General features: G+C 70.3%; 55 protein-coding genes (1 of these 55 cut by a window edge). 44 read left to right on the top strand and 11 right to left on the bottom strand.

Going from position 1 to position 56242, the window contains the following annotated elements:
* Positions 1 to 1542, bottom strand: the 5' portion of a protein-coding gene (locus ABT304_RS23215; protein ID WP_350718839.1) for a molybdopterin-dependent oxidoreductase. It extends 21 nt beyond the left edge of the window; only the first 1542 of its 1563 coding nucleotides appear in the window; the start codon lies at positions 1540 to 1542; the stop codon falls past the left edge of the window.
* Between the two features lie 101 nt (positions 1543 to 1643).
* Between ABT304_RS23215 and sigK the strand changes: the two genes are divergently transcribed.
* On the top strand, positions 1644 to 2246 hold the full coding sequence (gene sigK, locus ABT304_RS23210; RefSeq protein WP_350718838.1) for an ECF RNA polymerase sigma factor SigK: 603 nt from the start codon (positions 1644 to 1646) through the stop codon (positions 2244 to 2246).
* Positions 2236 to 2913, top strand: coding sequence for an anti-sigma factor (locus ABT304_RS23205; RefSeq protein WP_350718837.1), 678 nt, complete (start codon positions 2236 to 2238; stop codon positions 2911 to 2913). The genes sigK and ABT304_RS23205 overlap by 11 nt, the downstream gene beginning before the upstream one ends.
* A 137-nt stretch (positions 2914 to 3050) precedes the next feature.
* Here the strand turns inward: ABT304_RS23205 and ABT304_RS23200 are convergent, their stop codons facing one another.
* Complete coding sequence (locus tag ABT304_RS23200; protein WP_350718835.1) at positions 3051 to 4136, bottom strand: polyprenyl synthetase family protein; 1086 nt, start codon at positions 4134 to 4136, stop codon at positions 3051 to 3053.
* 34 nt (positions 4137 to 4170) lie between these two features.
* Between ABT304_RS23200 and metF the strand changes: the two genes are divergently transcribed.
* Positions 4171 to 5061: a methylenetetrahydrofolate reductase [NAD(P)H] gene (gene metF / locus ABT304_RS23195; protein WP_350718834.1), complete on the top strand. Its 891-nt coding sequence runs from the start codon at positions 4171 to 4173 to the stop codon at positions 5059 to 5061.
* Between the two features lie 7 nt (positions 5062 to 5068).
* Here the strand turns inward: metF and ABT304_RS23190 are convergent, their stop codons facing one another.
* Positions 5069 to 6394, bottom strand: coding sequence for a phytoene desaturase family protein (locus tag ABT304_RS23190; protein WP_350718832.1), 1326 nt, complete (start codon positions 6392 to 6394; stop codon positions 5069 to 5071).
* The gene (locus ABT304_RS23185; protein WP_350718830.1) at positions 6391 to 7026 is read right to left on the bottom strand and encodes a DUF4126 domain-containing protein; all 636 of its coding nucleotides are present in this window, start codon (positions 7024 to 7026) and stop codon (positions 6391 to 6393) included. The genes ABT304_RS23190 and ABT304_RS23185 overlap by 4 nt, the downstream gene beginning before the upstream one ends.
* Positions 7027 to 7270: 244 nt before the next feature.
* Between ABT304_RS23185 and ABT304_RS23180 the strand changes: the two genes are divergently transcribed.
* The 5 genes from ABT304_RS23180 to ABT304_RS23160 all read left to right on the top strand — a co-directional run bounded on the left by ABT304_RS23180 (position 7271) and on the right by ABT304_RS23160 (position 11129).
* Positions 7271 to 7864 carry a hypothetical protein gene (locus ABT304_RS23180; RefSeq protein WP_350718828.1) on the top strand — a complete coding sequence of 198 codons (594 nt, stop codon included), beginning with the start codon at positions 7271 to 7273 and terminating at the stop codon, positions 7862 to 7864.
* A 170-nt stretch (positions 7865 to 8034) separates the two neighbouring features.
* Positions 8035 to 8496, top strand: a complete 462-nt coding sequence (locus ABT304_RS23175) for an SAV_6107 family HEPN domain-containing protein (RefSeq protein WP_350718826.1) — start codon at positions 8035 to 8037, stop codon at positions 8494 to 8496.
* Between the two features lie 49 nt (positions 8497 to 8545).
* Positions 8546 to 9271: a methyltransferase domain-containing protein gene (locus tag ABT304_RS23170; RefSeq protein WP_350718825.1), complete on the top strand. Its 726-nt coding sequence runs from the start codon at positions 8546 to 8548 to the stop codon at positions 9269 to 9271.
* 138 nt (positions 9272 to 9409) lie between these two features.
* A complete protein-coding gene (gene dinB, locus ABT304_RS23165) occupies positions 9410 to 10615 on the top strand; it encodes a DNA polymerase IV (protein WP_350718824.1) in 1206 nt (401 codons plus the stop codon).
* A gap of 145 nt (positions 10616 to 10760) precedes the next feature.
* Positions 10761 to 11129: an SCO2097 family morphological protein gene (locus ABT304_RS23160; protein WP_160024339.1), complete on the top strand. Its 369-nt coding sequence runs from the start codon at positions 10761 to 10763 to the stop codon at positions 11127 to 11129.
* Positions 11130 to 11155: 26 nt separating this feature from the next.
* On the opposite strand, the gene ABT304_RS23155 is transcribed toward ABT304_RS23160, so the two are convergent.
* Genes ABT304_RS23155 through ABT304_RS23145 form a run of 3 tightly spaced genes read right to left on the bottom strand, consistent with a single transcriptional unit; the run spans position 11156 to position 15743 of the window.
* Complete coding sequence (locus ABT304_RS23155; RefSeq protein ID WP_350718822.1) at positions 11156 to 13444, bottom strand: transglutaminase TgpA family protein; 2289 nt, start codon at positions 13442 to 13444, stop codon at positions 11156 to 11158.
* On the bottom strand, positions 13444 to 14736 hold the full coding sequence (locus tag ABT304_RS23150; protein ID WP_350718820.1) for a DUF58 domain-containing protein: 1293 nt from the start codon (positions 14734 to 14736) through the stop codon (positions 13444 to 13446). The genes ABT304_RS23155 and ABT304_RS23150 overlap by 1 nt, the downstream gene beginning before the upstream one ends.
* A 29-nt stretch (positions 14737 to 14765) precedes the next feature.
* Entirely contained in the window at positions 14766 to 15743 is a 978-nt protein-coding gene (locus tag ABT304_RS23145; protein WP_350718818.1) for an AAA family ATPase, read from the bottom strand.
* A gap of 254 nt (positions 15744 to 15997) precedes the next feature.
* Here ABT304_RS23145 and mraZ point away from each other — a divergent pair, with 254 nt between their 5' ends.
* From mraZ to ABT304_RS23035, 22 genes are all read left to right on the top strand, one after another.
* Positions 15998 to 16420: a division/cell wall cluster transcriptional repressor MraZ gene (mraZ, locus tag ABT304_RS23140; protein WP_008363047.1), complete on the top strand. Its 423-nt coding sequence runs from the start codon at positions 15998 to 16000 to the stop codon at positions 16418 to 16420.
* Between the two features lie 248 nt (positions 16421 to 16668).
* Complete coding sequence (rsmH, locus tag ABT304_RS23135; protein WP_350718817.1) at positions 16669 to 17667, top strand: 16S rRNA (cytosine(1402)-N(4))-methyltransferase RsmH; 999 nt, start codon at positions 16669 to 16671, stop codon at positions 17665 to 17667.
* The gene (gene ftsL, locus ABT304_RS23130) at positions 17664 to 18260 is read left to right on the top strand and encodes a cell division protein FtsL (protein WP_350718815.1); all 597 of its coding nucleotides are present in this window, start codon (positions 17664 to 17666) and stop codon (positions 18258 to 18260) included. Before rsmH ends, ftsL begins: the two co-directional genes overlap by 4 nt.
* Before the next feature lie 12 nt (positions 18261 to 18272).
* Positions 18273 to 20096, top strand: a complete 1824-nt coding sequence (locus ABT304_RS23125) for a peptidoglycan D,D-transpeptidase FtsI family protein (protein WP_350718813.1) — start codon at positions 18273 to 18275, stop codon at positions 20094 to 20096.
* 116 nt (positions 20097 to 20212) lie between these two features.
* Positions 20213 to 20647: a MarR family winged helix-turn-helix transcriptional regulator gene (locus ABT304_RS23120; protein WP_160024333.1), complete on the top strand. Its 435-nt coding sequence runs from the start codon at positions 20213 to 20215 to the stop codon at positions 20645 to 20647.
* Between the two features lie 56 nt (positions 20648 to 20703).
* On the top strand, positions 20704 to 22419 hold the full coding sequence (locus ABT304_RS23115; protein WP_350718811.1) for an MFS transporter: 1716 nt from the start codon (positions 20704 to 20706) through the stop codon (positions 22417 to 22419).
* Positions 22420 to 22479: 60 nt separating this feature from the next.
* Positions 22480 to 24018 (top strand): UDP-N-acetylmuramoyl-L-alanyl-D-glutamate--2,6-diaminopimelate ligase, encoded by a 1539-nt coding sequence (locus ABT304_RS23110; protein ID WP_502890413.1) that lies wholly within the window; start codon positions 22480 to 22482, stop codon positions 24016 to 24018.
* Between the two features lie 126 nt (positions 24019 to 24144).
* On the top strand, positions 24145 to 25263 hold the full coding sequence (gene mraY / locus ABT304_RS23105; RefSeq protein WP_350718810.1) for a phospho-N-acetylmuramoyl-pentapeptide-transferase: 1119 nt from the start codon (positions 24145 to 24147) through the stop codon (positions 25261 to 25263).
* Entirely contained in the window at positions 25263 to 26711 is a 1449-nt protein-coding gene (gene murD / locus ABT304_RS23100) for a UDP-N-acetylmuramoyl-L-alanine--D-glutamate ligase (protein ID WP_350718808.1), read from the top strand. Before mraY ends, murD begins: the two co-directional genes overlap by 1 nt.
* Before the next feature lie 193 nt (positions 26712 to 26904).
* The gene (ftsW, locus tag ABT304_RS23095) at positions 26905 to 28197 is read left to right on the top strand and encodes a putative lipid II flippase FtsW (protein WP_350718806.1); all 1293 of its coding nucleotides are present in this window, start codon (positions 26905 to 26907) and stop codon (positions 28195 to 28197) included.
* 13 nt (positions 28198 to 28210) lie between these two features.
* Positions 28211 to 29290 carry an undecaprenyldiphospho-muramoylpentapeptide beta-N-acetylglucosaminyltransferase gene (gene murG, locus ABT304_RS23090; RefSeq protein ID WP_350718805.1) on the top strand — a complete coding sequence of 360 codons (1080 nt, stop codon included), beginning with the start codon at positions 28211 to 28213 and terminating at the stop codon, positions 29288 to 29290.
* Complete coding sequence (gene murC, locus ABT304_RS23085) at positions 29287 to 30705, top strand: UDP-N-acetylmuramate--L-alanine ligase (RefSeq protein WP_350718804.1); 1419 nt, start codon at positions 29287 to 29289, stop codon at positions 30703 to 30705. The genes murG and murC overlap by 4 nt, the downstream gene beginning before the upstream one ends.
* A gap of 17 nt (positions 30706 to 30722) precedes the next feature.
* Entirely contained in the window at positions 30723 to 31637 is a 915-nt protein-coding gene (locus ABT304_RS23080) for a cell division protein FtsQ/DivIB (protein WP_350718802.1), read from the top strand.
* Positions 31638 to 31835: 198 nt separating this feature from the next.
* Positions 31836 to 33071, top strand: coding sequence for a cell division protein FtsZ (ftsZ, locus tag ABT304_RS23075; RefSeq protein WP_350718800.1), 1236 nt, complete (start codon positions 31836 to 31838; stop codon positions 33069 to 33071).
* A 9-nt stretch (positions 33072 to 33080) separates the two neighbouring features.
* Entirely contained in the window at positions 33081 to 33791 is a 711-nt protein-coding gene (gene pgeF, locus ABT304_RS23070) for a peptidoglycan editing factor PgeF (protein WP_350718799.1), read from the top strand.
* Positions 33791 to 34495, top strand: coding sequence for a YggS family pyridoxal phosphate-dependent enzyme (locus ABT304_RS23065; RefSeq protein ID WP_350718797.1), 705 nt, complete (start codon positions 33791 to 33793; stop codon positions 34493 to 34495). Before pgeF ends, ABT304_RS23065 begins: the two co-directional genes overlap by 1 nt.
* 36 nt (positions 34496 to 34531) lie before the next feature.
* Complete coding sequence (locus tag ABT304_RS23060) at positions 34532 to 35017, top strand: cell division protein SepF (RefSeq protein ID WP_160024322.1); 486 nt, start codon at positions 34532 to 34534, stop codon at positions 35015 to 35017.
* Between the two features lie 152 nt (positions 35018 to 35169).
* Positions 35170 to 35937: a DivIVA domain-containing protein gene (locus tag ABT304_RS23055; protein WP_229788310.1), complete on the top strand. Its 768-nt coding sequence runs from the start codon at positions 35170 to 35172 to the stop codon at positions 35935 to 35937.
* Between the two features lie 471 nt (positions 35938 to 36408).
* Complete coding sequence (locus ABT304_RS23050; protein WP_160024321.1) at positions 36409 to 36837, top strand: TraR/DksA family transcriptional regulator; 429 nt, start codon at positions 36409 to 36411, stop codon at positions 36835 to 36837.
* Complete coding sequence (gene lspA / locus ABT304_RS23045) at positions 36810 to 37406, top strand: signal peptidase II (RefSeq protein WP_350718796.1); 597 nt, start codon at positions 36810 to 36812, stop codon at positions 37404 to 37406. Before ABT304_RS23050 ends, lspA begins: the two co-directional genes overlap by 28 nt.
* Positions 37403 to 38344, top strand: coding sequence for an RluA family pseudouridine synthase (locus tag ABT304_RS23040; protein ID WP_350718794.1), 942 nt, complete (start codon positions 37403 to 37405; stop codon positions 38342 to 38344). The genes lspA and ABT304_RS23040 overlap by 4 nt, the downstream gene beginning before the upstream one ends.
* Positions 38322 to 38789 (top strand): GNAT family N-acetyltransferase, encoded by a 468-nt coding sequence (locus ABT304_RS23035; RefSeq protein WP_350718792.1) that lies wholly within the window; start codon positions 38322 to 38324, stop codon positions 38787 to 38789. Before ABT304_RS23040 ends, ABT304_RS23035 begins: the two co-directional genes overlap by 23 nt.
* 59 nt (positions 38790 to 38848) lie before the next feature.
* Here ABT304_RS23035 and mmuM read toward each other — a convergent pair whose 3' ends face one another.
* Positions 38849 to 39730 carry a homocysteine S-methyltransferase gene (gene mmuM, locus ABT304_RS23030; RefSeq protein ID WP_350718790.1) on the bottom strand — a complete coding sequence of 294 codons (882 nt, stop codon included), beginning with the start codon at positions 39728 to 39730 and terminating at the stop codon, positions 38849 to 38851.
* 141 nt (positions 39731 to 39871) lie between these two features.
* Here mmuM and dnaE point away from each other — a divergent pair, with 141 nt between their 5' ends.
* From dnaE to ABT304_RS23015, 3 genes are all read left to right on the top strand, one after another.
* The gene (gene dnaE, locus ABT304_RS23025; RefSeq protein WP_350718960.1) at positions 39872 to 43456 is read left to right on the top strand and encodes a DNA polymerase III subunit alpha; all 3585 of its coding nucleotides are present in this window, start codon (positions 39872 to 39874) and stop codon (positions 43454 to 43456) included.
* Entirely contained in the window at positions 43441 to 44070 is a 630-nt protein-coding gene (locus tag ABT304_RS23020) for a hypothetical protein (RefSeq protein ID WP_350718789.1), read from the top strand. Before dnaE ends, ABT304_RS23020 begins: the two co-directional genes overlap by 16 nt.
* An 88-nt stretch (positions 44071 to 44158) precedes the next feature.
* Complete coding sequence (locus tag ABT304_RS23015) at positions 44159 to 45679, top strand: hypothetical protein (protein WP_350718787.1); 1521 nt, start codon at positions 44159 to 44161, stop codon at positions 45677 to 45679.
* Positions 45680 to 45751: 72 nt separating this feature from the next.
* Here the strand turns inward: ABT304_RS23015 and ybaK are convergent, their stop codons facing one another.
* The 3 genes from ybaK to ABT304_RS23000 form a co-directional block, all read right to left on the bottom strand.
* On the bottom strand, positions 45752 to 46264 hold the full coding sequence (ybaK, locus tag ABT304_RS23010; RefSeq protein ID WP_350718786.1) for a Cys-tRNA(Pro) deacylase: 513 nt from the start codon (positions 46262 to 46264) through the stop codon (positions 45752 to 45754).
* On the bottom strand, positions 46264 to 46926 hold the full coding sequence (locus tag ABT304_RS23005) for an LON peptidase substrate-binding domain-containing protein (protein ID WP_350718784.1): 663 nt from the start codon (positions 46924 to 46926) through the stop codon (positions 46264 to 46266). Before ABT304_RS23005 ends, ybaK begins: the two co-directional genes overlap by 1 nt.
* A gap of 75 nt (positions 46927 to 47001) precedes the next feature.
* Positions 47002 to 47757 (bottom strand): hypothetical protein, encoded by a 756-nt coding sequence (locus ABT304_RS23000; protein WP_350718782.1) that lies wholly within the window; start codon positions 47755 to 47757, stop codon positions 47002 to 47004.
* A gap of 137 nt (positions 47758 to 47894) precedes the next feature.
* Here ABT304_RS23000 and hisD point away from each other — a divergent pair, with 137 nt between their 5' ends.
* The 11 genes from hisD to hisF all read left to right on the top strand — a co-directional run bounded on the left by hisD (position 47895) and on the right by hisF (position 55969).
* Positions 47895 to 49202 (top strand): histidinol dehydrogenase, encoded by a 1308-nt coding sequence (hisD, locus tag ABT304_RS22995; protein WP_350718780.1) that lies wholly within the window; start codon positions 47895 to 47897, stop codon positions 49200 to 49202.
* Entirely contained in the window at positions 49202 to 50296 is a 1095-nt protein-coding gene (locus ABT304_RS22990; RefSeq protein ID WP_350718778.1) for a histidinol-phosphate transaminase, read from the top strand. Before hisD ends, ABT304_RS22990 begins: the two co-directional genes overlap by 1 nt.
* The gene (gene hisB, locus ABT304_RS22985) at positions 50293 to 50907 is read left to right on the top strand and encodes an imidazoleglycerol-phosphate dehydratase HisB (RefSeq protein WP_160024307.1); all 615 of its coding nucleotides are present in this window, start codon (positions 50293 to 50295) and stop codon (positions 50905 to 50907) included. The genes ABT304_RS22990 and hisB overlap by 4 nt, the downstream gene beginning before the upstream one ends.
* Positions 50904 to 51548 carry an imidazole glycerol phosphate synthase subunit HisH gene (gene hisH / locus ABT304_RS22980; protein WP_350718776.1) on the top strand — a complete coding sequence of 215 codons (645 nt, stop codon included), beginning with the start codon at positions 50904 to 50906 and terminating at the stop codon, positions 51546 to 51548. Before hisB ends, hisH begins: the two co-directional genes overlap by 4 nt.
* Positions 51549 to 51881 (top strand): hypothetical protein, encoded by a 333-nt coding sequence (locus ABT304_RS22975; RefSeq protein WP_350718775.1) that lies wholly within the window; start codon positions 51549 to 51551, stop codon positions 51879 to 51881.
* Positions 51882 to 51890: 9 nt separating this feature from the next.
* Positions 51891 to 52322, top strand: coding sequence for a DUF1801 domain-containing protein (locus tag ABT304_RS22970; RefSeq protein WP_350718774.1), 432 nt, complete (start codon positions 51891 to 51893; stop codon positions 52320 to 52322).
* A gap of 47 nt (positions 52323 to 52369) precedes the next feature.
* Positions 52370 to 53047 carry a cysteine hydrolase family protein gene (locus ABT304_RS22965; RefSeq protein WP_350718772.1) on the top strand — a complete coding sequence of 226 codons (678 nt, stop codon included), beginning with the start codon at positions 52370 to 52372 and terminating at the stop codon, positions 53045 to 53047.
* Position 53048: 1 nt separating this feature from the next.
* On the top strand, positions 53049 to 53588 hold the full coding sequence (locus tag ABT304_RS22960; RefSeq protein WP_350718770.1) for an SRPBCC family protein: 540 nt from the start codon (positions 53049 to 53051) through the stop codon (positions 53586 to 53588).
* Positions 53585 to 54304 carry a VOC family protein gene (locus ABT304_RS22955; RefSeq protein ID WP_350718768.1) on the top strand — a complete coding sequence of 240 codons (720 nt, stop codon included), beginning with the start codon at positions 53585 to 53587 and terminating at the stop codon, positions 54302 to 54304. Before ABT304_RS22960 ends, ABT304_RS22955 begins: the two co-directional genes overlap by 4 nt.
* A 157-nt stretch (positions 54305 to 54461) precedes the next feature.
* Positions 54462 to 55211, top strand: coding sequence for a bifunctional 1-(5-phosphoribosyl)-5-((5-phosphoribosylamino)methylideneamino)imidazole-4-carboxamide isomerase/phosphoribosylanthranilate isomerase PriA (gene priA, locus ABT304_RS22950; protein ID WP_350718766.1), 750 nt, complete (start codon positions 54462 to 54464; stop codon positions 55209 to 55211).
* Complete coding sequence (hisF, locus tag ABT304_RS22945) at positions 55208 to 55969, top strand: imidazole glycerol phosphate synthase subunit HisF (RefSeq protein ID WP_350718765.1); 762 nt, start codon at positions 55208 to 55210, stop codon at positions 55967 to 55969. Before priA ends, hisF begins: the two co-directional genes overlap by 4 nt.
* The last annotated feature ends 273 nt before the right edge of the window (positions 55970 to 56242 follow it).

Below are 56242 nucleotides of genomic sequence, written 5' to 3'. Positions count from 1 at the left end.
AGTGGGGTAGCCCGTGGCTCCGTCCGGAGCGGGCGGTGCCTCGTCGGCGGTCTGCGGAGTGCCGGTGCGGTCGTACGCCCGCGCCTGGATCTGATGCTCGCCCTCGGTCGCGTCCCAGCGGTAGGTCCACTGGCGCCAGGTGTCGATGCTGTCCTCGGCGGCGAGCGTGGCGGGCTGCCAGGGGCCGTCGTCGATGCGTACCTCGACCTTGCTCACACCCCGGTGCTGCGCCCAGGCGACACCTGCGATGGTGCGTTCGCCGGGCATGACGTCGTCGCCGGGCAGGTCGATGCGGCACTCGGTCTTGATCGGGCCCTCGGCGGACCAGCCGCGGTCGGTCCAGTAGGCGCGGAAGTCGGCGAAGCGGGTCACCTCGAGCTCGGTGAGCCACTTGGTCGCCGAGACGTAGCCGTAGAGGCCGGGGACGACCATGCGGACCGGGAAGCCGTGGTCCCGGGTCAGCGGCTCGCCGTCCTGGGCGATCGCGAGCAGGGAGTCGCGGCCGTCGGTGAGCGCCTCGAGCGGGGTGCCGATGGTGATGCCGTCGGCACCGGTGGACTTCACCGCGTCCGCGTCGGGGGAGACGCCGGCGCGCTTGAGAACGTCGCGGATGCGTACGCCGGTCCAGGTCGCGTTGCCGATCAGGTCGCCGCCCACCTCGTTGGAGACGCAGCAGATCGTCACGCGGCGCTCGTAGAGCGGCATCGCGAGCAGGTCCTCGTAGGTCAGCTCGACCGGGTCGTCGACCAGGCCGTGGATCTTGAGCCGATAGTCGGAGATGTCGACGCGTGGGGTGAGCAGGGCGATGTCGATGCGGTAGAAGTCGTCGACGGGGGTCAGGTGGGGCGTGAGCCCGTCGATCCGGAGCTCCGCGCCCGCCGGGAGGGGCGCGGCGGGGGAGACGGCCGCGGGGATGGCCACCCTCGTCGCGGGGAGCCGGCGTGCGGTGACCACCTTGGCGCCGACCCCGCCGGCCGCACCCACCGCGGTCACCGCCGCGGCGGCGACCAGGAACCTGCGACGGTCGAAGCCGTCGGGCGCCTCGGCCTCGGTGGGCGGGCTGTCGACGTCGCGTAGGGGCCGGGTGAGGAGGATCAGCGCGGTGATCCCGACCGCGAGGCCGATCACGATCGCGACGACCCCGGTCGTCCCGTTTCCGGCCCGGTCCGCCAGGAGGGCGGCGATGTCGATGGCCCCGAGGAGTATCAGCATGCCCGCGCCGAGGGCGGGGCGGCGTACGGCCAGTGCGCCGGCGACCCCGAGCAGGGCCAGCGTGACGAGCCCGACGCAGGCGAGCAGGATCGGCTTGTCGGCGGTGCCGAAGGTGGCGACCGCCGCCTCCTTGAGCCAGCGCGGGGTGAGGTCGATGACCCGGTCACCGAGCGCGAGCAGGGGCGAGGCGCCGCCGGCCAGGGCGGCGATGAGCTCGGCGACGCCGAGACCGAGTACGCCGGCGGCGATGCCCGCGAGGGGGCCGTAGGGAAGACGCGGTGCCGAAGCGGAGCTCGAGGCCTTCTGCTCGGCGAGGTTGCCGGATGTCATGCTGTGGGTTCGTGGCCGATCGATGGGCGGATGGGACCAATCCTCCCACTCTTCGGCTGCGAACCCGGGATGAGATCTCTGATGTGTCGGAAGGGGTGCGCATGCGGCGAGCGCTGCGGGTCGTGGGCGACGAGTCGTTGCCCGACCCCGATGACGACCGGGACCCGGCGGCGGTGCTCGCTGCGGTCGCCGGCGGCGACCTCGATGCCTTCGGCCGGCTCTACGACGAGCTGGCTCCGCTGGTCTTCGGCGTCGCTCGGCGGGTCGTGCGCGACCCCTCGCGTGCGGAGGAGGTGACCCAGGAGGTGTTCACCGAGGTGTGGCGCCAGGCCGCCCGGTTCGACCCGTCGCGCGGCTCCGTCCGGACCTGGGTGCTGACGATCGCGCACCGTCGCGCGGTCGACACCGTGCGCTCCACGCAGGCCTCGCGGGCGCGGGAGGAGCACGTCGGCCGGCGCGAGCCGGTGGACGTCGCCGGCCCGGAGGAGGCTGTGGTCACGGCGTCGGAGCACGAAGGCGTACGCCGCTGCCTGGACTCCCTCACGCCGCTGCAGTCCCAGGCCGTGCGGCTGGCCTACTACCAGGGCTTCACCTATCCCGAGGTCGCCGAGATGCTCGGCCGGCCGCTGCCGACGGTGAAGTCGCGGATGCGCGACGGGCTGATCCGTCTCAGGGACTGCCTGGAGGTGCGCGATGGCGCCTGACGTACACGGTCTGGTCGGCGCCTACCTCCTCCACGCGCTGGAGCCCGGTGAGCGAGCAGAGGTCGAGGCCCATCTCGCTGCCTGTCCCGACTGCCGCGAGGAGGTCGACTCGCTGCGGTCGGCGACCGCGTCGCTGGCCGATGAGGTCGCCGAGACTCCGCCGGCGTCGCTGCGCGCGAGGGTGATGCGTACGGCCTCGGAGACTCCGCAGCTCCCGCCCGTGGTCGCCGCGGGCCGCGCTCGTCGTCGTTGGTTCGCGGGCGCGATCGCCGCGGTCGCGGCCCTGGTCATCGGCGTCGGCGTGACGGTCGGCGTCGTCGTACGAGATGACGACCCGCCCGCGATGACCGCCGCCCAGGTGATCGCGGCCCCGGACGCGCGGATGCACAAGGAGGAGACCTCCGACGGCGAGCTGATGGTCGCGATGTCCCACGAGATGCACATGGTCGCCGTCGACACCGCCCACCTCTCGCGCCCGGAAGGGATGACCTATCAGGTCTGGTGGCACACCGACGCCGGGATGGAGTCGGCCGGCGTCCTGGACGAGGAGATGGCCGTCGCCGTACCGGTCGAGGACGGCGACCTGATGGTCACCATGGAACCCGAGGGCGGCTCGGACCGACCGTCCGACAAGGTCCTCTTCCAGATGCCTGCCGAGCGCCTCTGACACGCCGAGGCGTCAACCAGGTCGGCCGAGACGTCAGGTAGGTCGGACGAGACGGCACTCCCGTCGGACGAGACGGCATCACGTGACGTCTCGGCCGACGGGAGTGACGCCTCGGCCGGCGGGGGAGACGCTTCGGCTCAGACCGCGCGCTGAGTGGCGGCGGTGGCGAGGGCGCGGAGGACCTCGGCGGCGTTCGCATCGAGGACGCCTGACGACTTGGCGTCGTCGAGGGCGGTGAGTCCCTGGTCGGCGAGCTCGGTGATGGTCTTCTCGACCTGCTGCTCGGCGCCGGAGGAGGCGATGAGCGCACGTAGCGCCGCGACCTGCTCCACGCTGAGCTGTTGGCCGAGGGCCTCGTCCAACAGTTCGGCGTCGTCGGGGGTCGACCCGGCCAGGGCGAGGGCCACGAGGACGGTGCGCTTGCCCTCGACGAGGTCGTCGCCGGCCGGCTTGCCGGTGACCGAGGGGTCGCCGAAGACGCCGAGGAGGTCGTCGCGGAGCTGGAACGCCTCGCCGACGGGGAGGCCGTAGGCCGAGAGCGCCTCGATCTGCTCCGGGGAGGCTCCGGCCAGGGCGGCGCCGACGTGGAGGGGGCGCTCGACGGAGTACTTGGCCGCTTTGTAGCGCACCACCTTCATCGCCGCCTCGACGTCCGCCGCGCCGCGGGCCTGGACGGTGATGTCGAGGAACTGTCCGGCGATCACCTCGCTGCGGGTGTGGTCGAACACCGAGAGCGCCGCGGAGGTCTCGGAGCCCCCGAACCCAGAGGTACGCAGCAGCTCGTCCGACCAGGTCAGCAGCAGGTCGCCGAGGAGCACGGCCGCGGCGTCGCCGTAGGCACGGGACCGGCCCGGCCAGCCCGCGGCGGAGTGGTCGGCCTCGAACGCGCGGTGGGCGGACGGCGCTCCGCGCCGGGTGTCGGAGTCGTCGATGACGTCGTCGTGCACGAGCGCCGAGGCCTGGAGCAGCTCGAGCGCGGCGGCCGCCCGGACGAGCGACTCCTCCTCGGCCGGCGAGGGGGAGGGGCGGACCGCGTGGAAGCCCCAGTAGCAGAACGCGGCCCGCAGCCGCTTGCCGCCGGACATCGACTCGCGAGCCCGGCGCAGCAGCGGTTCGACCTCGTCACCGAGCGGAGCCAGCCGCTCGGACTGCGTCTCGAGAAAGGTGTCCAGTGCTCCCTGGACGCGACGGCGGAATTCATCGGCGTCCCACGTTTCATTCACTCTCCGAGCCTAGGGCACTCACTACGATGGCCCGATGGTGACTGGACGTGGACGCTCCCTGGCGGAGCTGATCAACCAAGGTGAGCGCTCGTTCTCCTTCGAGTTCTTCCCGCCGAAGGACGAGGCCGGCGAGGAGCAGCTGTGGAACGCCGTGCGCGCACTGGAGCCCTACCGCCCCACCTTCGTGAGCGTCACCTACGGCGCCGGCGGCTCGACCCGTGACAAGACGGTCGCCATCACCGGCCGGATCGCCGCGGAGACCGAGCTGCTCCCGGTCGCCCACCTGACCTGCGTCGGCCACACCCGCGACGAGGTCGCGGCGATCCTGGACGCCTACGCGGCGAAGGGGGTCGCGCACGTGATGGCCCTGCGCGGCGACCCCGCCGAGGGTCCGCGCGCCGAGTGGATCCCGACCCCGGGCGGCCTCGACTACGCGGTCGACGTGGTGAGGCTGGCCCGCGAGCGCGGTGACTTCCGTATCGGCGTCGCCGCCTTCCCGGAGGGCCACCCGAGTGCCGAGTCGCTCGAGGCCGACGCCGACGTGCTGGTCGCCAAGGCGAGGGCCGGAGCGGAGTTCGCGGTCACCCAGATGTTCTTCCGTGCCTCCGACTACTTCGGCCTCGTCGACCGGGTCCGTGCGCGCGGCGTCGACATCCCGATCCTGCCCGGGATCATGCCGATCCTGAACCTGGCCGCCATCCGCCGCCAGAGCGAGCTGATCGGCGCCGAGGTCCCCGAGGAGATCGTCGAGCGCCTCAGCGCCGCCGGCCCCGAGCCCGCCGACATCCGTGCCGAGGGCATCGCCGTGGCCGCCGACCTCTGCCAGGAGCTCCTCGACGGAGGCGCCCCGGGGCTGCACTTCTACACCCTGAACCGCTCCAAGGCGACGTTGGAGATCTTCGCCAAGCTCAACGTGACGGTCTAGCCTGCGCTCATCTCTCGGCAGGCCCGATCGACTGCGCGACCAGCGCGGACGAGAGCCCGGCGTACGGCAGCCCGGAGCCGGGGGTGGCGTGGGCGCCGGCGGCGTAGACGTTGGGGAGCGGGGTGCGCGGCCCGAGGCGCTGGAACACCGTGCCGCGTCCCGCCCACTTCACGCCCAGCGGTGACCCGCGCCAGCGGCGTACGAGCTCGGCGGCGCCCAGGTCGACACGGTGCACGACGTGCTCCCGCAGGTCGATCTTGTGGCGCGCCAGCGCCAGCAGGACGTCCTCCATCAGCTTGCCGTGGGAGTGGATCGTCCAGGCGTGCTGCCCCTCGGGGGCGAGCCCGCGGGTGCGTACGACCAGGGTGGGCTCGCCGTGGAGCACCAGCTCGTCGGGAAGATCGAGGAGGTGCTCGGGCAGCGAGGAGAGCCCGAGGTGGAACGTCATCGGCGGGATCGCCGGCAACGTACGTTCCACCAACGGCCGCAGCGCCGGCAGCGAGCGCGGATCGAAGGCGACCACGACCGCACCGTCGGCGCCGAGATCGATCTCGCCGGCGGTGGTGCTGACCGCGACCGCCCGTCCGTCACGTACGACGATGTCCTCCACGCGGGTCGCGGTCTGCACCGAGACCCGGCGGGTGGCCATCCGGGCGGCGAGCACCTCGGCCACGACCCCCATCCCGCCCTCGACCCGCCAGGCGCCGAAGCGCTGCTCGAGATAGGCGGTGAGCCCCGCCCAGGCAGGTACGTCACGCAGCTCCTGCCCCGCCGCGACGAACGGGTGCGCCGCGACCAGCCGGAGCCGCTCGTCCTTGAACGTCTTGCGCAGCCGCTTGTGGAGGGTCTCGCGCGACCGGAACCGCTCCGCGACGGCCGAGGGCAGCGCCGTGGGCTCCCACGGCACCTCGAAGTAGTGCTGGCGCAGCACCTCCCAGTCGTCGTTGAACCGGGCGACGTAGTCGGTCCACTGCCGGCCCATGCCCGGGCCCAGCTCGTCGAAGGCCGTCAGTTGGGCGCCGCGGGTGCCGCCGGGCACCGAGACCGAGCTCTTGTCGGCGAACCGGTGCTCGCGGATGACGTCCATCGGCATCAGCTCCAGCTCACGCTCGGCCGGCCGCCCGGACTTGCGGAACAGGTCGCGCATCACCGCGGGCAGCAGGGTCGAGGTCGCCGAGGCGTCCCAGGTGAACCCCTCCTCGCGCACCGGCACCAGAGCGCCGCCGAGCCGGCCGGAGGCCTCGAGAAGGGTCACCGAGTGGCCGAGCTTGGCCAGCCTGGCGGCGCTGGCCATCCCGGCGTACCCGCCCCCGAGGACGACGACCGCGGTCACTGGACGGGGTAGGGCTTGGTCGTGCCGTCGGACGGGCCCCCTGGAGGAGGGGCGTCACGTCGTCCGCGCCGGGTCAGCCTGCGCCAGCCTCCACGCACGGCGCGGAGGAGGAGATAGACCAGCACCAGCCCCGCCACCAGCAGGATCGCGGCGATGCCGGCGGCGGCCAACGGGTGCTGGGTGGCGAACCAGACCACGCCGAGGACGAGGCCGTCCTCGGCCAGGCTGACCACCGAGTTGGAGACCGGCTCGGGGGAGGAGTTGACCGCCAGCCGCTCGCTGGCCTTGACCACGTGGGACATGAACGCCGAGGTGCCGCCCACGACGCCCCCGACGGCCGCGTTGAGCGAGTCGGCCTCACCGGCGAGCAGGACGCCGATCACGGCGCCGATGGTGGGCCGGATCACCGTGGAGATCGAGTCCCACGTCGAGTCGACGTAAGGCACCTTGTCCGCGACGAACTCGATCGCGAACATCGCCCCGGCGGCCGCCAGCACCGGCCAGGTGCCGAGCACGTCAGGGATCTCCTCGGCCCCCGTCGTCCGCTGCACGACGCCGAGCACCAGCACGACCAGATAGGCGTTGATGCCACTGGCCCACCCGCTGGAGAAGGTCAGCGCTAGAGATTCCATGGGGACATCTTGGCGTACGACACCGACATCCGAGCCTGCGACCGCGCGAGGAACGAGCGCGGCCGCAACGGGAGGAGGTCGAGCGAGCGCAGCGACTGAGCTTGCGAAGCCGCGAAGCGGGTCGAGACCGAATCGCGTCGGCCCGAGACCAGGCGCACGCGATCCCGTATTTACCTCCGTTGTGCCCCGTGCGGCAGAATGGGCTGATCAACGCAGAGTTCCCCCCACGTCGCAAGGAGACCGGATGACCATGACGACACCCGACGAGAACGAAGGTGTGGTCGTGAACGAGGACCTGGAGACCGCTGTCGAGGTGGCGGCCCTCGCTGCTGAGCCCGTGCCGCGGGAGATGACGTGGGCGGTCCGGCTGATCGTCGGTCTGATCGCGTTCAGCGCCGTCGTGGTCGTGGTCATGGTGCTGCGCTCCGATGACCTGGTGCGCGCGTGGGCGGAGGGCAACGCCTCGGCCAAGCGCATCCTGGAGACCGAGGGGCTCGAGGCCCTCATCAACCCGCCCACCGACAACCGGGTCAGCGCGCCGGCCTTCATCGCCCCGGCGATCACTCTGTTCGGTGTCATGGCCGGCATGCTCGGTGTGCTCGCGGTCTTCCTCCGCAACGGCTTCGAGTGGGCCCGCATCACGATCACCTTCCTGGTGTTCATCTCCGCGGTGGCCAGCGTCGGCGGCATCCTGACCGGCCCGCCGGTGATCATCAGCGTGCTCACCACGATCGCGATCGTCATCGCCGCGGGGCTGCTGGTGGTCATGTGGCTGCCGGCCAACACCCGCTACATCCACCCGCCGCACCTCATCCGCGGCGCCGTCGCCGACGACTGAGCGACCCGCACCACCCCTCGACACGCCCCGTCCTCGATTCGTCCTTGTGACTGTCGGTGGCGGGGTGTAGTTTGATCACGTGTTCGAACAGATGTTCGAACAACCAGGCTCTGGCGGGCGTCGTCCTCGACCCCCGACGCCCGCCGGAGCCGTCCACTGCGGGGTCGACCGTGAGCGAGAAGGACGACCCGATGCATCTGCTGCCGGCCACGACGCACAGCTACCTCTTCCGAGCCACCGAGACCCTCGCGGAGGCGATCGTGGCCGACGACGTGCCGAGCAGGTACGCCATCGCTCACGTCGCCGCACTCCAGGCCGCCGCCGCGCTGATCGCCGCCCGCACCGATCCCGTCGAGGCCGCGAGCCGCGCCGGTCGCCGTCGCCCGTGGAACGCCTGGGTCCGCCTCAAGAAGGTCGCGCCCGAGCTCTCGGAGTGGGCCGACTACTTCGCCGCCGGCGCCGCCAAGCGCGCCGCCGCGGAGGCCGGCTCGATCCGTGCGGTCACCGCGGAGGAGGCCGACGAGCAGGTGCGTGACGCCGACCGGTTCCTCGCCGTCGTCGAGGAGTCGCTCGGGCTGATGGCTCACACCTCGCCGGCCACTCTGTCCCGGCACGACCGCCTCGTGGGCTGATCCAGGTGTGGCGTACGCAGGGTGGGAGGCAGGGCCTACGCTTGGGGCCATGTCAGCTGGCTCCGCTTCCACCAGTCGTCGGGCAGGCGCCCGGACCGTCGCCGTCTGGGACGCGCTCGACCCGGTCCTGGCCTCCGGCCCGCTCGACGTCCTCGACATCGGCGGCGGCACCGGCACCTCAGCCGTACGCATCGCCGGGCTCGGCCACCGGGTCACCGTCGTCGACCCCAGCCCCGATGCGCTGGCCGCGCTCGACCGCCGGGCCCGCGAGGCCGGCGTCTCCGTCGACGCGCGCCAGGGCGACCTCGCCGCGCTCTCCGACGTCGCCGACCCCAGCGGTGCCGACGTGGTGCTCTGCCACGGTGTCCTCGAGGTCGTCCCCGACCCCGCAGCGGCGCTGGCAGGGATCCGCGAGGTGCTCCGGCCCGGCGGCACGCTCAGCCTGCTGGTCGCCCAGCGCACCGCCGCCGTCCTCTCCCGTGCTTTGGCCGGCCACTTCGCGCAGGCCGCCGAGCTCCTCGACGACACCGCTCCGCAGGGGCGCTCCGGTCGCCGCTTCGCGCTCGCCGAGGTCACCGGGCTGCTCGAGGCCGCCGGCTTCGAGGTCACCGACGTTCGTGGCGTACGTGTCTTCGTGGATCACGTTCCTGGGTCGCTGCTCGATGTCGATCCTGCTGCGACCTCTGCGCTGGTCGATCTGGAGCAGCGTTCGTCTACGCGCGCGGACTATCTTCCGCTGGCATCGCAGCTTCATCTGCTCGCTTCGCTTCGCTGAACGCTCGCTTCGCTTTGCTTACGGCTCGCTTCGCTTCGCCGGGTGGCGCCGACGCGGCGCAAAGGTCCCACCTCCGCTAGCGCTCCGGCGTGACATTTGCGCCGAGTCAGCGCTTGTCCGCGTCCTTGGAGGATCGGGGTGACCTCCTCCGCTGGCGCTCCGGAGGTCACCCCGATCCTCCATGTCGACATGGACGCCTTCTTCGTTTCTGTGGCGATCAGGCACCAGCCCGAGCTCTGGGACCAGCCGGTCGTCGTCGGGGGTCACGCAAGGGGCGTGGTGACCTGCGCCAACTATCCGGCACGCGCCTACGGGGTCAAGGCCGCGATGCCGGGCTCGATGGCGAGACGGCTGTGTCCTCAGCTCGTCTCGGTCCGTCTCGACTTCGGTGAGGTCGCCGACGTCTCCCATCAGGTCCGCGAGATCTTCCGCCGCGCCACCCCGCTGGTGGAGGTGGTCAGCGTCGACGAGGCGTTCCTCGACGTACGGGGAGCGACCAAGCTCTTCGGGAGCCCTGAGAACATCGCCCACCGGATCCGCCGCCAGATCGCCGAGGAGCTGAGCATCACCTGCTCGGTCGGCGTCGCGCCGACCCCGAGCGTGGCCAAGGTCGGCAGCCGCAAGGCGAAGCCCGACGGCGTCGTGGTCGTCCGACCGGAGGAGATCCCCGGCTTCCTCCACCCGCTCGACGTCGGCGAGCTCTACGGGGTCGGGCCGAGCACGAGGACCCGGTTGCGGCGGCTCGGCTTCGAGACGGTGGGCGACATCGCCCGCACCCCGGTGCCGACCCTCCACCAGATCCTCGGCCCACGCCTCGGTGGCCACCTGCACCGGCTCGCCACCGGCACCGACCAGCGCGAGCTGACCGGTCGGCTGGGCCCCGACCTGCCCGACCGGTCCACCGGCGCCCAGGAGACCTTCGGACACGACCTGAGCGACCGCGAGGACATCGTCCGCGAGCTGCTGCGCCTCTCGGCCCGGGTCACCCGGCGGATGCGGCGGGCGGGCACGGTCGGCCGCACGGTCGCCCTGACCGTACGGTTCACCGACTTCAAGACCATCTCGCGCTCGCGCACGCTTCCTGATCCCACCGACGTCACCCAGGAGGTGCACGCCACCGCGGTCCGCCTCTACGACGAGCTGAATCTCCGGGGCCGGGCCCTGCGCCTGGTCGGGGTCCGGGTCGAGCACCTGGTCGACCGCGAGGGCACCGACCGGCAGCTGGTGCTCGGCGAGCGGGAGCGGGGCTGGTCCGAGGCCGACCGCGCCATCGACCAGGTCGCCGAACGCTTCGGATCCAGCCTCGTACGCCGCGCGAGCCTGCTCGATCAGGGCCGGGGTTGACGCACCCGCCACTTTGCTTGACACAATCGGTCCTGGTTGTGCCATGTGGCAGAACGTCAAGGGGCAAGAATTTTCTGGGCTCACTACCGCCTTCAGGGTGGCCAGCCTAGACTTGGAGATGCCCCAACAGGACATGGGAGGTACGGTGCCACTCTCGGAAGAGGAGCTTCGCCTGCTCGAGCAGATGGAGCGCGCGCTCTCGGCGGAGGACCCGAAGTTCGCCTCCGCCCTCCGAGGCACGGCCCTGCGCCGTGCCCAACGTCGACACGCGGTCATCGCGGGCATCGTGCTCGCCGGTGGTGTCGCGTTGCTGATGACCGGTGTGATCTCGCGGATGTGGATCGTCGGGGTGGTCGGCTTCTTGGTGATGCTGGCCTCGACCTCCGTGCTGCTCACCGCTCTTCGTGGTGCTGCCGCGGTCGAGGAGGACGACGGGGACCACACGCCCCGCAGCTCGTTCTTCGACCGGGCCAGCGAGCGCTGGAAGCAGCGCCGCCGCGACAACGACCTCTGAGAGAATCACCTCCCAGGGGACCACCTCTAGGACGAGATCAGCTCCCGCTCGGACCGCGCAACCGGTCCGTCGGAGGCTGGCGCCGGCGGACGGCGGAAGACCGACGCCGGCCACAGGCGTGCCCGGCGACGGGCGCGCCGATCGGCGTGCTCCCTGAGCGCGGCCGAGACCAGGCGTACGTCGTCCCCGATCGCCGCGGTGTCGCGGTGCTCCGCATAGCGGTTGCGCTCGACGGCGGCCACGATCCGCTGCAGCGCGAGCATCGGCTCGCGATCCTGTAGATGCGGCGCCAGGCCGGTGGCCTCCTCCCGGGGTGAACGGGTCCCGGTCCAGGGGAGACCGAGGTCGATCGCGGTGTCGCCCAGCTCGCTCCAGCCGGCCTCGGCGTCGCCCGCGAGGCGAGTCGTACGCCGCCGGCGGCGGATCACCGCCGGCGCGGCGAGTGCGACCAGGCCGACCAGGGCGACGATCCCCAGACCGGTCCAGACGGCGCCGGCGTTGGACTCCTCGGTGCCGGTGTCGGCGACCTCGGGCGTCTCGGGCGCCTCGCGCTGCGGACGGTTGGGCACGGGCGCGACGCTGGTGCCGGCGCTGGGAAGAGGCGCCTCCGGCTCGTTGCGGGCGTTGCCCAGCGCACCGGTGGTGTAGTTGGGCTCGCTGGTGTCGGCGGCCGCCGGGGTCGGCTCGAAGCGGATCCAGCCGATGTCCTCGAACCACAGCTCGGGCCAGGCGTGCAGGTCTCGGCCGCGGAACTGCCACACGCCGTCCTCGTCCTGGTCGCCACCCAGGAAGCCGAAGGCGACCCGGGCCGGGATGCCGAGCTCGCGAGCGAGCACGGCCATGGCTGTGGCGTACTGCTGGCAGTAGCCGACCTTGTTGTCGGTCAGGAAGTCCAGCAGGGCCGCGCTGTCGGAGCCGACGTCACGCTCCAGGCTGTAGGTGAACTCGCCGCTGTGGCGGAACCAGTTCTGCAGGGCGACCGCCTTGGTGAACGGCCGGTCCTGGCCGGCGGTCCGCTCCAGGGCGATCTCCTCGATCTCGTCGGGGAGCAGCGGGAGGTCGGTCATGCCGGGTGGGGCGCCGACCCCGGGGTCGCCGGCGGCCAGGAGGCGCTCCTGGGACGGCTCGACGGGGGCGGCGGTCATCCGCCAGCTCTGGCCGGCGACGGTCTGGTCCCTGCCCTCGGTGGACATGAAGTCGAGGGTGTCCTCGTCGTAGCGCCACGGCCCCCGGGCGGTCACCTCGAGAGGATGGGAGAAGATCGGCAGCCAGGTCGACTGGAACTTCGCGCTCGCCCGCAGCTGGTAGGTCGTGGGATCGCCGAGCAGGGTCGCGTCGGACATCGGCGGCTCGAAGGTGGCCACGCCGCTGTGGTCGGAGGGCACGTCGCGGTTGCCCGAGGTCCACTCCGTGCCGGTGAACTTGGTCAGGGCTCCGACGCGGAGATAGGACGGGGGAGTCTCGGTGTCGCCGTAGACGGGGGTCACCGACACCATCACCTGGTCGCTCTGCCGGCGCAGGTCGTCGTAGAGCCCGACGGTCGGGTTGATCACGCGCAAGGGGCCGTTGCCGTCGCCCGGGCCCAGACCGGGAAGGGAGACGTTCGGGCTGGGCAGCCACGCCGGGGTGAGCAGCGCGATCACGACCGCGGAGACGCCGATGACCGCCGGCCCGGCGGCGGGCACCACCGGGAGGTCGTCGTCGAGGCGCCGGCCCCAGCGGCTCAGCTGCTGGGCTCGGTCGAGGCGCAGCATCACCAGGAACGAGATCGCGGTGAGCGCGAAGACGACCCAGGAGACCCCGCCCCAGCCGCCGGCGCCGATGATGCTGAACGGCACCGTGAAGACGCCCAGCACCACGAGCCCCATCATCGGCGGCCGCCGCAGAGAGACGGCCAGGACGTCGGCCAGCAGCACCGCCGCGACACCGCCCGGGATGAGGTAGGGCGCCACCTCCGACCCCGACATCGGCAGGTCGAACGGATTGAACGCGACGTACGCCTCGGTCATCTCGGCCGTGACCCGGGCCCGGCCGCCGCCGGTGACGGGGAAGGGGTGCTGCACGACCAGCAGGCCCGTCGCGATCGTGCCGAGAAGCACCTGGAGCAGAACCACGACCGCGCCGTGCACGCGCAGCAGCCGCGCGGAGATGCCGGTGCCGACCACGAGCAGGCCGGCGACCAGGATCGGGCCGAGGTAGGGGAACCGGGTGTCCGTGAACGAGCCCCACGACGACAGCGCGAACAGAACGGTCAGGAAGCACGTCAGCGGCACCGCCATGGCGGGCACGACGCCGCGCGCGTCTCGGGACGTCATCATCGCGCCGCCCCCGCTCCGGCTGCCGCGCCCCGGGTGCCGAGCTCGCGCCAACGGGTGGCCACCGAGTCGCCGACCCCGAGCTCGACCGCCTTCCAGCCGTTCTGGATGAGCAGAGGTACGCCGCTGGGCCGCTGTTGCTCCGGTGCCAGGTGCACCGCGCTCCAGCCGTCGACGGCGAGCGAGAACGCGAGCGCGGCCCCGGTGTGGTGCCGCACCCGGCGAAGCACTCCGGCGTCCTCCTCGTCGAGGGAGCCGAGCACCGCCACGGTGACTCCGCCCTGCCCGGCCTCGCCGATCCAGGAGGCGTCGATGCGGTGGTGCTGGACGGTCTCGACCACGGCGAGCGCCTCCAGCAGGGCGGCCGCGTCGGCCTGGCCCTCGCGGTCGTGCCAGCCGGCGTTGAGCTCACCGCTGCCCGCGGCGCCGGCGGTGTTTCCGCCGGAGGTCACCAGCCGCACCGAGTAGCCGGCCTCGACCAGGTGCACGGCCACCGAGGCGGCGACCACGACGGCGTGCTCGAAGGAGGAACCCGCGCCCTGGCCGCGGTGGACCGAGCGACGGTTGTCGAGGAAGACGGTGGCGCGGGCCTGCCAGGGCTGCTCCTCACGGCGCACCATCAGCTCGCCGAGGCGGGCCGAGCTGCGCCAGTGCACCCGTCGCAGCTCGTCGCCGCGGCGGTACTCACGCACCGTGACGTCCTCCGCGCTGCCGCCGAGGAACGCCCTCGGCCGGGAGTCGCCCGACGAGGTCGCGTTGCCGGTCAGGGGAGTCGGGGGCAGCGGGACCACTCTCGGCGTGACCGTGAACGGGACCGTGGACTGGAAGGCGCGGTTGAGCTCGACAAGGCCGAACGGGTCGGCCACGGTCACGCGCATCGGGCCGATGTCGAAGCGGCCCCGGATCTCGGAGCGGATCTGGTAGCCGAGCTTATGGCGCCACCCGAAGCCGATCCGGTCGACCACGAAGCGCGGGCGGCCACCCAGGGCGTACGGCACCGTCTCCTCCAGCAGCAGGGTCCCGGTGGGGATCCGGCCCTCGTTGGCGATGGTGAGCTCGACCTTGGCCGGCTGACCGGCCTCGGTCAGGTGCGGCTCGATGTGGCGCACCAGCGCGAGCCGGTAGCGGCCCCAGGCGGCGACCACCGCTGTGACCAGCGGCAGTGCGACCAGCAGCATCCCGATCCGGGACAGTGTGGCCTGGTCCAGCAGGATCCCGCAGACGATGGCGGTGATCCCGGCGGCCAGGAAAGCCCGGCCCCGGATGGTCAGTCCGGACAGCGCCTCACGCATCGCGCCCCTCCTTGAAGTCGGCCCGAGGGTCAGGTCTGTGGCACCGGGACGGCGGACACGACGGACTCGAGGATGTCGGTGACCGACCGGCCGTGCATCGCCGCGGAGGCGCTGGGGAGGAGACGGTGGGCAAGGACCGGACCGGTCAGCCTGCGTACGTCATCGGGGAGGACGAACTCGCGTCCGTGCAGGGCGGCATGGGCCTTGGCGGCCCGGAGCAGGTGGAGGCTCGCCCGCGGCGAGGCGCCCAGGGCGAGCTCGTTGTTGGTGCGGGTCGCCGCGGTCAGCGCCACGGTGTAGCGGCGGACCGCCTCCGAGACGTAGACCTGGTTGACGACGCCGACGAGCTTGCGGATCTCCACGGCGTCGGTGACCGGGTCGAGGTCGTCGAGCGGGTTGGCCGCGCTGTGGCTGGCCAGCATCGCGATCTCGGAGCCGACCGGCGGATAGCCGACCGAGACCCGCGCCATGAACCGGTCGCGCTGCGCCTCGGGGAGGGCGTACGTCCCCTCCATCTCGATCGGGTTCTGGGTCGCGATCACCATGAACGGCGACTCCAGCTGGTAGGTCACGTTGTCGACGGTGACCTGATGCTCCTCCATGCACTCCAGCAGCGCCGACTGGGTCTTGGGGGAGGCACGGTTGATCTCGTCGCCGACCACGATGTTGGCGAAGATGCCACCCGGGCGGAACTCGAACTCCCGGGTGTTCTGGTTGAAGATCGACACCCCGGTGACATCGCTCGGGAGCAGGTCGGGCGTGAACTGGATGCGACGCACCGAACAGTCGATCGAGCGCGCCAGCGCCTTGGCGAGCTGGGTCTTGCCGACCCCGGGCACATCCTCGATCAGGAGGTGTCCCTCGGCGAGCAACACGGTCAGCGTGGAGTCGACGACGTCGGTCTTTCCTTCGATCACCTTCTCGATGCTGTCGCGAATGCGGCCCGCGACCCGCACCAATGTCTCGATCTCTGCCCCATTCGATGAGGCCTCCAACGGCGTCGTCACGTCGCGTCCTTCCGACTCACCCTGCTTATGGGAACACCGTACGGGGTAGCGCCTACGGGCGTCTGCGTCATTCACCCGACTGTGACCTGTAGGCGGTACGCCGCCGGCCTCCGCCGCACGTGGGCCGGGGGAGCGGGCGGTGGTGGGAAATCGCCTCGTGGGGGAGGAAGGTGGTTTGAATGTGGGGGATTGTGGGGTACGGTGGGGCAAAGTGGAGGAACGATCCACGTTGAGCTGACCGCGGGGGCGAGCACATGTTCTTCATGGGCACGTACACGCCGAAGCTCGATGAGAAGGGCCGGATCTTCCTCCCGGCAAAGTTCCGAGATCGACTGGCGGAGGGGGTTGTCGTGACGCAAGGTCAGGAGAACTGCCTCGTGGTGTGGCCCGAGGACGTCTTCATGCAGGAGGCGCAGCGGGCCCAGCAGACGCCGCTCACCTCTCGGGACGCACGTGACTACGCCCGTGTCCTCTTTGCGGGGGCCGAGCAGACGACACCCGACAAGCAGGGCCGGATCGGCATTCCGCCGCTCCTGCGCGACTACGCCGGGATCGTCAAGGACGTGGTCGTGATCGGTGTGATGGACCGGATCGAGATCTGGGACCCGGCCAAGTGGGCGGAGTACTCCGCGGGTGCACAGGCCAAGTTCGCAGACCTCGACGAGTCGACGGACTGACAAAGGGACAGATCGACAAAGCGACAAGCAGCAGAGCTGATCAGAAACGAAACAAGTCAACAGCGGATCCGCAGGACGAGGTCTCAGTCCCGCTCCACTCATCCAGCCATCCGGGGCACCTTCCCCGGCTCCGGGCGGCACCTGGTGGTGACGGAGCGGGCATGAGACCTGGCTCTGCGGATCCGTGGCGTTGTCAGCCCGTGGCTCTACCGAAGAGCCGGGGAGAACACACCAGACGAAGCCGTGCGATGGGGGTCGAGGCGGTGACGAACCAGAAGCACGTGCCGGTGATGCTCGACCGCATCGTCGACCTGCTCGCACCGGCGCTCGCCGATGGCGGCGTGCTCGTCGACTGCACGACCGGTCACGGTGGTCACACCGAGGCCGTTCTCGAGCGCATTCCCGGGTCGCGGGTGATCGGCATCGACCGAGACACCTACGCCCTCGGCATCGCGGGGGAGCGGCTGGCCCGCTTCGGCGACCGCTGGACAGGGGTCCACGCGGTCTACGACGAGATCCTCGACGTCGTCGCCGGGCAGGGCCTGGCCGAGGTCCAGGGGGTCCTCTTCGACCTCGGTGTCTCCTCGATGCAGCTCGACCAGCGCGAGCGTGGCTTCGCCTACGCGGAGGACGCGCCGCTCGACATGCGGATGGATGCCACCCGGGGTCAGACCGCGGCGGACGTACTCAACAACTACTCCGCGGCGGACCTGACCCGGATCCTGCGGGACTACGGCGAGGAGAAGTTCGCCAAGAAGATCGCCTACGCCATCGTCAAGCGCCGCGAGACGGTGCCGTTCACGACGAGCGGGCCGCTGGTGGAGCTTCTCTACGCGGAGATCCCGGCACCTGCCCGTCGCACCGGCGGGCACCCGGCCAAGCGCACCTTCCAGGCGCTGCGGATGGAGGTCAACGACGAGCTCGGGGCGCTGCGTACGGCACTGCCGGACTCTCTCGAGGCCGTCGGTGTCGGTGGCCGGGTGGTGGTCGAGTCCTACCACTCGCTCGAGGACCGGCTCACCAAGCGGGCCTTCGCAGAGGCGACGAAGCTGGACGTACCTCCCGACATGCCGATCGTGCCGCCCGAGGCCGAGCCGTCCTTCCGTCTGCTCACCCGTGGTGCCGAGCAGGCCAACGAAGCAGAGATCGAGGAGAACCCGCGCGCCGCCTCGGTGCGACTGCGCGCTGTGGAGCGCATCAAGCCCCGAACCAACCTTCCCAAGTCGAACCCTGGAGCAGCCAGATGAGCATCTCCGCCGCGCCGCAGGCGCCCGTACGCAGCCCGGACCGGGCCACCGAGACGACCCAGGCACGGCTCACCGCCGTGCCTGCGCCGCTGCCTGCCCCGATGGCGCCGCGGCTGCCGTTCGTCGTGCTCGTCTCGATGCTGCTCATCGGTGGCGTCGTGGGTCTGCTCGTCTTCAACACCTCCATGCAGCAGTCGGCCTTCCAGGAGCAGCGTCTCCAGGAGCAGGCGACCACGCTGGCCGCCCGGGAGCAGGCGCTCGACGGTGAGCTGAAGAAGATGGAGGACCCGCACAAGATCGCCGCCAAGGCGAAGGATCTCGGCATGGTCGTCCCGCAGAACGCGGCCATGCTCCGGGTCCCCGAGGCGAAGATCGAGGGCGAGGCGGCCGCGGCCGACCGGTCCGCGACGCCGCCGCTGCACCCGAAGGTCGCCAAGCCCTACAGCGTGCTGCTCGCCGAGCAGAAGGCGGCCGAGGCGGCCGCCGCGAAGAAGAAGGCGGCCGAGCTCGCCGAGAAGAAGCGCGACCAGGAGGCGGCGGAGAAGCAGGCGGCCGAGGAGCAGCAGCGTACGTCTTCGGGCGAGGCTCGGTAGGGGAGCGGAGCGATGGCCCAGCGACAGGTCAAGCGGAAGGTCCGCCGGCCGGCGCGCCGCCCTGCCCCGAAGTCCACGCCGAAGGCGACGCAGCGACGCGGGCCGGTGCACATCCGGCTCCGCGTCGGCTTCATCCTGGTGGCGATGGTGCTCTCGGTCTTCGGAGGCCGGCTGGTGCAGCTGCAGGGCATCGACCCGCACTCGTACGCCGCGATGGCGGCCGCCGAGAACGTCGTCGACGTCGTGCTGCCGGCCGAGCGCGGCGAGATCCTCGACCGTGACGGCGAGGCGCTGGCCGACTCCTCCGACGGGCTGATGGTCCTGGCCGACCCGAAGCAGACGAAGAAGGACGCCCCGGCGATCGCCGCGTTCCTGGCCAAGGAGCTCGGGGTCGACTACGCCTCGGCGCTGGCCAAGCTCCGCAAGGACGGCAGCCGGTTCCAGTACATCGACCGTCAGGTCGTCGCGACCAAGGCCACCGACGTGGTGGAGCGCGCCAAGGCCAAGGGCTACCAGGGGCTGTGGACCAGCCGTGACCCGCTGCGCAACTACCCCAACGGTGACGTCGCGGCCAACCTGGTCGGCTTCATGGGCAACGACGGCCCCCTCGCCGGCCTCGAGGCCGCCTTCGACAAGCACCTGGCCGGCAAGGACGGCCACGCCGAGTACGACGCGACCAGCCCGGTCAGCGGCACCCGGATGCCGCTGGGCACCAACAACCGCGTCGACCCGGTCGACGGCAACGACCTGACCCTCACCATCGACCGTGACCTGCAGTACTACGTCCAGCAGACCCTGATGGACGCCGTGCAGAAGTCGCGCGCGGAGTCGGGGATGGCGGTCGTGATGGACACCCAGACCGGCGAGATCCTGAGCCTGGCCGACTACCCGACCTTCGATGCCCGCGACCCGGCCGCCTCGCCGAAGTCGCTGCGCGGGAGCAACGCCCTCTCCAACGTCTACGAGCCCGGTTCGGTGCAGAAGGTGCTCACCGTCGCGGGCCTGCTCGACCAGGGGCTCGTCTCGCCCTCGACCCGGCTCAAGGTGCCGGGGTCTTACCGCTCGGGCGACGCCGACATCCACGACTACTACGAGCACGGCATGGAGAAGCTCACCCTGGCCGGGGTGATCGCGAAGTCCTCCAACATCGGCACCGTGATGGCGGCCGACAAGTACGAGGACGGCCAGCTGCGCGACTACCTGGCCGCGTTCGGCCAGGGCCGGCGTACCGGCCTCGGTCTCGACACCGAGTCGGCCGGCCTGCTGGCCTCTCCGGAGACCTGGAACGCGGCCGACGAGGACCGCATCGACTTCGGCCAGTCGATCTCGGTCAACGCCGTGCAGATGACCGCCGCGGTCAACACCATCGCCAACGGCGGCGTACGCATCGACCCCAGCCTCATCGCCGGGAGCGCCACCAACAACTCCGGCGCCGAGGTCGGCACCGACACCGCCCAGCGCACCCGCGTGGTCTCCGAGGAGGCCGCCTCCCAGACCGCGGAGATGATGGAGCGGGTCATCAACGACCCCGTCAACGGCACCGCCAAGCAGGCGGCTGTCCCCGGCTACCGCGTCTCCGGCAAGACCGGAACCGCGCAGCGGGTCAACTCCGAGTGCAAGTGCTACGACGGCACCACCACGGTCTCCTTCGGCGGCTTCGCCCCCACCGACGACCCGCGGTTCACGGTCTACGTGGCCATCCACAACCCCGGCAACGGCGGTGGCGGTGGCACCGTCACCGGCCCGGTCTTCTCTCAGATCATGTCCTTCGTCCTTCGCCGCTACGGCGTCCCGCCGACCGGCACCGAGCCGTCGAAGATGCCCACTGGCTGGTGAGCTGCACTTCTCTGGCAATGCAACACCGGAGAAGTGCAGGCAATGCCTGTGCGCTGTGACGGAAGAGACAGTTGGTTCACGCCGAATGCATAACATAGGTATGTTATGTTTTTTGGGTGAGCACGACTTCAGCCTCCGGACGTGACCTGTCGCTCGCCCTCGAGAAGGTGGTGCGACTGGTGCGGGAGGTGTCGACGGCGGGGGACGTGTCGCCGACGGCGGCCACGGTGCTGGCCGGACTGGCGAGGACCGGGCCGCAGCGGGTGACCGACCTGGCGCGGGTCGCCGGGGTCTCCCAGCCCGCGATGACGCAGCTGGTCAACCGGCTCACCCAGCAGGGGATGCTCGCCCGGGTGGCGGATGACGCCGACCGCAGGGCGGTCCTCGTCGAGGTCACCGACTCCGGACGAGAGGTCCTCGAGACCAGGCGCGGGCAGCGAGCAGGTGTGCTCGACGCAGCCCTGGCCAGGGTCTCCGCCGAGGACCGTGCCGCTATCGCGGCGGCGCTGCCGGCCCTCGACCGGCTCGTCGACGCCGTGCTCGACTCCTGACGCGCCGGCGGCCCGGCGACGCGTACGAAACCAACGTCTGAGAAGAGGCAAGAAGAATGAGCTCCCACCAAGGGGCAGCTGCCGCAAGTCCGTTCAAGCAACCACGCGCCGTGTGGGCGGTCGCGTTCGCGTGCGTGGTGTCGTTCATGGGCATCGGGCTCGTCGACCCGATCCTCCCGGTGCTCGCCGAGGAGCTGGCCGCGACGCCCGCGCAGGTGTCGCTGCTGTTCACCAGCTATCTCGTGGTGACCGCTGTGGCGATGATCGGCGTCGGCTGGGTCTCCAGCCGGATCGGCGCCAAGTGGACGCTGATCCTCGGCCTGGTGCTGATCGTGGTGTTCGCCGGGCTGGCCGGGACCGTCGACGGTGTCGACGGCATCGTCGGTTTCCGGGCTGGCTGGGGTCTGGGCAACGCGCTGTTCATCTCCACCAGCCTCGCCGTCATCGTCGGCTCGGCGACCGGAGGGTTCGCGGGGGCGATCATCCTCTACGAGACCGCGCTCGGCCTCGGCATCGCGGTCGGTCCGCTCCTCGGCGGCGTCCTCGGTGGCATCTCCTGGCGCGGCCCGTTCTTCGGCGTCTCCGCGCTGATGGCGATCGCGCTGGTCGCCACGCTGGTCTTCCTGCCGCCGACGCCCAAGCCGGAGAAGAAGGTCACCCTGCTCGCGCCGCTCGCCGCGCTGCGCCATCGCGGGCTGCTGACGATGGGCATCATGGCGCTGCTCTACAACTGGGGCTTCTTCACCCTGCTCGGCTACGCGCCCTACCCGATGGGCCTGCACGACCCGCTCCAGCTCGGCTGGGTCTTCTTCGCCTGGGGCATCCTGGTCGCCGTCTTCGCCGTGTGGGGTGCGCCGTGGGCGCAGCGCCGCTTCGGCACCGCGCCGACCCTCTACGTCAACCTGCTCGGTCTCGGTGCCCTGCTCGCCGTCATCGGGCTGGGCGTCTCCTCGCCGACCGTGGTCATCGTGGCCGTGATCCTGTCCGGCATCTTCGTCGGCCTCAACAACACGCTGACCACCCAGGCGGTCATGCTGGTCTCGCCGGTGGAGCGGCCGATCGCGTCGTCGGCCTACGGTTTCGTACGCTTCATCGGCGGCGGTCTGGCACCCTTCGCCGCGGGCAAGATCGCCGAGGCGACCGACCAGTCGGTGGCCTTCTACGTCGGCGCCGCCGCGTTCCTGATCGCGATCCCCGTCCTGGCCAGCGGCCACCGGCTGATCACGGCCGCCGAGTCGGCCGAGACCGCCGAGCCGGTCGCGCCGACGCTCGAGCCGGTCGGACCGGTCCGAGGTGAGGGCCGTCCGGTGCTGGTCGCCGTCGGCGCCACCCTCGACGCCGACGCGGTCGTCGACCGGGCTGCCGAGATGGCCGCAGCCGAGGGTGCACCTGTCGAGGTCGTCCACGTCCGCGAGACGGAGGTGGTCGAGGAGATGGCGATCGACGCCGAGGAGCCGGAGATGGCCGCCGCGACCGTACGCGCCCACCTGGACCGCCTCGCCGCTCGCGGCGTGACCGCGACCGGCCTGGTGCTGCACAGCGTCGGCGACCACGCCAACGCCGGGATGGTGCTGGCCAGGTACGCCACCGAGGCCCGGGTCCGCACGATCGCGCTCGGCTCCTCGCCCCGCGGTCGTGCCGCCCAGCTTGCCGACGGCTCGATCACCTCCGCGGTCGTGCGGAACGCGGGCGTACCTGTCGTGCTGGTCGTTCCCGGCCAGGAGCCGCATGAGCTCAGCGCCGCAGCATTGACCCAGCTACGCCACGCCTGAACGCCACGCCAGGGTCGGCCCGGCGGGACCTGGTCCCGCCGGGCGGATAACCTTCGCCTGGTGAGCAGTGCGTACGAGACGGCGGATCCGAAGAGCCCGACCCGCCCGCGAGTGACCGAGCCGGTGACGCTGGCCGAGCTGGCCGGCGAGTTCGGCCTGGAGGTGCGCGGCGAGGCCCGTGTCACCGGAGTCTCGCTGAGCTCCCAACGGGTGCTGCCCGGTGATCTCTACGCCGCCCTTCCCGGGAGCCGGGCGCATGGCGCCGGCTACGCCGCCAGTGCCGTCGAGGCCGGCGCGGTCGCGGTGCTCACCGACGCCGCCGGCGCCGCCGAGCTGGAGGCCCAGGGTCTCGGTGAGCTGCCCGCACTGCTCGTCGAGAGACCGCGCACGGTGCTCGGTGCGCTCTCGGCCCGCGTCTACGGAAACCCTTCGGGCAGGCTGAGGCTGATCGGGGTCACCGGCACCCAGGGCAAGACGACGACCACCCGGCTGGCCGAGAGCGCGCTGCTCGACGCCGGCCACCGCGCCGGGGTCATCGGCACCGTCGGCACCCGGATCGGCGGGCGCGACGTGAAGACGCCGCTGACCACGCCCGAGGCTCCCGACCTGCACGGTCTCTTCGCCCGGATGGTCGAGGAGGGGACGGAGGCGTGCGCCATGGAGGTCTCCTCCCACGCGCTGGTGATGGGTCGCGTCGACGGGGTCGTCTTCGATGTCGCCGTCTTCCTCAACCTGGGACGCGACCACCTCGACTTCCACGAGACCGTCGAGGACTACTACGCGGCGAAGGCCGACCTGTTCACCCCGGAGCGGGCGATGCTGGGCATCGTCAACATCGACGACGAGCACGGCCGCCGCCTCGCCGCCGAGGCGACCATCCCGATCCTCACCTACGCCCTGCACGACGACACCGCCGACTGGCGCGCCACCGACGTCGAGCTGCGCCCCGACGGCTCCACCTTCACCGTCCACGGCCCCGACGGCCTGGAGTTCCCGGGCGCCAGCCCGCTGGCCGGCGACTACAACGTCAGCAACACTCTCGCCGCCCTGGCGAGCATCCACCACGCGTACGGCGACGAGACGGTGGTGCGCGACGTCGCCACCGCCCTCGCGAAGGGCTCCGGCGTCCCGGGCCGGCTCGAGCGGATCGACGAGGGTCAGCCGTTCACCGTCGTGGTCGACTACGCGCACAAGCCGGACGCGGTCGAGGCCGCGCTCGGCACGCTCCGCCCGCTGACCGAGTCCCGGCTGATCGTGGTGATCGGTGCCGGGGGAGACCGCGACACCGGCAAGCGGCCGATCATGGGGGAGATCAGCGCGCGGCTGGCCGACCACGTGATCGTCACCGACGACAACCCGCGCACCGAGGACCCGGCGAGCATCCGGCGACAGGTGCTGGAGGGCACGACCGGCGGCGGCGCGAGCGTCGAGGAGATCGGCGACAGGCGGGCCGCGATCGTGCGCGCGATCAGCCTCGCCGAGCCCGGCGATATCGTCGTCGTCGCAGGTAAGGGGCACGAGACGGGCCAGGAGATCAACGGCGTCACGCACCCGTTCGACGACCGCGAGGTCGTCCGTGAGGCGCTCGCGAGCCGCTGAATCGGCGGGGCGCCGCTGAGGCTGTCGAGGCGTAGGGAAGAATGCCCGGGGCCGGTGTCTTCGCTATGCACACCGGCCCGGGGGCAAGGACCAGGAACGGCATGGCAAGGAAGGCACCCGGCTGACATGAGAGCGATCTTGCTGAGCGGAGCGATTGCGCTTCTGTTCTCGCTGCTCGGCACCCGATTTGCGATCCTCCAGTTCACGAAGTTGGGCTTCGGCCAGGAGATCCGCGAGGACGGGCCGACGACTCACCGCACCAAGCGAGGCACACCGACCATGGGTGGCGTCGCGATCGTGATCTCGGTCGTGGTCGGCTTCGCCGCGGCCAAGCTGCTCACCGGCGATGCCCCCAGTGCGACCGCCTACCTGCTGCTCTTCCTTCTCGTGGGCATGGCCGCGGTCGGCTTCGTCGACGACTACATCAAGGTCTTCATGCAGCGCAATCTCGGTCTGCGCGCCTGGTCCAAGATGGTCGGGCAAACCCTTGTCGCGGTGGGCTTCGGCGTGGTGGCGATCCACCCGGGCCTGGCCAACGCCGACGGCATCACGCCGGCGGCGGACCAGCTCTCCTTCATCCGTGACTTCGGTCCGCACTTCCTCGGTGGTGACGGCCTGCTCTACTGGCTCGGCGGCGCTCTGCTGCTGGCGGTCTTCTGGGTGATGGTCACCGGCACGTCCAACGCCACCAACCTCACCGACGGCCTGGACGGGCTGCTGGCGGCGTCGGCGGCGATCGTCTTCGCGGCCTACACGATCATCTCGATCTGGCAGAACAACCAGCGCTGCGGCCGCCCGAGCGTGGAGATCGGCACCTGCTACGAGGTGCGCGACCCGCTCGACATGGCGATCCTCGGCGCGGCGATCAGCGGTGCCTGTATCGGCTTCCTGTGGTGGAACGCCAGCCCGGCGCGGATCTTCATGGGCGACACCGGCTCGCTCGCGCTCGGCTCGGTGCTGGCCGGCTTCGCGATCCTGTCGCACACGGAGTTCCTGCTGATCATCCTCGGCGGTCTGTTCGTGATGGAGACCTCCGCGGTGATGCTGCAGGTCAGCTGGTTCAAGCTCTCCCGTCGACTGACCGGAACCCCGAAGCGGATCTTCCGGATGACACCGATCCATCACCACTTCGAGCTGCTCGGCTGGGAACAGGTGACCGTGGTGATCCGGTTCTGGATCATCACCGGCCTCTGCGTCGCGGCCGGCCTGGGAATCTTCTACGCCGAATGGGTGGCGACCATCTGATGGACCTCACAGACCTTGACAAGCTCGGCCGCAACGACTCCTGGGAGGGCGTGAAGGCGGTCGTGGCCGGCTTCGGGGTCTCCGGTTTCGCCGCCGCCGACAACCTCACCCACCTGGGTGCCTCGGTGATCGCGCTCGACGAGTCGCCCGGCGACGAGGAGCGCCAGGAGAAGGCCAAGCTCCTCGGCATCCTGGGTGCCGACGTACGCCTCGGCGAGGGCGCCACCCACGTGCTGCCCGACGACGTCGACGTCGTGGTCACCTCTCCCGGCTGGCGGCCGACGGCTCCGCTGGTCGCCCAGGCGCGCGAGCGCGGGGTCCCGATCTGGGGAGAGGTCGAGCTCGCCTGGCGGCTGCGCGACCCCGACAACGCCGCCCCCTGGCTGGCGGTCACCGGCACCAACGGCAAGACCACGACCGTGCAGATGCTCGACAACATCCTGCGTACCGCCGGGCTCCGGTCCGTCGCCGTCGGCAACGTCGGTCTGCCGATCGTCGAGGCCGTGATGGACCCCGAGCCCTACGACGTCTTCGCCGTGGAGCTCTCCTCCTTCCAGCTCCACTACACCTCCTCGATGGGCGCCGAGGCCGCCGTCGTCCTCAACGTCGCCGAGGACCACCTCGACTGGTACCCCTCGATGAAGGAGTACGCCGCCGACAAGGGCCGCGTCTACGAGGGCGTCGAGCGGGCCTGCGTCTACAACGTCGCCGACGAGGCCACGCTGCACCTGGTCGAGGAGGCCGACGTCGTCGAGGGCGCCCGCGCGATCGGCTTCACCCTCGGCACCCCGGCGGTGGGCCAGCTCGGGATCGTCGAGGACATCCTGGTCGACCGGGCCTTCATCGAGGAGCGTCAGACCTCCGCCGCGGAGCTGTGCCAGATCTCCGACCTCGCCTCCGCCGCGCCCCACTACGTCCAGAACGCGCTGGCCGCGGCCGCGCTCGCCCGGGCGCACGGGGTCTCCCAGGCCGCCGTACGCGACGGGCTGAAGTCGTTCCGTCCCGACGGCCACCGCATCGAGGTCGTCGCCGAGGCCGGCGGCGTCACCTGGGTCGACGACTCCAAGGCGACCAACCCGCACGCCGCCCAGGCCTCGCTGCAGGCCTATGACCCGGTGATCTGGATCGCCGGCGGGCTGGCCAAGGGCGCCCGCTTCGAGGACCTGGTCGCCTCCATCCACGACCGGCTGCGGGCCGTCATCCTGATCGGCCAGGACCGCGACGTCATCGCCTCCGCCCTCGCCGCCCACGCCGGCGACCTGGAGATCGTCGAGCTCGACGACCCCGACGGCGTGGCCGCTCTCGCGGAGGCCGTCGAGATCGCCGCCGCGCTGGCCAAGCCCGGCGACACCGTGCTCCTGGCCCCCGGCTGTGCCAGCCAGGACCAGTTCCGCGACTACAAGGCCCGCGGCGACGCCTTCGCCGACGCCGTACGCCGCCAGCTCTGACCCCACCCGCCGAGACGTCACTCCGGTCGGCCGAGTTGGCACCGCGCTGCCCACTCAGCCGACGCAGGTGACGCCTCGGCCGACGCGGCTGACGGCTCGGTGGGGGCGACACGCGGGGGAGATGCGCGGCGAACGCGGAGACGGCGGCGAGAATGTAATGGACGTACGTCGCACCGCAACTGGGAGGTAGGCCGTGACGACCACCAGCCCCGACCAGACCGGTTCCGGCTCGGCCGAGCAGGCCAAGGCGTACCCGAAGTCGGTCCTCGGCTACCTCAAGGCCTGGTTCCACGCGCTGAGGGTGGCGCTGAACCGGCCGCTGGCCGCCTACTACCTGCTGCTCACCAGCACCGCGCTGCTGCTGACCATCGGGCTGATCATGGTGCTGAGCGCCTCGAGCGTGTGGGCCTACCAGTACATGGGCAACTCCTACGCGATCGTCGGGCGGCAGGTGCTGTGGGTGATCATCGGCATCCCGTGTGCGTTCATCGCCTCCCGGATCCGGCCGAAGCACCTGCGACGGCTGGCTTGGCCGGGGTACGTCATCGCCTGCGTGCTGCTCTTCCTGACCATCTTCTTGGGCCACGACGTCAACGGCCAGCAGAACTGGATCGGGGCCGGCCCGGTCAAGATCCAGCCGAGCGAGATCGCCAAGCTGGGGATCGTGTTGTGGGCCGCCCACGTCTACGCGCTCAAGGAGCGCCGGCTCGACAGCCTGCACGAGGTGCTGATGCCGGTCCTGCCGGGCATCGCGCTGGCCACCGGGCTCGTCCTCGCCGGACGGGACCTCGGCACCGCCCTGGTCTTCTTCGCGATCGTGCTCGGGATGCTGTGGGTGGTCGGGGCGCCCGGTCGGCTGTTCGGGATGGCGATCTCGATCATCGGAGTCTCGGTGCTGTTCCTGATCAGCACCGACACCGAGCGGCTTGCCCGGCTGACCAGCTTCGCGGACCCGTTCAAGGACTACCACGGACAGGGCTGGCAGCCCTCCCACGGCCTCTACGCACTCAGCTCGGGCGGCATCCTGGGCCAGGGGATCGGGGCCTCGCAGCAGAAGTGGGGCGACCTGCCCGAGGCCCACACCGACTACATCTTCGCGGTGCTCGGCGAGGAGCTCGGCCTGGTCGGCACCCTGCTCGTGGTCGGCCTCTTCCTGACCCTCGCGTTCGCGCTGGTCAAGGTCGCGCGCCAGACCGACCGGCCGTTCGTACGCTACTTCAGCTTCGGCGTGCTGGTCTGGCTGCTGGGCCAGATGATCATCAACGTCGGCATGGTGCTCGCGCTGCTGCCGGTCATCGGCATCCCGCTGCCGCTGGTCTCCTACGGCGGCTCCGCGCTCATCCCGTCGATGGTGGCGCTGGGCGTCGTGATCGGCTTCGCCCGTCGTGAACCGGCGGCAGCCGCGGCGCTGAAGCAGCGTAAAGCCTTGGCAAAGGATCGGGCCCGCCAGGCGGCCGCTTACCGGTCCGCTCAACGCAACCGCTAAGTTCGGACGCATCATGAAGGCCCTCCTCGCCGGTGGTGGCACCGCCGGACACACATCCCCCCTGCTCGCCACGGCTGATGCCCTGCGCCGTCTGGACCCCAGCGTGGAGGTGACCTGCCTCGGTACGCCTCGCGGCCTGGAGAACCAGGTCGTTCCCGCCGCGGGCTACCCGCTCGAGCTGATCCCCCCGGTCCCGATGCCGCGCCAGCTCAGCAGCGACCTGCTGAAGGTGCCGGTCAACCTGAAGGGCGCGGTCGACGCGACCTACGAGGTGCTCGACCGAATCCGGCCCGACGTGGTCGTCGGCTACGGCGGGTACGTCTCGGTGCCGGCCTACATCGCTGCCAAGCGGCGCCACATCCCGGTGATCGTCCATGAGGGCAACTCGATGCCCGGCTACGCCAACAAGGTCGGTGCTCGCCTCGCCGACCGGGTCGCGGTGAGCTTCCCGGACACCAAGCTGCCCAAGGCCGAATACATCGGGCTGCCGATCCGCCGGATGATCTCGACGATGGACCGCTGGGCGCTGCGCGCCGAGGCCCGCAGCTTCTTCGGTCTCGACCAGCACCGCCCCACGATCGTGGTCACCGGTGGCTCACAGGGTGCCCGGACGATCAACGAGTCGGTCTCCGGTGCCTACCCGGCCCTGGCCAGCAACGGGATCCAGGTGCTCCACGTGATCGGCCCGAAGAACGAGCTGGCCTCGCCCGGCCCCGGCTACCACGTGCTCAACTACGTCGACCGGATGGACCTCGCGCTGGCCGCCGCCGACCTGATGATCTGCCGTTCCGGCGCCAACTCGGTGATCGAGGCGAGCGCCGTCGGGGTCCCGGCCGTCTACGTACCTCTCCCGATCGGCAACGGCGAGCAGGCCCTCAACGCCCGCGCCGTCGTCGATGCCGGAGGCGCCGTGCTCGTATCCGACGCCGACATGAGCGCCGCCTGGGTCACCAGCCACGTACCACCGATCGTCACCGACCGGGCCCGGCTCGAGGCGATGTCGAAGGCCGCCAGCGACCTGGTGCCGCGCGACGCCGACGAACGGCTGGCACGGATGATCTTCGAGGTCGTCGCAGGAGGAGGTAAGTCATGAGAGTCCCGGTTCCCGAGCACATCCTGCCCGCCGAACAGCTGGGCAGGGTCCACTTCATCGGCATCGGCGGTGCGGGCCTGTCCGCGATCGCCCGGGTCATGCTGGCCCGCGGGATCGAGGTCTCCGGCAGCGACGGCGCCGACTCGTCGATGGTCGCGGCGCTGCGCGAGGAGGGCGCGACCGTCTACGTCGGCCACGCGGCCGAGCAGGTCGAGGGCGTCGACACGCTGATCGTCTCCACCGCGATCCGCGAGGACAACCCCGAGTACGTCGCGGCAGTCGAGAAGGGCCTGCGGATCTACCCACGCTCGGCCGGTCTGGCCTCGGTGATGGAGGGCCGCCGCGTCCTCGCCGTCGCCGGCACCCACGGCAAGACCACCACCACCTCGCTGCTGACCGTCTCCCTGCAGGCCGCGGGCGCCGCGCCGACCTACACCGTCGGTGGCGAGCTGGCCGCCTCGGGCACCAACGCCGCCGAGGGCTCGGGCGACCTGTTCGTCGCCGAGGCGGACGAGTCCGACGGCGCCTTCCTGGTCTACAAGCCGTACGCCGCGGTCGTCACCAACGTCGAGGCCGACCACCTCGACCAGTGGGGGACCGAGGAGGCCTACCGCGAGGGTTTCGCCCAGTTCGTGGGGCGGCTGGCTCCCGACGGGTTCCTGGTCGCGGTCATCGACGACCCCGGCGCCGCCGACCTGCGTCACGTCGCCCACTCGCTCGGCCGCCGCTTCATCGGCGTCGGTGAGTCGGAGCTGGCCGACGTACGCGCCGTCGACATCGTCCTGGAGGGCACCACCTCCTCGTTCACCGTCGTCGACGGCCTCGACGAGCTTGGCCGGATCACCCTGCAGATCCCCGGGCGCCACTACGTCGCCGACGCGTTGGCCGCGCTCACCGTCGGCCTGCGTCTCGGTCACTCCTTCGACCTGCTCAAGGCGGGGCTGGAGTCCTTCACCGGCACCCGGCGGCGGATGGAGCGCAAGGGAGAGGCCGCAGGCGTACGCGTCTACGACTCCTACGCCCACCACCCCTCCGAGATCGCCGGCGACCTCGTCTCCGGCCGGTCCGTGGCCGGGCAGGGGCGGCTCATCGTCGCGTTCCAGCCGCACATGGTCTCCCGCACCCGGATCTTCGGCGAGGAGATGGGCCGCGTGCTCGGCGCCGCCGACGAGGTGGTCGTCCTCGACGTCTATCTCGCCCGCGAGGACTACGACCCCGAGGTCACCGGCAAGCTCGTCGCCGACGCCGTGCCGCTGCCGCCCGACCGGGTCGTCAGCGTCGCCGGGCTCGAGGAGGCCGCCGCCGAGCTGGCCCGCCGCGCCCGACCGGGTGACCTCGTTCTGACGCTCGGCGCAGGTACCGTGACCGAGGTGGGCCCGATGGTGCTCGCCAGGCTACGTACGGCAGTGCAGTAACGCTGGGGGAGGCGAGCATGGGGGACAAGGGATCGGACGCCGAGATCGCCGAGGCCTTGGAGATCGCCCGATCGGCCTCCGGGGAGCGCGAGATCGACCTCGCCTCGGAGGAGGCCGAGGCCGGGGCTGAGCCGAGCACCGAGCCGGGGCCGGAGACGGGCGAGTCCGAGGACGAGCGTGCGGCGGTCGATCCGGCGACCCTGAAGAGCCGCAAGGCCTTCGCCCGCCGCCAGTGGCGCCGCCGCTGGCTGGCGTGGCGCTATCTGATCGTCGGCACCCTGGTCATCGCGCTCCTGCTCGGTGGGATCTGGGCGGTCTACTTCTCCACCTGGCTGCAGGTCAAGGGCACCTCGGTGCACGGCACGATGAAGATGACCAGCGCGAAGCAGGTCGTCGAGTTCGCGGCCGTTCCGGTCGGCGAGCCGCTGGCCACCGCCGACCTCGAGGCCGTGCAGGTGCGGGTGCTCAACGGGCTGCCGATGGTGCGCTCGGTCAACGTCTCGCGCGAGTGGCCCGACAAGATCCGGGTCGACGTCACCGAACGTACGCCGGTGGCCGTCGTCTCGATCGGCGGCCGGCTCCGCGCTCTCGACGAGACCGGCACCGTCTTCTGGGACTACAAGAAGGCGCCGCGAGGTCTGCCGATGGTGAACACCGTGACCGGCACCAACTCCGACGCCCTCCGCGAGGCCGCCGCGGTGGCCTCCGCCCTCCCGGCGGACCTCGCCAAGACGGTCGACCACGTCGAGGTGACGACGGTCGACTCGATCTCCCTGGAACTGCGCAACGACAAGCGGGTGGTGTGGGGGAGCAGCGCCCAGTCCGACACCAAGGCCGACGTGCTGGTCGCGCTGATGAAGGCCGAGCCCGACGTGGCCCGCTACGACGTCTCCGTGCCCGGCCAGCCGGTCACCAGCAAGAGCGTCGGCTGATCCGGCGTAGGGATCTTCCCTACCGGACAGCAACGGATGGGCACAACTGATCCGCGTCCGCGTGTCGCGCCAGTTTGAGGACGTACGTCTGCCTACTGTTCTGAGAACGGCGAGGTTGACATAACTATAACCCTCAGGTTGAGGGTAAGGGTTAAGAACCGCCGTAAGTACCAACCAGCGATCGAAGGGGCGACCACCGTGGGAGCTGCACAGAACTATCTGGCGATCATCAAGGTCGTCGGCATCGGTGGCGGCGGCGTCAACGCTGTCAACCGGATGATCGAGGTCGGCCTCAAGGGGGTCGAGTTCATCGCCATCAACACCGACGCCCAGGCGCTGCTGATGAGCGACGCCGACGTCAAGCTCGACATCGGTCGCGAGCTGACCCGCGGTCTCGGTGCCGGCGCCAACCCGAGCGTGGGGGAGAGCGCCGCCGAGGACCACGCCGACGAGATCGAAGAGGTCATCAAGGGCGCCGACATGGTCTTCGTGACCGCCGGCGAGGGTGGCGGCACCGGCACCGGTGGCGCCCCGGTCGTGGCCCGCATCGCCCGCTCCCTCGGCGCCCTGACCATCGGTGTGGTGACCCGGCCGTTCGCCTTCGAGGGTCGTCGTCGCGCCAACTCCGCCGAGGAGGGGATCAGCAAGCTCCGCGAGGAGGTCGACACCCTCATCGTCATCCCCAACGACCGGCTGCTCTCGATCTCGGACCGCAACGTCTCGGTGATGGACGCCTTCCGCCAGGCCGACCAGGTGCTGCTGCAGGGTGTCTCCGGCATCACCGACCTGATCACCACGCCCGGCCTGATCAACCTCGACTTCGCCGACGTCAAGTCGGTCATGTCCAACGCCGGCTCGGCTCTGATGGGCATCGGCTCCGCGCGCGGTGACAACCGCAGCGTCGAAGCCGCCGAGATGGCCGTCTCCTCGCCGCTGCTGGAGGCATCGATCGACGGCGCCCACGGAGTCCTGCTCTCGATCGCGGGCGGCTCCGACCTCGGCCTCTTCGAGATCAACGAGGCCGCCGCGCTGGTCGCCGACGCGGTCCACCAGGAGGCCAACATCATCTTCGGCGCGACCATCGACGACGCGCTCGGCGACGAGGTCCGGGTCACGGTGATCGCCGCCGGCTTCGACGGCGGCATGCCCAAGCGCCGTGAGGGCCAGTCGGCGCTCGGCAGCGTGCAGGGCCGCTCCACCGGCTCCCAGTCGGCCAACAACGGCGAGACCGCCGCGGTGGCCACCGCGGTCGCGACCCGCCGCGAGGAGGCCGAGGAGACCCCCGCGCCCGCCAAGCCTGCCAAGCCGGCCCCGGCTCCGGCCACCCCTCCGCCCGCGGCTCCGCCGGCCGAGCCCGCTCCGGTCGCCAAGAAGCCCGCTCCGAGCGTCCAGTACAGCGATGACGAGCTCGACGTTCCCGATTTCTTGAAGTAGGTCCCGCGCTTGTATTCGTTCCGAGCCTCAGCAGGCCTCGTCGACCTGGCATTCACCGACAGGTACGGCGGGGTCAGTCTCGCTCCGTACGCCGAGCTCAACCTGGCGGTCAACGGCTCGGACTCGCCGGAGGCGAAGGCCGAGAACCATCGGCTGCTGCTGGCCGACTTCGCCGGCGGCGCGCCCTACGCCGACCTCTACCAGGTCCACGGCAACACGGTCGTCGACGCGGAGTGCGGCACCCGCCCCGAGGCGGACGGGATCGTCACCACCGAGCGTGACCTGGTGCTGCTGGTCCGCACCGCCGACTGCGTACCCGTGCTGTTCGCGGACGAGGCGGCCGGGGTCATCGGTGCGGCGCACGCCGGACGCAAGGGGATGGCGGCTGGGGTCGTGCCCGAGACCATCGCCCGGATGCGCGCGCTCGGCGCGACCCGGATCAGCGCCTGGGTGGGACCGCACGTGTGCGGCAAGTGCTACGAGGTGCCTGCCGAGATGCAGGAGGAGATCGCCACGGTCGAGCCGGCCGCGCGCGCCACCACGAGCTGGGGCACCCCGAGCCTCGACGTCGGCGCCGGAGTGCTCGCCCAGCTGGCCCGCGAGGGCGTCGAGACGGTCGATGCCAGCCGCTGCACGCGCGAGTCCGACGACCTCTACTCCTACCGCCGCGACGGCGCCGGCATGTCGCTGGGCGCCCTGATCCGGCTGCGAGGTGCCTGATGGCGACCGATCGCGCCGATGAGATCGCCGCGGGGCTCGCCGAGACCCGCGAGCGGATCGCGGCGGCCGCCAAGGCCGCCGGTCGGCCCGCCGACGACGTCCACCTGGTCGTGGTCACCAAGTTCTTCCCCGCCTCCGACGTACGCATCCTGGCCGGCCTCGGTGTCACCGACGTCGGAGAGAACCGCCACCAGGAGGCGGCGGCCAAAGCGGCCGAGTGCGCCGACCTCGGTCTGCGCTGGCACTACATCGGCGGGCTCCAGTCCAACAAGGCGGCCGCCGTGGCCGGCTACGCCGACGTGATCGAGTCCGTCGACCGGCCCTCGCTGCTGCCCCGGCTCAGCCGTGGCGCGGGCGAGCGCGGCCAGATCCTCGACGTGCTCCTGCAGGTGTCCCTCGACCCGCCCGGACGCGAGGGTCGTGCCGGGGCGGACCCCGGTGACGTACGCGACCTGGCTGCTGAGGTCGAGACGACCGACGGGCTCCGGCTGCGGGGTCTGATGGCGGTGGCGCCTCTCGGTGAGGAACCGGAGCCGGCATTCGTCCGGCTCGCGCGGATCCGGGAGGACTTCCTGGTCGAATATCCCGAGGCGACGGTGCTGTCGGCGGGGATGAGTGGCGACCTGGAGCAGGCGATTGCCCATGGCGCGACACACGTACGTGTCGGGTCTGCGGTCCTCGGAGAGAGGCCAACTGTCAAGTAATGTCTCGGACAGCAATACTTTGGGGAAGGTGGGAACATGAGCGGCGCGATGCGCAGGTTCGGTGAATACCTCGGCCTGCTCGAGGACACCGGTTACGACGACGATGTCTACGAGGGCGACGACGACGAGACCCGCTCCCACGAAGCCGTCAAGGCGCCGGTGCGGTCCAAGCAGTCCCGTCCGGCTCCGGTGGCTGACCTTTCCGAGCGGCGACGAGCAACGGTGGTGCCCGCGGTGACCGAGCTTTCCAAGATCATCACGCTGACCCCGACGTCCTACAACGAAGCGCGTCAGATCGGCGAGAACTACCGCGACGGCACGCCGGTGATCATGAACCTCACCGAGATGAGCGATCCGGACGCAAAACGGCTCGTCGACTTTGCGGCCGGCTTGATCTTTGCTACCTATGGGAACATCGAGAGGGTCACCAACAAGGTGTTTCTTATCTCACCTGCGAACGTTTCGGTCACGGCTGAGGCCAAGCAGAGGATCGTTGAGGGCGGCTTCTTCAACCAGAGCTGAGGCCTTCGACACCTGCTCGTAGGTGGCTGGATGCGGTCCGCATCTGGCATGTCTACGGACAGGCGCTAGAGTTTCGACAGCATTACCTGATGCCGCCCCCCGGCGGTGCAGTCCGTACGTCTGAGTCAACCGAGTAATGAATGGGTGAGGTCATGCCGCTGACGCCAGAGGACGTGAGCAACAAGCGCTTTACTCCCGTCCGGCTCCGCGAGGGCTACGACATGGGCGAGGTGGACCAGTTCCTCGACGAGGTCGAGGCCGAACTGGCACGTCTCACCCGGGAGAACGACGACCTTCGCGGGAAGTTGGCATCTGCGCAGTCGGGTGGGGGTCCGTCCTTCCCGATGGCTCCCGAGCCGCCTGCTCCTGAGCCGATGCCGGCTCCTGAGCCGGTCTCGCACCAGATGCCGATGTATCAGGAGGCACCGCAGACCGGCGGCATCGAGACGATCCGGGTCGAGACCGTGCCGGAGGCGTCCAACGCCGCCGCGCGCCTGCTCGAGCTGGCCACGCGCAACCACGACGCGCTCATCGACACCGCCAAGAACGACGCCGACAAGATCGTCGGCGAGGCGCGGACCAAGGCCGAGCGCCTCGAGGCCGAGTCGAAGTCGAAGGCCGACCGCATGGAGGCCGACGCGCGCACCCGTGCGCAGATGCTCGACAGCGAGACCGCCGAGCGTCGTCAGCAGCTCTTCGGTGAGCTCGAGCGCGAGAAGGACAACCTGACCACCGAGGTCGACACCCTGCGCAACTTCGAGCGTGAGTACCGCTCCCGCTTGAAGAGCTACTTCACGCAGCAGCTCGACGCGCTCAACAACTCGGCTGAGTCACAGGCGCCCGTGATGGCCGCCGCCGTCAACGAGTCGGGCCCGGCGCCCAAGCGTCTGCGCTCCATCCTGGGGGAGGACGAGGGCTGAGGTCCTCGTAGTCAGGCTTCCATCGGCCGGTCCCGCTTCGCGGGGCCGGCCGATGCGTACGTCCGCTGCGTTCCTTCCGGAGCACGGCCGGTTCCGACAGGAACGCGTTGTAGCAGGTGAGGCGGGTCCTGTAAGTCGATTTCGGAGTTTTTCCACGCTGCGGACCAATATGCGTGGAGTTTCGGTGTGTTAGTTGAGTGGAGCCGAATCCCGGGCTACATTCCGGGCACGCACTCCGCACCGACTCGGCGGCGCGAAGTGACGGCAGGAGAAAGGGGACTCCATGTCTGTACCGATGAGGTGTCGCGCCAGCGCGGCAGTCGGGTGCGTCCATGTGGCGACGCCCGAGCTTTCTGGGAATACCAGCTCCTACGTCACGGCTTCCACGTCGGTGGCCGCGGCGAGCGCCTAAGCCAAACCTGACCACCGTGCGGCCCGGGGGGCCGTGTCTCACACCAGAAAGCGAGTGCCGTGCCTAAGAAAGCAACCAAGACAGTCGTCTCTCCTGACCAGCTGAAGGTCAAGGACGGCGAGGACCCGTGGACGAAGGATGAACTCAACGAGGTCATCGACGAGCTTCACGAGATGAGGGCTCACAGCCTCGAGGTGCTCACCGCTCTCGAAGCCGAGCTCTCCGGCCTGATGAAGGACTCCGGCGACGGCGCCGGCCAGGACCAGGCCGACATGGGCGCGACCAGCTTCGAGCGTGACCACGAGCTGACCGTGGTCAACAGCGAGAAGGACAAGCTGGCCCAGATCGAGCGTGTCCTGGGATACCTCGAGGACGGCTCGTACGGCATCTGTGAGTCGTGTGGGGAGCCGATCGGCAAGATGCGGCTCATGGCGTTCCCGCGTGCCACACTGTGCATGACATGCAAGCAGCGCGAGGAGCGTCGCTGAGCGACGCACATACCGGTCCTGAGTCCGACGTGCGCCCTGTTCGGTGGGCCGAGTTCGCGACCGTCGCAGTGTTTCTCCTGGTCATCGACCAGATCACGAAGCTCTGGGCGGTCGCGACGCTCGTTCCCGGGCAGCCGGAGGAGCTGATCGGCTCGGTGCTCCAGCTCAACATCATCCGCAACCCGGGCGCGGCCTTCTCGACCGGGACCGGCTACACCTGGGTGTTCACGACGCTCTCGATCGCGGCCACGATCGGTGTGCTCTGGTTCGCGCGCCGGGTGCGCCACCGGGGCTGGGCCATCGCGCTCGGCATCCTGGTCGCCGGCATCAGCGGCAACCTGGTCGACCGGCTGATGCGTGAACCGGGCTTCTACGTCGGGCACGTGGTCGACTTCCTGCAGCTGCCCAACTGGCCGATCTTCAACGTCGCCGACATGTGCATCAACGTCGCCGCGGTGCTGATCGTGATCTTCTCGTTCAAGGGGATCGGGCTGGACGGGTCGATCGACGGCGGTGCCGCGGACAAGTCCGATGACGCGTCGGGCGAGCCCGAGGGCGAGACGAAGTGAACTTCGGTCACGCCGACCAGCGCACGCTGCACGTCCCGGACGGTCTGGAGGGGGAGCGGGTCGATGCCGCCATGGCGCGGCTGTTCGGCCTCTCCCGCACCCGCGCGGCGGAGCTGATCGCCGAGGGGCTGGTGACCGTCGACGGCTCGGTCGTGGCCAAGAGCGACCGGGTCAGTGCCGGATCGATGCTCGACGCGACGATCCCGTCGCAGGCAGACCCTCTGGAGATCAAGCCCGAGATCGTCGAGGGCATCAAGATCATCTACGACGACGACGCCTTCGTGGTGATCGACAAGCCCGTCGGCGTGGCCGTCCACCCCTCGCCGGGCTGGCAGGGGAAGACCGTCGTCGGCCACCTCGTCGCGGCCGGCTTCCGGATCTCCACCTCGGGGGCCAAGGAGCGCGAGGGCATCGTCCAGCGCCTCGACGTCGGCACCTCGGGTGTGATGGTGATCGCCAAGTCCGAGCACGCCTACTCCGTCCTCAAGAACGCGTTCCGGCAGCGTACGGTCGACAAGACCTACCACGCTCTGGTCCAGGGCCACCCCGACCCGCTCGAGGGCACGATCGACGCACCGATCGGGCGCAACCCGAAGTACGACTACAAGTTCGCGGTCCGCGCGGACGGGCGTCACTCGGTGACCCACTACGAGACGCTCGAGGCGCACCGGTTCGCCTCGCTGCTCCAGATCCACCTCGAGACCGGGCGCACCCACCAGATCCGCGTCCACATGTCGGCGCTGAAGCACCCCTGCGTCGGCGACCTCACCTACGGCGCCGACCCGGCCCTGGCGCGGCGCGTCGGGGTCGAGCGACAGTGGCTGCACGCGGTGAAGCTCGGCTTCGACCACCCGGAGACGGGTGAGTACGTCACCTTCGAGTCGACCTACCCCGACGACCTCCAGCACGCGCTCGATGTCATCCGCGACTCCCACTGAGGCGGTGCTCCGCCCGGCGGAGTCCGAGGACATCGCCGAGATCGTCCGCACCTACGTCGAGGCCCGTGCCGCGGCGCCGATGCCGGCGCCGATCTACCCCGAGTCGGACATCCGGGAGTGGCTCGCGGTCAAGGTCCTGGCACCCCAGAAGGGGTCGCAGGTCTGGGTCGCGGAGGTCGACGGCGTCGTCTCGGCCTTCGTCGCCTTCACTCCGACCTGGCTCGACGACCTCTTCGTCCACCCCCGCGCCCAGGGCACCGGCCTCGGCACCATGCTGCTCGACCTCGTGAAGTCGCTGACCCCCGACGGCTTCGGCCTGTGGGTCTTCGAGATGAACACCCCGGCGCGAGCCTTCTACGCCCGCCACGGGCTGCGCGAGGTCGAGCGCACCGACGGCTCCGCCAACCAGGAGAAGACCCCCGACGTACGGATGGCCTGGCCCTAGCCGTGACCGCGCGAAGCGCCGAGGCGTCACTTACGTCGGGCGAGATGGCACGCCGATGCCTACTCGGCCGACGTACCTGACGTCTCGGCCTGCAGATGTGACATCTCGGCGGCGATGAGGGCGATCTCGCGCGGGCCGACGCGGCAGCAGCCGCCGACGTACGCAGCCCCGGATCGCGCCCAGGAGAGGGCCTCTCCGGGCCGGAAGTGAGGCGTGCCGGTCCAGGCGCCGTCGGCGTAGGTCTCACCGGTGTTGGGGTAGACGACGGCGGGCTCGCCGGTGGCGGTGGCGAGCTGGACGGCGGCGGGTACGTCGGCCGGGTCGCAGCAGTTGACGCCGACGGCGACCACCGAGCGGATGCCGGCGGCCAGGGCGAGCGCGTCGGCCAGGGGCTGGTCGGCGCGGGTGCGGGTGCCGGCGCAGGAGTAGGAGAACCACACCGGGAGACCGATGTCGTCGAGCAGGTCGACGAGCACCTCGGCCTCCTCGAGGTCGGGGATGGTCTCGACCGCGATGAGGTCGGGGTCCTCGGTCTCGAGCAGGGCCAGCCGGGGCGCGTGGAAGTCACGCAGCACGGCCGCCGAGACGCCGTAGCGGCCGCGGTACTCGGACCCGTCGGCCAGGTAGGCGCCATAGGGTCCGACCGAGGCGGCGACCAGGCGTCCGGGAGCCTCCTCGGCGACCTCGCGCGCGACCCGGACGCTGCGGCGCAGCAGCTCGGTGGCGTACGTCTGGGTCATCCCGGCCTCCACGAAACCGGGCACGCTGGCCTGGTAGCTGGCGGTCGTGGCGACGTCGGCGCCGGCGGCGAAGTAGGCGCGGTGGACCGCGGCGATCTCCGCGGGAGACTCGTCCAGCAGCCGGGCCGTCCACAGCGCCCCGGAGACATCGTGACCGCGTGCTTCCAGCGCGTTGGACAGGCCGCCATCGAGGATCGTCACCACAACTCAAGACTGTACGGCCAGCCGCCCGAAAAACTGTCGGTGGCGCCAGATAGTCTGTAGTCCTTCCCCCAGGTCGTCCGTTTGCGCGGGCTCCTGCGCCCGCTCCATCCGTACGACCTCGAGGAGGGCTCCACGCCAATGGCGGCCGGCTCCAAGGACTCATTCGTCCACCTGCACGTCCACACCGAATACTCGATGCTGGATGGTGCCTCGCTCCTCGATGGTCTCTTCAAGCGGACCAGCGAGCTCGAGATGCCGGCGATCGCGATGACCGACCACGGCAACATGCACGGGGCCTACGACTTCTGGAAGAAGGCGAAGGCCCACGACGTCAAGCCGATCATCGGCATCGAGGCCTACATCACGCCGAACACTCCGCGAGGCGAGCGCAAGCGGGTGCGGTGGGGCAAGGGCGACCAGGCGCAGGAGGGCGGCGACGACGTCTCGGGTGGTGGCGCGTACACCCACATGACGATGTGGGCCGAGTCCACCGAGGGGATGCACAACCTCTTCCGGCTCTCGAGCCGCTCCAGCCTGGAGGGCTACTACTTCAAGCCGCGGATGGACAAGGAGATCCTCGCCGAGCATTCCAAGGGGATCATCGTCTCCACCGGCTGCCCCTCGGGCGCGATCCAGACCCGGCTGCGGCTGGGTCAGTGGGACGAGGCGCTCAAGGAGGCCGGCGAGCTGCAGGACATCTTCGGGAAGGACAACGTCTTCCTCGAGCTGATGGACCACGGCATCTCCATCGAGAAGCGGGTCCGCGACGACCTGCTCAAGCTCGGCAAGGCGATGAACATCCGCCCGGTCGCGACCAACGACTCCCACTACAACAACCCCGAGGACGCCGCCGCCCACGAGGCGCTGCTGTGCGTCCAGTCGGGCAGCCGGATGACCGAGCCGCCCTACTCCAAGGGCGGCAAGCGGTTCGCGTTCGAGGGCACCGGCTACTACATCAAGACCGCCGCCGAGATGCGCGAGCTGTGGGGCCAGCAGGACCTGATCGAGGCCTGCGACAACACCCTGCTGATCGCCGAGCGCTGCGACGTCCAGTTCACCGAGTCGACCGGTGGCTACATGGCGCTCGCCGACATCCCCGAGGGCGAGACCGAGGAGTCGTGGCTGCGCAAGGAGACCTGGCGCGGCATCGAGCTGCGCTACCCGGGCGAGAAGACGACCCAGGAGGTCCGCGACCGCGTCGAGTTCGAGATCGACGTCATCCTGCAGAAGGGCTACCCGGGCTACTTCCTGGTGGTCGCCGACTTCATCCAGTGGTCCAAGGACAACGGCATCCGGATCGGGCCGGGCCGTGGTTCCGGTGCTGGCTCGATCGTGGCGTACGCGCTGCGGATCACCGATCTCGATCCGCTCGAGCACGGCCTCTTCTTCGAGCGGTTCCTCAACCCCGAGCGTCCCTCGATGCCCGACTTCGACATCGACTTCGACGACCACCGCCGCGGCGAGACGATCAAGTACGTCACGGAGAAGTACGGCGCGGAGAAGGTCGCCCAGATCGCCACCTTCGGCCGGATCAAGGCCAAGCAGGCGATCAAGGACGCCGCCCGCATCCTCGACCACGGCTTCGCGATCGGCGACCGGATCACCAAGGCGCTGCCGCCCGACGTGATGGGCAAGGGCGTCCCGCTCAAGGAGCTGTTCAACCCCGACCACAAGCGCTACGGCGAGGGCGGCGACTTCCGGGCCCTGCACGACACCGACCCGGATGTCCGCAAGATCTACGAGACCGCGCTCGGCCTCGAGGGCCAGATCCGGCAGACCGGCATCCACGCCGCGGGCGTGATCATGGCCTCCGAGCCGATCATCGACATCGTCCCGCTGATGGAGCCCAAGCAGGACGGCCAGGTCGTCACGCAGTTCGAGTATCCGACCTGCGAGGCGCTCGGCCTGGTCAAGATGGACTTCCTGGGCCTCTCCAACCTCCACACCCTCGAGGACGCGCTCGGCAACATCCGCGCCAACCGTGGCATCGACCTGGTGCTCGAGGACGTTCCCTTCGACGACAAGCCGACCTACGAGCTGATGCAGCGCGGCGACACGCTCGGCGTCTTCCAGCTCGATGGTGGTGGCATGCGCGCGCTGCTGCGCTCGATGCTTCCCGACCGGTTCGCCGACATCACCGCGGTCTCCGCGCTCTACCGGCCGGGCCCGATGGGCGCCGACTCCCACAACAAGTACGCCCACCGCAAGAACGGCCGCGAGCCGATCGTGCCGATCCACCCCGAGCTCGAGAAGCCGCTCGAGGAGGTGCTGGGGGAGACGTACGGCCTGATCGTCTATCAGGAGCAGGTGATGTCGATCGCCCAGGTCCTGGCCGGGTTCTCGCTCGGACAGGCCGACAACCTGCGCCGCGCGATGGGCAAGAAGAAGAAGGCCGAGCTCGACAAGCAGTACGCCGGCTTCCAGGCCGGCATGCTCGAGCGCGGCTACTCCCAGAAGGCGATCGACACGATCTGGGAGATCCTGCTGCCGTTCTCCGACTACGCCTTCAACAAGTCGCACTCGGCGGCCTACGGCGTGGTCACCTACTGGACCGCCTACCTCAAGGCCAACTACCCGACCGAATACATGGCCGCGCTCTTGACCTCGGTCAAGAACGACAAGGACAAGATGGCGATCTACCTCAACGAGTGTCGCCGGATGAAGATCGCGGTGCTGCCGCCCGACGTCAACGAGTCCGCCCACGACTTCACCGCGGTCGGCAGCGACATCCGCTTCGGCCTGACCGCCGTGCGCAACGTCGGCGCCCAGGTGGTCGACGGCATCGTCGAGGCCCGCACGTCCAAGGGCCGGTTCGAGGACTTCAACGACTATCTCTCCAAGGTGCCCGAGCGGGCGTGCAACAAGCGCGTGATCGAGTCGCTGATCAAGGCCGGTGCCTTCGACGACATGAAGCACCGCCGCCGGGCGCTGGTGGCGATCCACGAGACCGCCGTGGACCAGTACATCGACATCAAGCGCAACGAGGCGATCGGCCAGGACTCGCTCTTCGGCGGCCTCGACGAGGACGGCGGTGACGGCTTCGGCGTCTCGGTGGCCATCCCCGACATGGACGAGTGGGACAAGATGACCCTGCTCGGCCATGAGCGGGAGATGCTGGGCCTCTACGTCTCCGACCACCCGCTGATGGGCCTGGAGCACGTCCTCGCCAACGGCACCGACTGCACCATCGGTCAGCTGATGACCGACGAGACGCGGCCCCACAACACCACCGTCACGGTCTCCGGGCTGGTCACCAACGTCAACCGGCGTATCACCAAGAAGGGCGACGCCTGGGCGACGGTGACCCTGGAGGACCTCGAGGGTTCGGTCGAGGTGCTGCTCTTCCCGTCGTCCTACCAGCTGGCCGCACCGCATCTGGTCGAGGACTCGATCATCCGGGTCAAGGGCCAGCTCTCCCGCGACAAGGACCAGCCCGAGCTGCGTGGCCAGGAGGTCACCGTCCCCGACCTGACCGGCGGCCCGGGTGCCGCCGGGGGACCGGTGGTGATCTCGCTGCCCTCGACGCGGTGCACGCCGCAGGTGATCGCGTCGCTGCGTGACGTACTGACCACCTATCCCGGAGTAGCCGAGGTCAGGCTACGGTTGATGACACGGGACGCGACCCGGGTCATGAAGCTCGATGACCGGCTGCGGGTGGCACCGACTCCCGAGCTGTTCGCCGACCTCAAACAACTCCTCGGACCAGGATGCCTGACAATCTGATCGTGCCGCCGCCGCCCAGTCTCTACGCGACCGGCCACCGCTCCGCCCGCCCCGACCTGTCCCGCCCGGTGCTCGTCCAGGTGGCCATCATCGTGGCCGCCTTCATCGTCGGCGGCCTGGTGGCCGGGCTCGCGGCGGCGACGTTGTGGACGCCGCCGACCGGGATGGTGCTCGAGGACAAGTGGTACCGCGGGCTCATCTCGATCGACCCGCCCGCCATCGGGCAGAACATCGATCAGGGCGTCTTCGCCGCGACCGCCTGGTTCTCGGTCTGTGCGATCGTGCTCGGCCTGCTGGTCGGCATCGCGGCCGCGGTCTGGCTCAACCGCTCCGAGCTGGTCACCCTGGGCGCGCTGATCGTCGGCGGTTCGATCGGTGGCGGCCTGATGCTGCTGGTCACGTCGCTGCTCTCGCCCGAGGACCCCAACGGTCTCGCCAAGGGTGCCGCCGACGGCACCGTGCTCGAGGACAGCTTCCAGCTGGCCTCGCCGTGGCTGATCCTGCTCGTCCCGGGCTCGGCGATGCTGGCGCTGATGGTCATCTTCCTGATGTGGGCGCCGCACCCTCCCGCGGATCACGAGCTCGACGGGCAGCGGGCCGCGACCGAAAGGTAAGTTCGGCGGACAGCCGCCGTCGGGCGGCGTAGATTCAACAGGTTGGACGGTTGGCACAATGCCGACCGACAGAACCTGAAAGTCACTGATGTCAGAGAACACGCCCGGTCAGAACACGTCCGGACCGGAGGCGACAGAGATCCTCGATCTCGGCGGGGATCGTGCCGGAAAGAGCAGGAAGCCGCTGATCATCGGAGCGGCTGCCGTCGTCGGCGTCGCTGCGGTGGCGACCGCCGGCACCCTCACCGCGGTCGCACTGAGCAACGCCGGTGGCTCCCCGGCAGAGGCGTTCCCCGCCTCGACCGTGGCATACGCCGAGATCGACCTGACCGAGGCCAAGAACGCCCTGCCGACACTGCGCAAGCTGCCTTCGCTCGAGAAGGAGCTCGGCCTCGAGAAGGGCGAGGACCCGCGCGAGTCGCTGTTCACCAACGCCTGTGACGACCTCGACTTCGCCAAGGACGTCGAGCCGTGGATCGGCTATAAGGCCGCTGTCGGCGCAGTCCCGACGGACGCGGAGCCCGTGGTCGCGTTCGCGCTCCAGGTCACCGACGAGTCCGACGCCGAGGCCGGCCTCCCCAAGCTCGTCGACTGCGGCGGCTCGGAGGCGGCCTGGTCGGTCGGCGACGGGTGGGCGCTCATCGCGGAGACCGACGACGACCTCGCCGTGATCGAGAAGGCGGTGGAGGCCGGCACCCTGGCCGAGGACGCCGGCTTCGAGAAGTGGACCGGTGACGTCGGCGGCACCGGGTTCATCACGGCGTACGCTTCCAAGGAGCTGCCGGACGCCATCGCCGACGCGGCCGAGAACGGCGCGTTCGACGAGGCCGAGGGTGAGCTCGCCGAGAACCCGATGGGTGGGATCGCGCCGTTGCCCGACCCGGCTGCCCTGGCCGACACGATTCGGTCGGCGATGAAGGACTTCGGCGGCGCGGCCTTCACCGTACGTGCCGAGGAGAACGCCTTCGAGCTCGAGGCCGCCTCGTCGATGGGCGCGCGGGCCGAGTCCATGGAGGCCGGCACCATCGCCGGCACGCTGCCGAAGGACACCACCGCGGTGATCGCGGCCAACCCGGCCGACGGCTGGCTCACGACCGGCCTGGCCGAGAGCGGCGCCGAGGACCAGTTCACACAGATGCTCGGGATGGCGCCCGGTGACCTCGAGAAGCTCCTCGGTGACAGCTTCGCGATCGCCGCCGGCGAGATCGACCTGAGCGCTCCGGACTCCCTGGACATCGGGATCAAGCTCGACGGTGCCGACCCTGCCGACGTCGAGAAGTTCGTGGGCGACCTCACCGCGGGCTTCGGCGCCGACGGCATCGTCAGCGTCGACAGCGAGGGCGAGGTGACCTCCGTCGGGACCGGGGACTACAGCAAGGACCTGCTCGCCGACGGTGGCCTGGCAGAGACCGACAAGTTCAAGAACGCGGTCCCCAATGCCGAGGACTCCTCCGGCGTGGTCTACGTCGACTTCGACGGTCTCGACGAGCTGGTGACGGCCGAGGCTCCCGAGGTCGCCGACGACATCGAGGCGCTCGGCCAGCTCGGCTTCAGCGCCTACCTGGACGGCGACACCTCGCGAGCCCTGGCTCGCATCACCGTCGACTGACCCGCCGAACCGACTCGGCGCGAACCGACCCATCGCCGAGTCGGCTCGTCATGACGAGCCGACTCGGCGGGGTCATCTGGCGATGGGGGCCGTGGTGGCTTCGGTGATCTTGATCAGGTCGGCGGGGGAGAGCTCGATGTCCAGGCCGCGGCGGCCGCCGGAGACGTAGATCGAGTCGTACGTCGCCGCGGACTCGTCCAGGACGGTCGGGTGGGGACGTTTCTGGCCGACGGGTGAGATCCCGCCCGCGACGTAGCCGGTCGCACGCTCGGCCGCGGTCACCTCGGCCATCTGCGCCTTCGAGCCACCCAGCGCGCGGGCGAGCGCCTTGAGGTCGAGCTGGCCGGTGACGGGGACGATGCCGACGACGAGCTTTCCGTCCAGGGAGGCCATCAGCGTCTTGAAGACCTGCTTCGGCTCGACGCCGAGGGCCTCGGCGGCCTCCAAGCCGTAGGACTCGGCGCGCGGATCGTGCTCGTAGGGGTGCAGGGTGTAGTCGATGCCGGCCTGGGTGAGGGCCACGGTCGCAGGGGTGCCTCCGCCGGCCCGCTTCCCGGTCTGTTTCCCGGCCTGCTTCTTCGGCATCAGTTGGGGGACCACTTCGTGCGAGCGACCTCAGTCGCGGGCAGCGAGGGGATGACGTTCATCGCCTTGAGCTCTGACCGGAGCAGGTCGGTGGCCATGCCGAGGCGTACGCCGGCATCGGGTGCCTCCAGAAGCGCCTGCCGGTCGGGCATGGGCAGGGGAGTGGTGGCCGAGATGGTCCAGGAGAGGAACTCCGGGTCCTTCGGGAGCGAGCCGGAGAACGGGTCATCGCGGAACTCCAGCAGCGCGGCCCGGTAGGCGGTGAACGTCGCTCGTGCGGTGTCCACGATTGTGCTTGGCACCGCGACGTGGTCCTCGGGGAGGTCCTCCACGTCGGCGACCGGGAAGTCGCCCGAGCTGACCAGGCTGTCCATCCGGATCCTGTCGACCGCGAGCACCTCGAGGTCGAAGGAACCGTCCTCGTGCCGCTCCACCTCGGTGATCAGCAGCTTCACCCCGACGCGGTAGAGCGACTGGGCGCCGGTCTCGCCGACCTCGTAGCCCTCGCGGATCGCGACCGAGCCGAAGTGGCGGTCCTCCTCTTCCTGGCGGAGCAGGTGGTGCACCATCGCGCGGTAGCGGTCCTCGAAGACGCGCAGCGGCAGCGTCACGCCCGGAAACAGGACCGCGTTGAGCGGAAACATCGGTAGTCGGTCGGTCACGGAAACCAACCTATGGGGGCCGCGGGCGCACGCGCCCGCGAACCCCCGTGTTCAGTTCGCTGTCGACCCGAGCCGTCAGTCGTCGTAGACCGCCCGGTCGATCTTGGTGTGGTAGCGCTGGCCGCCGGCAGCGCCGAGGACGGCCCCGACGAGCATCACGACCAAGAGGGCGACGCCGGTGATCACGGCGCCCCAGCTGAGCTGGTCGGTGCTCAGCCCCACGCTGGGCAGGTCGACCTGCCGCATGATGTCGTAGCTGGCGCCGAACAGCGTCCCGGCGACGGCAGCGATGATCATCGCCACGATCGCCACGATCCACACGCCCAGGCCCTGTCGGCGGGCGTCGAAGCGGGACATCCGGGCGGCGACGTACCCGCCGGCGTAGTAGCCGACGAACATCACCACGGCGAGCGTGATGGCCGCTGCGATACCGACCGAACCGGACATCTCCTGCAGGTCGGTCTGGGTCCAGTTCTGGTTGGTGCCGATCGCCGAGGCGACGGCGCTGATGATCGCTCCGAGAAGGACGGTGACTCCGACAGCTACCAGCCAGCCGAAGAAGCAGGCGCCCCAGTTCATGCCTCCGTAGGTGTCGTGGAGGGCGGCACGTCGGCCCTCCTCGGCGTGGCGGTGGTGCTCGACGGCGTCTCCCGCGCGCAGGTGGCCGGCCTCGCCCTCGGCGCTGTGCGGGCGCTCCACGCGGTCGTCGTGGCCGACGACCGCAGGGCCGCCGGGCTGGTAGTCGCGGGTCGAGGCGTGGTTCTCGTCGACGCCGGGCTGGTTCTCGTCTGCTTGCTGGTGTTGTCGGTGGAACGGTCGTGTCAGTGCCATGACGATCCTCCTTCGGTAGGTCTGATGTCCGAGTACCCGGATCGGGGCGCCGTATGCGTCTCTCCACCTGCGTCGCGCAGCGTCCACGTGGCGTCGGCAGATCGGCTCCGAAGGCCGCCCACTCGTAGACTTGAGGCATGATCCGCCGCATCGACCTGAGGGGTGCCGACAGAGGCGCCGCTTCGACCATCGACTACCGCGCTGCCGTTCCGCGCGCCGAGTTCGACATCGAGGCGGCCACTCATGCGGTGCAGCCGATCATCGACGCCGTCCGGGTGCGCGGCCAGGAGGCGATCGCCGAGTTCTCGGAGAAGTTCGACGGTGTGCGCGTCGACGACATCCGGGTGCCGGCCGCCGCGCTGACCAAGGCGCTCGACGAGCTCGACCCGGCGATCCGGGCCGGGCTCGAGGAGTCGATCGCGCGGCTGCGTTCGACCTGTGCCGCCGAGCTCGAGAAGGACGCGGTCACCGACCTGGCACCCGGCGCCCGGGTGACGCACCGCAAGGTGCCGGTGGGGCGCGTGGGGCTCTATGTGCCCGGTGGTCTGGCTCCGTTGGTCTCCTCGGTGCTGATGAACGTCGTTCCGGCGCAGGTCGCCGGGGTGCCGTCGATCGCGCTGGCCTCGCCGCCGCAGAAGGAGTTCGGTGGGCTTCCACAGCCCACCATCCTGGCCGCGTGCGCGCTGCTGGGCGTCGACGAGGTCTACGCCGTCGGCGGTGCCCAGGCGATCGCGATGTTCGCCTACGGGGTCGACCCGTGCGAGCGCGTCGACATGGTCACCGGTCCCGGCAACATCTACGTCGTCACCGCGAAGCGCCTGCTCAAGGGGCAGGTCGGGATCGACTCCGAGGCGGGCCCGACCGAGATCGCGATCCTCGCCGACGAGACCGCCGAGGCCGCCTACGTCGCCGCCGACCTGATCTCCCAGGCCGAGCACGACCCGCTGGCCGCATCGGTGCTGGTCACCGACTCCGAGACGCTCGCGGCCGACGTCGAGGCCGAGCTCGACAAGCAGGTCGCCGCGACCAAGCACGTCGAGAGGATTCGTACGTCGCTGACCGGCGCGCAGTCGGGGATCGTGCTCGTCGACGACATCGACCAGGGCGTCGACGTCGTCAACGCGTACGCCGCCGAGCACCTCGAGATCCACACCGCCGATGCCGCCCGGGTCGCCGGCCGGATCCGCAACGCCGGCGCGATCTTCGTCGGCTCCTACGCTCCGGTGTCGCTGGGCGACTACTGCGCCGGGTCCAACCACGTGCTGCCCACCGGCGGCTGCGCCTGCCACTCCTCGGGGCTCTCGGTGCGGGCCTTCACCAAGTCGATCCACGTCGTCGACTACTCCCGCGAGGGGCTGGCCGCGGTCAAGGACCACGTCGTCACGCTCGCCGAGGCCGAGGACCTGCCGGGTCACGGCGCGGCGGTGTCGGTGAGGTTCTCGTGATGAGCTGGCCGCCGATCCGTACCGAGCTCGCCGGGATCGAGCCCTACGGTGCTCCGCAGCTGGACGTACCGGTCCAGCTCAACGTCAACGAGAACCCCTACCAGCCCTCCGCCGAGACGGTCGCCGACATCGCGGCCAGCGTCGGCGAGGCGGCGCGCACGCTCAACCGCTACCCGGACCGCGAGTTCGTCGCGCTGCGGGAGGGGCTGGCTGCGTACCTCTCCTCCGACGTGCAGGCGCAGATCACGCCTGAGCAGGTGTGGGCGGCCAACGGGTCCAACGAGGTGATGCTGCAGCTGCTGCAGGCCTTCGGAGGTCCGGGGCGCACCGCGATCAGCTTCGCGCCGACCTACTCGATGTATCCGGAGTACGCCCGCGACACCAACACCGAGTGGGTCGTCGGACACCGGGAGAGCGACTTCGCGATCGATCTGGAGAAGGCACGGGCGCTGGTCGAGGAGACCCGGCCCCATGTCGTACTGCTGCCGAGCCCCAACAACCCGACCGGCACCGCGCTGCCGCCGGAGGCGGTCACCGTGCTGTGCGAGGCCGTCGGAGACAGCGGCATCGTCGTGGTCGACGAGGCCTACGGCGAGTTCCGGCGGACCGGGGTGCCCTCGGCGCTCGAGCTGCTCTCCGAGCACCGCAACCTGGTGGTCACCCGCACCATGTCGAAGGCGTTCGCCGGGGCGGGGCTGCGGCTCGGCTACCTGGCGGCCGACCCGGCGATCTGTGACGCGATCCGCGTCGTACGACTGCCCTACCACCTCTCCGCGGTGACCCAGGCGGCGGCGAGCGCCGCCCTGCGGCACGCGCCGGAGCTGCTGGGCTATGTGGCCTCGCTTCGTGAGGAGCGGGACTCGCTGGTCGAATGGCTGCGTGGGCAGGGGCTCGAGGTCGCCGACTCGGATGCCAACTTCGTCCTCTTCGGGCGCTACGCCGACCGGCACGCGGTCTGGCAGGGGCTGCTCGACCGTGGAGTGCTGATCCGCGAAACCGGGCCCGAAGGATGGCTGCGGGTCTCGGTCGGGACGCCCGACGAGATGACCGCTTTCAAGCAAGCTTTGATCGATGTGAACGGAGCACGCGCATGAGTTCGGCAAGGACTGCCCGCATCGAGCGGGAGACCTCGGAGTCGAAGGTCGTCGTCGAGGTCGACCTCGACGGCACCGGACGGGTCGACGTCTCGACCGGGGTCGGCTTCTACGACCACATGCTGACCGCCTTCGGACGGCACTCTCTCGTCGACCTGACCGTGCACTCCGAGGGCGACGTGCACATCGACGCCCACCACACCGTCGAGGACACCGCGATCGTGCTCGGCCAGGCGCTGCGCCAGGCGCTGGGGGACAAGAAGGGCATCCGCCGCTACGGCGACGCGACCGTCCCGCTCGACGAGGCGCTCGTACGCTGCGTCGTGGACGTCTCCGGCCGGCCCTACTCGGTCCACACCGGCGAGCCGGAGGGCCAGCAGTACGTGCTGCTCGGCGGCTCGGGTGTGCCCTACCTCGGCTCGCTGACCCAGCACATCTTCGACTCGATCGCGCACCACGCCCACCTGACGATGCACGTCAACGTGCTCGCCGGGCGCGAGCCGCACCACATCGTGGAGACGCAGTTCAAGGCGTTCGCACGGGCGTTCCGCGACGCGATCGCCTACGACCCGCGCGAGACCGGGATCCCGTCGACGAAGGGTGCGCTGTGAGTTTGCCGTCGGTCGTGGTGCTCGACTACGGCTCCGGAAACGTACGCTCCGCCGTCCGCGCCGTCGAGCGCGCCGGTGCCTCGGTCGAGCTGACCGGTGACCTCGACGCCGCGATGGCGGCCGACGGTCTGCTGGTGCCCGGCGTGGGGGCTTTCGAGGCCTGCATGAAGGGCCTGCGCGCGATCCGCGGCGAGCGGATCATCGCCCGGCGTCTCGCCGGCGGCCGCCCGGTCATGGGGATCTGCGTCGGCATGCAGATCCTCTTCGAGACCGGCATCGAGCACGGTGTCGAGACCGAGGGCTGCGGCGAGTGGCCCGGCGTCGTCGAGCGTCTCCAGGCGCCGATCGTGCCCCACATGGGCTGGAACACCGTGGACGCGCCCTCGGGGACCTCGCTCTTCGCCGGGGTCGAGAAGGAGCGGTTCTACTTCGTGCACTCCTACGGCGTGCGCGACTGGACCCTGGTCACCAACGACCGCACCGTCGCACCGCTGGTCACCTGGGCCGAGCACGGTGGCGACCGGTTCGTGGCCGCCGTCGAGAACGGCCCGCTCAGCGCTACCCAGTTCCACCCGGAGAAGTCGGGCGACGCCGGCGCCGCGGTCCTGCGCAACTGGGTCTCCTCCTTGAAGGCGGCGTAGGTGGCCCAGACCGGAGCCCGGGCGAAGGCCCGTGCCGAGCGCGAGCGGCAGGCTGCCAAGGCCGCCGAGGAGCGTGCCGCCCGGGCGGCCAGGTCGGCGGAACGCCGAGCTCGTCGGGAGCGCCTGACCGGATGGGTTCCGGCTCGCCGGTCCCGGCCGCACAGTGCGCTCGCGGAGCGCCGGCGGCGCAACGTACGGATCCTGATCGTCGTCCTGCTCCTCCTCAACGCGCTCGTCTACCTGGTCACCGAGGACGTCGGCACGACCGCCTTCGCGGCCGTCGCGTCGGTGCTGGTCGCGCCCGTGGTCTACACGATGCTGTTCCGCCGCTAGAGTGGCCGGATGGCCACGACGACCTGGACCGACGCCGATCCGGTGGGTTTCATCGAGGCCGTCGAGTCTCCGGTTCGTCGTCGGGACGCGGCCACGCTGCTGGAGCTGATGCGGCGCGCCACCGGGGAGGAGCCTCGGATGTTCGGGTCCGCGATCGTGGGTTTCGGCGAGTACCACTACCAGTACGCCTCCGGCACCGAGGGCGACGCCCCGGCCGCGGGTTTCTCGCCCCGCAAGGCCGCCTCGGTCGTCTACCTGAACGACGGCATCTCGGCCCACGAAGACCTCCTCGCCCGCCTCGGCCCCCACACCCACGGCGTCGGCTGCCTCTATCTCAAGGACGTCGCAGCGGTCGATCTGAGCGTTCTCGAGGAGATCGTCCGACGCTCGTACGCCACCCTCACCAGTGGCACCTACGGCAAGCGCGCCGCGGAGGGATGAGCGTCATGATCGGTGGCTCCGTCGGTGACAACCGCGAGAGCGCCTGAGTGCGGTCGCCGCAGGTGCACAGCTGGGCGATCCCCGAGCGTGAGTACGCGCGCCAGGAGGCTCGGCGCGGCAGACGCCATGCGTACCAGAGCCTCGACCCCGCCAGGACGGCGCTGCTCGTCGTCGACCTCGTGCCGTTCTTCTACGAGGGGAATGCGACGTGCTTCGCGATCACCCCGAACGTGTGTCTGCTGGCGGATGCCCTCCGCGGGGCCGGCGGCGCGGTCGCGTGGATCGTGCCGGGCGATCCTGGACCGACGGCCTGGGCGCAGGAGTTCCGCGGGGAGAAGGTGGCCGAGATGTTCCGGCGCAGCGGCGGGACCGGGCCGATCGAGGGTCGGCTCGGGCCGGGGCTGGAGGCGCGCGAGGGCGACATCCTCGTCGAGAAGACCGCGACCAGCTCGCTCTTCCCGGGCAGTTCGACTCTGGACGACCAGCTCCGGGAGCGTGGCATCGAGACGGTCGTCGTCACCGGCACGCTCACCGAGGTCTGCGTCGCCGGTACGGCGCGCGACGCCGCAACGCTGGGATATCGCACGATCCTGGTCGCCGACGCCACGGCGGGTCGTGACGACGAGTCCCACAACGCGACGCTGACGACCATCTATCGCACCTTCGGCGACGTACGCAGCACCGATGACGTTCTCGAACTCGTCGCCGCAGGCGTACTGTCGTGACATGACCGACTACGAGGTCTCCAGGTCCGCGGTCCTTCCCGGCGACATCGGGCGCGTGCACGCGCTGCTCGACGACTTCCACCACTGGCCGTCGTGGTCGCCGTGGGAGGAGCTCGACCCGGACATGTCGCGCACCTACTCGGGTGCCGAGTCCGGGGTCGGTGCGCGTTATGCCTGGTCGGGCAACAAGCGTGCCGGGGCCGGCGCGATGGAGATCACCGAGTCGAGGCCCGAGCACATCGAGGTCGCGCTGGAGTTCCAGAAGCCCTTCAAGAGCCGGAGCACCGTGAGCTTCGACCTCGCCACCGTCGCCGGCGGCACACAGCTGAGGTGGACCCACACCGGCTCGGTGAGCGGTGTGATGGGCCTGATGACCAGGTTCTACTCGATGGAGAAGGCGATCGCGCCCGACATGGAGAAGGGGCTGGCCAAGCTGGCGACCGTGGCCGCGCGCCCGGCAAGCACGGACTTATTCGGTCGAGCGCGGCTCCGAAACCCGATTGCGTACGTATCCCGAGGCGACCTAGGTTGCCGGTCATGACACCTCGGCGGTTCGGGATCTGCATCGATGCCAACGACCCGGAGACGGTCGCGGGATTCTGGGCAGCAGTGCTGGGCCGGGAGACCGAGGCGAGCGGCGAAGAGATCCGGCTGCTGCCACGGGCGGAGGACGATCTTCGGATCCGGTTCCTGCCCACGGACGCGCCGAAGACGCTCGAGAACCCGCACCACCTCCACCTGACCAGCAGGCTTCCGGAGGACCAGCAGCGGACCGTCGACCGGCTGATCGGCCTCGGCGCGTCCCATCTCGATGTGGGCCAGCGGCCGGACGAGGACCACATCGTGCTCGGCGACCCGGAGGGCAACGAGCTGTGCGTGATCCCGGCCGGCAACCGGTGGCTGGAGGGCACGGGATTCCTGGGCGAGGTGGCCGCGGACGGGTCGCGGGAGAACGGGATCTTCTGGAGTACGGCACTCGGCTGGCCGCTGGTCTGGGACCAGGACGGAGAGACCGCGGTCGCGACGCCGTCGGGCAGCGCCAAGGTCGCCTGGGGCGGGCCGCCACCGGTACCGCGGGGGCCGCGGGACCGGTTCCGCTTCGACCTGATCGCGCCCGAGGACACCGGTCCTGCCGACGAGATCCGCCGCCTCGTCGGGCTCGGCGCCAGGCTGATCGCCGAGACCCACGGTGGCGGGCGATGGGCCACGATGAGGGACCCGGACGGCTACGAGTTCGAGGTGCTGGCGCCTCGCTGAGCCCGTTCCTCCGTCAAGGTATGCAGCCGGGAGCTCGCTTCCCGTGCGGAGTTCCGCACGGGATGTGTCCCTCGGTCTGCATACCTTGACGAAGGAACCGTCTCGCAGCAGGACGGCGGGGCAGGGGTGGCGACGTACAGAACATAGGATCGTCCCCATGGGTGACTACCTCGAGCTCCTGCCGGCCGTCGATGTGAAGGGCGGGCAGGCGGTGCAGCTGGTCCAGGGCGTGGACGGGTCGGAGAAGCGTTTCGGCGATCCCTACGAGGCTGCCCTGAGGTGGCAGGAGACCGGGGCCGAGTGGATCCATCTGGTCGACCTCGACGCCGCGTTCGGCCACGGTAACAACCGTGAGATCCTCGCCGGGATCGTCGGCAAGCTCGACATCAAGGTCGAGATGAGCGGTGGGATCCGTGACGACGAGTCGCTCGAGGCGGCGATGGCGACCGGCTGCCGCCGCGTCAACATCGGCACGGCCGCGCTGGAGAACCCGGAGTGGACCCGGCGGGCGATCGCGACCTACGGCGACCGGGTCGCGGTGGGTCTGGACGTACGCGGCCGCACCCTCGCGGCGCGCGGCTGGACCAAGGACGGCGGCGACCTCTACGAGACGCTCGCCCGACTCGACTCCGAGGGCTGCGCGCGCTATGTCGTCACCGACGTCAACAAGGACGGCATGCTCCAGGGCCCCAACCTCGACCTGCTGCGCGCGGTCTGCGAGGCCACCGACCGCCCGGTCGTGGCGAGCGGGGGAGTGACCACCATCGACGACATCGAGGCGCTCATGGGTCTGGTCGAGGTCGGCGTGGAGGGTGCGATCGCCGGCACGGCGCTCTACACCGGCTCCCTGGACCTGGCCGACGCGCTCGACCTCACCCTCGGCCGGCCGCGAGGGGATCAGTCATGAGCTTGGCCGTACGTGTCATCCCCTGTCTCGACGTCGACGCCGGCCGCGTCGTCAAGGGGATCAACTTCAAGGAGCTGCGCGACGCCGGCGACCCGGTGGAGCTGGCCGCGACGTACGACAAGGAAGGTGCCGACGAGCTCACCTTCCTCGACATCTCCGCCTCCCACGAGGGGCGTGCGACGACGCTCGAGATCGTCACCCGCACCGCTGAGCAGGTCTTCATCCCGCTCACGGTCGGCGGCGGGATCCGCAGCGTCGACGACGTGGACCGGATGCTCCGTGCCGGCGCGGACAAGATCGCGGTCAACACGGCGGCCATCGTTCGTCCCGAGCTGATCGCCGAGATCGCCGACCGGTTCGGCAACCAGGTGCTCGTGCTGTCCGTCGATGCCCGTCGGGCGCCGGCGACCGACTCCGGCTTCGAGGTGACCACGCATGGCGGCCGCAAGTCCGCCGGGATCGACGCGATCGAGTGGGCCGCGAAGGCGGTCGAGCTCGGTGCCGGCGAGATCCTGCTCAACGCGATGGACGCCGACGGCACCGAGGACGGCTTCGACATCGACCTGATCAAGGCCGTACGCAGCGAGGTGACCGTCCCGGTCATCGCCTCCGGTGGCGCCGGCAAGGCGGAGCACTTCCCGCCCGCGGTCGACGCCGGCGCGGACGCCGTCCTCGCGGCGACGATCTTCCACTTCGGCAAGGTGCGGATCGGCGAGGTCAAGCAGGCGCTCTCCGGCGCCGGCGCTCCCGTTCGCTGACGCCCGCACGCACTTTCCCGCCATGGCGGGAAAGTGCTGAGCCCGCGAGGCGGTCTGCCTGGGCAGAATCCCGCCATGGCGGGATTCTGCTTTCCCATCCACCAGATAGCCCGGGGCGCTATCGCACACCCGGGCCGACCGCTCCGCTACCGCACAGCCCATCGCCGAGACAGGCTGGCCCCGCGCATTTTCCCGCCCAGGGGGGGAAAAGCGCCCCCGCGCCCCCCGCGAGCGCAGCAGCGCGCGCGGGGTCTGGCCGTGGCGGTCGCGCGG

Source organism: Nocardioides sp. NPDC000445, assembly GCF_040300245.1.
Lineage (GTDB): Bacteria > Actinomycetota > Actinomycetes > Propionibacteriales > Nocardioidaceae > Nocardioides.
This window is presented reverse-complemented; position numbering and strand designations above follow the sequence as displayed.

Excerpts from the sequence above, each read along its gene's own strand:
- sigK (WP_350718838.1), top strand. The coding sequence starts at position 1,644 with ATGCGGCGAGCGCTGCGGGTCGTGGGCGACGAGTCGTTGCCCGACCCC.
- ABT304_RS23205 (WP_350718837.1), top strand. The coding sequence starts at position 2,236 with ATGGCGCCTGACGTACACGGTCTGGTCGGCGCCTACCTCCTCCACGCG.
- metF (WP_350718834.1), top strand. The coding sequence starts at position 4,171 with ATGGTGACTGGACGTGGACGCTCCCTGGCGGAGCTGATCAACCAAGGT.
- ABT304_RS23185 (WP_350718830.1), bottom strand. The coding sequence starts at position 7,026 with ATGGAATCTCTAGCGCTGACCTTCTCCAGCGGGTGGGCCAGTGGCATC.
- ABT304_RS23180 (WP_350718828.1), top strand. The coding sequence starts at position 7,271 with ATGACCATGACGACACCCGACGAGAACGAAGGTGTGGTCGTGAACGAG.
- ABT304_RS23170 (WP_350718825.1), top strand. The coding sequence starts at position 8,546 with ATGTCAGCTGGCTCCGCTTCCACCAGTCGTCGGGCAGGCGCCCGGACC.
- ABT304_RS23155 (WP_350718822.1), bottom strand. The coding sequence starts at position 13,444 with ATGACGTCCCGAGACGCGCGCGGCGTCGTGCCCGCCATGGCGGTGCCG.
- ABT304_RS23150 (WP_350718820.1), bottom strand. The coding sequence starts at position 14,736 with ATGCGTGAGGCGCTGTCCGGACTGACCATCCGGGGCCGGGCTTTCCTG.
- mraZ (WP_008363047.1), top strand. The coding sequence starts at position 15,998 with ATGTTCTTCATGGGCACGTACACGCCGAAGCTCGATGAGAAGGGCCGG.
- rsmH (WP_350718817.1), top strand. The coding sequence starts at position 16,669 with ATGGGGGTCGAGGCGGTGACGAACCAGAAGCACGTGCCGGTGATGCTC.
- ftsL (WP_350718815.1), top strand. The coding sequence starts at position 17,664 with ATGAGCATCTCCGCCGCGCCGCAGGCGCCCGTACGCAGCCCGGACCGG.
- ABT304_RS23125 (WP_350718813.1), top strand. The coding sequence starts at position 18,273 with ATGGCCCAGCGACAGGTCAAGCGGAAGGTCCGCCGGCCGGCGCGCCGC.
- ABT304_RS23115 (WP_350718811.1), top strand. The coding sequence starts at position 20,704 with ATGAGCTCCCACCAAGGGGCAGCTGCCGCAAGTCCGTTCAAGCAACCA.
- mraY (WP_350718810.1), top strand. The coding sequence starts at position 24,145 with ATGAGAGCGATCTTGCTGAGCGGAGCGATTGCGCTTCTGTTCTCGCTG.
- murD (WP_350718808.1), top strand. The coding sequence starts at position 25,263 with ATGGACCTCACAGACCTTGACAAGCTCGGCCGCAACGACTCCTGGGAG.
- murG (WP_350718805.1), top strand. The coding sequence starts at position 28,211 with ATGAAGGCCCTCCTCGCCGGTGGTGGCACCGCCGGACACACATCCCCC.
- murC (WP_350718804.1), top strand. The coding sequence starts at position 29,287 with ATGAGAGTCCCGGTTCCCGAGCACATCCTGCCCGCCGAACAGCTGGGC.
- ABT304_RS23080 (WP_350718802.1), top strand. The coding sequence starts at position 30,723 with ATGGGGGACAAGGGATCGGACGCCGAGATCGCCGAGGCCTTGGAGATC.
- ABT304_RS23065 (WP_350718797.1), top strand. The coding sequence starts at position 33,791 with ATGGCGACCGATCGCGCCGATGAGATCGCCGCGGGGCTCGCCGAGACC.
- ABT304_RS23060 (WP_160024322.1), top strand. The coding sequence starts at position 34,532 with ATGAGCGGCGCGATGCGCAGGTTCGGTGAATACCTCGGCCTGCTCGAG.
- ABT304_RS23055 (WP_229788310.1), top strand. The coding sequence starts at position 35,170 with ATGCCGCTGACGCCAGAGGACGTGAGCAACAAGCGCTTTACTCCCGTC.
- lspA (WP_350718796.1), top strand. The coding sequence starts at position 36,810 with ATGCAAGCAGCGCGAGGAGCGTCGCTGAGCGACGCACATACCGGTCCT.
- ABT304_RS23035 (WP_350718792.1), top strand. The coding sequence starts at position 38,322 with ATGTCATCCGCGACTCCCACTGAGGCGGTGCTCCGCCCGGCGGAGTCC.
- dnaE (WP_350718960.1), top strand. The coding sequence starts at position 39,872 with ATGGCGGCCGGCTCCAAGGACTCATTCGTCCACCTGCACGTCCACACC.
- ABT304_RS23020 (WP_350718789.1), top strand. The coding sequence starts at position 43,441 with ATGCCTGACAATCTGATCGTGCCGCCGCCGCCCAGTCTCTACGCGACC.
- ABT304_RS23015 (WP_350718787.1), top strand. The coding sequence starts at position 44,159 with ATGTCAGAGAACACGCCCGGTCAGAACACGTCCGGACCGGAGGCGACA.
- ybaK (WP_350718786.1), bottom strand. The coding sequence starts at position 46,264 with ATGCCGAAGAAGCAGGCCGGGAAACAGACCGGGAAGCGGGCCGGCGGA.
- ABT304_RS23000 (WP_350718782.1), bottom strand. The coding sequence starts at position 47,757 with ATGGCACTGACACGACCGTTCCACCGACAACACCAGCAAGCAGACGAG.
- hisD (WP_350718780.1), top strand. The coding sequence starts at position 47,895 with ATGATCCGCCGCATCGACCTGAGGGGTGCCGACAGAGGCGCCGCTTCG.
- ABT304_RS22990 (WP_350718778.1), top strand. The coding sequence starts at position 49,202 with ATGAGCTGGCCGCCGATCCGTACCGAGCTCGCCGGGATCGAGCCCTAC.
- hisB (WP_160024307.1), top strand. The coding sequence starts at position 50,293 with ATGAGTTCGGCAAGGACTGCCCGCATCGAGCGGGAGACCTCGGAGTCG.
- ABT304_RS22970 (WP_350718774.1), top strand. The coding sequence starts at position 51,891 with ATGGCCACGACGACCTGGACCGACGCCGATCCGGTGGGTTTCATCGAG.
- ABT304_RS22960 (WP_350718770.1), top strand. The coding sequence starts at position 53,049 with ATGACCGACTACGAGGTCTCCAGGTCCGCGGTCCTTCCCGGCGACATC.
- ABT304_RS22955 (WP_350718768.1), top strand. The coding sequence starts at position 53,585 with ATGACACCTCGGCGGTTCGGGATCTGCATCGATGCCAACGACCCGGAG.
- priA (WP_350718766.1), top strand. The coding sequence starts at position 54,462 with ATGGGTGACTACCTCGAGCTCCTGCCGGCCGTCGATGTGAAGGGCGGG.
- hisF (WP_350718765.1), top strand. The coding sequence starts at position 55,208 with ATGAGCTTGGCCGTACGTGTCATCCCCTGTCTCGACGTCGACGCCGGC.